A 52626-nucleotide genomic window follows, 5' to 3' on the forward strand; every position below is an offset into this window, starting at 1 on the left:
CAACCCGGATCGGTTCGAGCCGATCCATCATAGCAAGCCGAACGGCGACATCGATGCGCGTCCCTGGTGCCTGGGATTCCACGCCGCCATGCGACCTAGAATATCGGCTTGGGCGCCTCTGCTCGACACCCGCAACGTCAATCACGGACTGCTACTGCCCATCCTGATTCACTGTGAAGACGATCAGGGCTGTCCGCTGCTCGGACCGACAAACAAGGCCCGCCAGACCGAGCAATTCCTGCGCAACGCCCACAGCGATATCCCGGCGGCCGTCGAGGCCATGCGCCAGTATTGGATGCCGATCCGCTACGCCCGCGCTGGCTAACAACTGCCTACGTGGCTGCTCATGCCGGTTACCAAAGAGTGACATCGGCGAGGCACTCGGGTCGAACCGCGCCATAGCCTGATTGAGGCGAGTTGAACGAAGGCGAGGTAGTTGGCGGCAAGCTTGTCGTAACGGGTCGCCACCCGACGACATTGCTTGATCCTGTTGAAGAACCTCTCAACTCGATTGCGGGAGCGATATAGGTAAGGACTAAAACAGATCGGCTCGCTGCGACTGCTTTTGGGCGGGATGTTCGCCCATGCGCCTTTCTTCATCGCAATTTCTCTAAGGCGTCATAGCCACGGTCCGCAAGCAACATCGATCCAGGCTTTATGCGAGACAGGAGTTTTCCAGCAAGCCGATTATCGTGAGCCTCGCCGGGTGTCAGCGCAAGCCGGACCGGCAGGCCGTTCGTATCGACAAGCGCATGAATCTTGCTCGTCAAGCCGCCGCGTAACCGTCCCATGCATTGTCTTCTATTGCGGTTGATGCAGGCTCCATGCTGACGCACACGGACTATCGACGTGTCGATCATTTGCACAGCGGCATCATGTGCGCCTGCCAGGGCGTTCATAATCGCGGCCCACACACCTGCTCGTCGCCAACGAACGAAACGGTTGTAGCAGGTAATGTACGGGCCGAGGGCGTCAGGTAGATCGCGCCATGGCGTCCCGGATCGTAAGACCCAGAAGATGCCGTTGAGTACACGGCGGTCATTCACCCGCGGTACGCCGCGCGGCTTGTTCGGCAACATTGGCTTGATGGCAGCCCACTCCCGGTCGGTGAGTTCGTAGCGCATGATTCGAGCCCCCAGTTTGGGAGTTTGAATCACGGCTGCAGGGCAGGCTCAACGTGAGCTCGCCAAGGAGGCGTTTGGACGCTATCCGCCCGAAAGCAGACGAATTATGCTCACATTGAGTTTTGTCGAGTTTGACCCTTAGTCGACTCTCCAACAAGGGCCGCGAGTGTGCGTTATGGAGGCTAAAGCTGAAGTCACCGGACATGGCGACTTGACGGCTTCCGGAGCTGATCTGCTGCTTTCTTCTGAGCACCTCGGGTCACGCCCGACGCTTCCGCTCTATCGGGCGACACCTACACGGGGCGACCGGGCTCCCATTGTGACCCGCCGGACCAATTCTCCAACAAGAGTCCTTTGCTCGGTCACCGCCCCACGAATAGCCGAAAATCGCCAAACTGCGAACGAATTGCGCAGCGCTGAATGCGTCTGCTTTTTTTGATGCGATGTAGTCAGTAACAGACATGCAACCTGTATCGCGCGCGGCGGCCCATTTCAGAGCGGATGTGGAGGGGCTCAGGGCAATCGCAGTTCTGTCGGTCGTTGCCTTTCACTACGAAGTTCCAAGCGTAACCGGCGGATTTGTCGGTGTCGACGTCTTCTTTGTCATATCAGGTTACCTGATCTCGCAACTTCTGCTTCGGGAGATAGCCGCGACCGGGAAGCTCGATTTTCTTGGCTTCTACGGTCGCAGAGCTAAGAGGCTTTTGCCCGCCGCCCTCGTGGTCACGGTAGCAACGTTGATCATTGGATACTTCGTGCTAGCGCCGTTTGAACAGAAGGAAATGGCCAAATCGGCCACCGCTTCTGCGCTCTATGCAGCCAACGTTTGGCTCCTTCGCCAATCAACGAATTATTTCGCGCCCGAAAGTTCGCTCAATCCCTTTCTTCATACGTGGTCACTGTCGGTCGAGGAACAATTCTATTTGGTTTGGCCGGCGTTTCTCCTAATGGTCGGCCGCTTCAGCCAAAAGGTCCTGCTGATAGCTTTATTGATCGTGGTGTTCGGATCCTTCGCCGCTTGCATCTACCTGACCTATGGCAAGCAAGCTTGGGCATTCTATCTGGCGCCCCCTCGAGCGTGGGAGTTCGGAACAGGAGCTCTGATCGCAACAAGGCCGTTCGAGCACTGGATGAGGCCTGGCTCGAGTGGGCCGATCGTTGGATGGTTGTCATTCGCGGTTCTCATCCTGTCATTCTTTGCTATCGACGGCTTCATGCCGTTCCCGGGCGTAGTTGCAATGGTTCCAGTGTTCGCCACAGCGCTGTTGCTGCTTACGGGGGACAACCCTGCTGGACCGTCCGCTTTGCTTAGGATGCATCTATTTCAATTCTTCGGTGCCCGATCTTATGCCATTTACCTCTGGCATTGGCCGATTGCAGTGCTTGGTACGGTACTTCTTGGCGGTACGGCACTGGCCCATTGCCTGTTCTTTGTGATGACAGTCGTTCTCTCCTCGCTCAGCTTCGCTTGGCTCGAACGCCCGATCAGAGCTAGTTACTGGCTAGCACAACGATCTGCACGATCAATTGCCATGGGCGGTGCCCTTACGCTAATCGCCACAGTTGCCGGCGTCCTTTCGTTCACGATTGCACATTATGTTACGGATGCTGCGCAAGCGACCATAGTTGCCTCAACCTCCAAGTATTCACTTTCGAGTGAGAGTGGTTGTCTAGCCGGGTTCACGACACAGAAGCCAATTCGTTGCGTGTTCGGCCCATCGAGCTATACGAAGACAATTGTTCTGTTGGGAGATTCTCACGCCGATCAATGGACAACCGCGCTTACAGCTATTGCCGAACAGAAGGGATGGCGGCTTATCACTTATCTAAGGGCCTCCTGTCCTGTCGCTGATATTCCCGTTTCCACGGTCTACAGTTTGCGACTTCGTCGTCTTTCGCCCCAGTGCGCAAGCTGGCGCGAGCAGACAATCGCTATGATAAAAAATCAAGATAGCCCCGACGCGATACTGCTGGCGCAGTTTTCGAGCGGGAACGTCAAGGGACCATTCACCAATCTGGGACCTCACGCGGTGAGCATTGAGACGTGGGAGCGTGGATTATTTAGAGCGCTTAAGGAGCTTGAACCACTCGGCGCCAAACTAATCGTGGTCCGCGACAATCCCACTCCTTACCACCCGGTCGGGAATTGTCTCGCTCGGGCGGAATGGCGAGGCCTGCCACTCAGCACCTGTAGCCGTAGTCTATCGCTCACTATAAGTGATGAAGTGATCGAAGCTGAGCAACGTGTCGTCTCGTCCATCAACAACGCGCGCATGATCGACCTAACATCGTCAATTTGCACAGACTTGGTGTGTCCGGCCATTCGTGACGGCATCGTTGTTTATAGGGACGCAAACCATCTCACAGTTGATTTCACACTGCTTCTTATGGATCGTCTCGCGGCAGAACTGATAGCTGCCCTCTGACAATCGAGCTACCAAGACCCTAGCTGGAGCTTCATTTCGCGGCGGCAACCTTATGTCCGACGCTTCTGCTGACTCACTGTGCATGAGCAGGGCTTGCTCGCCAACGCGCTGGTGCTGCGACGTCTGGAAATCACAACGGGACATTCTCGACTGCGGCCATCAACACGCTCGAACTGGACTCGGTGTGCGGAGATCTCCGTGATTATACGGATGCAAACTCGCGATCCTGCCCCGGTAAGGTTGAGCGGTTAGCTTAACCCGCGTTGTTTGTTGCGAAGTCTCACCGATCGCTTATCCATCGCCTCACCGGGCTCCCCCAAGCTCGGCCCCACCCAAGCAAAGCCGCCGAGCGACATGGGTCCGCTTGGCGGCTTTGTCTTTGTCTCGACGAGAGGATGATTTCGGTTATGGCGCGCAAGCCCTGGTCGTTCAAGGAAGACCGCCGGCTAATGGAGTTGGCCAAGTCTTCGGCTTCCCTGGAGGAGGCGGCGAAACAGCTCGGGCGCTCGCCCGATGCGATCAAGCGCATGGCCTTGCGCCTTGGTCTTTCGTTGAAATCGAGGACAAGTAAGAAGTCTTAGGGTCGGAATCGATGCGTCGAATGCGGCAGAGGCCGCTGGCGCATGGCCGCATCTTCGATCGAGGGCAGCGCGTTAGTCGCCTGACCGATTTCGAACCATTCGCTGAGACAGCCCCCATCCGCGGATTGCCTCCGCCGCGTGCTGGAGAAGCAGCAAGCACTTTAACGATATTCGCGTCTTTCGAAGCGAAACGCTCCTCGACCGGCTATGCTGGACCATGCGCCGAAATCACCTGTTTGCCGCTGCGGGAATCTGCCTCGCCCTCATCGCCTACGCCACGTTGGCAAGGCTTGCGGGGAGGCCGGCGCTGATGGGACATCACGAGGCTTATTGGGTCGTTGTGATCGAGCGCTTCAGCGCCTACGGGCTGTTGGGCTTTCTTCTGTCGTTCCTGCTGCCCGGACGGCTCGCTGTGGCCTGCTCGCTTGTCATAGCGGTCGCAATGGGGCTGGAGCTCCTGCAGGCGCTCACATCCGATCGCGATCCCGGCTTCCTGGACGTGCTGCAGAAAGCGGCAGGCGGCACCGTCGGTGTGCTCCTCGCCCAGGCGATCTTGGCCTTCTTACCCAGACCCCCTGCCTGAAGCCAGCAGGCCCCACCTGCCCGCGAAGCTCGCCGCCCGGATTCGCAGCAATGTGAATGTTTGCGTACCACTTCCCAGCAATTCCGGATGCAAATCTCTGCCTGATTCTGGACAACTTTCGCGAGAATCTCGGCTCCGCACGCACCCCTTCGATCGGCTGCATGCAGCGGATTAGGCTGACCCGCGTCGGCGGAGGAACTCGTTCGGCGTCAGCAGCTCTGCCATCTGGCGATGCGTGGCCCGGAGCGCCCCGATGGCGCTATCCAGATCAAAATCGGCATCGCGGACAGATGCGAAGAATTTGGCTGTCAGCGCCAGATCCAGTTTAACACGGGTTGCGCCATCGCGACTTTTGCGACGGTCCAGCGACAAATGGATGGCCCGCATTCTGGCTTCTGCAGGCGTGCAATCGCTGAGCGTCGCAAGTTCGTCATATGTCATCCAGATCTGAGGCATGTCCCTGTCCGTCCCTTGTTATCAGCCAGAACCTAGATTTCACCTGTAAAGGCAGGGTTGCCGCGCGCGATTGCGTGTCGTTTTCGCGGCAACAGCGTCAATGCAAAGCTAAGAAGAAGCAGACCTCCGCGCGACCGCTGGAATCCTTTTAGCTTCTCGATAGCTAGGACAATCTCGCGCCAACGTGTAGACAGCTTGTGCCGCGGGCCGAATGGCTCGCAAATGCGCCAATCGTGCTCGCTGCGGATTTGCTCATGACCACAGTTGCTTGGATCATTGTTGATTCTGCTCTAGGATGCCTCGAGCAGAACGTTTTAGAGGTGACATGACCGACCGATCGACCGTCCTCGTCACAGGGGGCGCGGGCTATATTGGCTCGCATGCCTGCCGCGCGCTGGCCGCGGCCGGCTATCAACCCGTCGTCTACGACAATCTTTCCACCGGGCACCGCAGCTTCGTGGCCGGTCCGCTGGTCACCGGCGATCTGCTCGACGGAACGACGCTGGCGCGCGCCTTCGCCGACTACAAGGTCGCGGCGGTGATGCATTTTGCGGCGGCGAGCCTTGTCGGCGAATCCATGACCGATCCGCAGAAATACTACATCAACAATGTGCAGGGCACGCTGTCGCTGTTGCAGGCGATGCGCAAGGCGGGCTGCACGCGCATCGTGTTCTCCTCGACCGGCGCCGTCTACGGCAACGCCGATTCCAAGGAACTGCCAGAGGATTTTCCCTGCGCGCCGATCAACCCCTACGGTGCGTCGAAATGGATGATCGAGCGCATGCTCGCCGATCACCGCGCGGCCTACGGCTTCGGCGCGTTTTGCCTGCGCTATTTCAACGCCAGCGGCGCCGATCCGGCCGGCGGCATCGGCGAGTTGCGTGACAACGAGACCCATCTCATTCCGCGCGCCATGATGGCGTTGCAGGGGCACGTCGACTTTGCCGTATTCGGCGACGATTACGACACGCCCGACGGCACCGCGATCCGCGACTACATCCATGTCACCGATCTCGCCGCGGCACATGTCGCGGCGCTGAAACTGCTGGAACAGGGGCATGCCGGCGGCAGCTTCAATCTCGGCACCGGCTCCGGCTTTTCCGTACGCGAAATCCTGACCGCCATCAGGCAGGAGACCGGGCGCGAGGTGCCCCACACCGTCAAGCCGCGCCGCGCCGGCGATCCCACCTATCTTGTGGCCGATCCCTCCGCCGCGCGAAAAGTGCTGAACTTCGTGCCTGGACATTCCGACCTGCCCAACGTGATCCGCACCGCCTGGGCCTGGCACCAGAAGGCGCATCCACTCCGCCAGCGCTGACGATGAGGACGGTCAAAGCCGGGGACGAGTGGCCTACGGTCGATTCCGCTCCGACCCCGGCGATCCCGGCACAACCGGTTGGCGCGGTCTCGAACGGCTGTCGAGGCCCCTGGGCAGCTTGTCGGCATTGAGCCTCACGACGGCGCCTCTGGCGTCGGCGGCGGGCTGATCCTCCTGGCTGTAAATCAACGTCGCCTCGAACTTCACGTCCGGCACTTGCCTGGCGGTCCCTGAGCAGGTCGCAACCAGGCCGTTGCACGCACCCGAGAGATTGACCTCGACTTCGTCCGGCCCGAACACGCTCGGCGGGCCGTCGGCATACCGATGCACGGTCAGAACGCCCGAAAAGTGCAGCTCATCCACCCGATAGGAGCCGCCATAGGTGAAGAAGCTGTCGCCACCCGAGATCCGGCCCTCGGTCAGATGCACGACGCCGGTGCCCTGGCCACGCGGGGTCCTGAACCATGCAGCGTATTTGCCGTCTCTCAGCATGAAAAACATCCATCGCAAAATTCACCCGTATTTGCGACGAACTCTGGCGCGCGACAATGACCGATGCAGTGAGCATTCCGCCACGGTTAACGCTCTAACAAACCAAGGCTTAAAGTTGCAGCCTCCTCCGTCGGACGACTACCGCCCGAGATGCTGTAAGCGCCGTCGTCTCGGCCTCAAGACGGCCGCGATCCCGGTCGCCGCACGCATTGCCGCGATTGCGACGTTTGCAACGGCTCCGCTTTCTGCCATCACGGATTTGAACCTGTTCCTGATAGAGTGCACCAATACGAAGAGTGATTCTGGTCACACTTGCCTGGGCGCTTCGCTGCTAAGCATTGCACCAGGACGGGGACCGGCAAAGCATGTCGAATTGGATGAGAATACCCATGAAAAGCCTGATCGGCGCCTTTGTCGGCGCGTTCTGTCTTGTGGCTCCCGCTTTGGCGGAGACTCCGGCCGCGATCGTCGAAGAGGTGCAGGGCAAGATCGACGGTGTCGAGTTCATGGATTATGTGGCTCCCGGCAAGATCATCAAGCTCGGACCGAAGGCGAGCATCACGCTCGGCTATCTCAAATCCTGCCTGCGCGAGACCATCAGTGAAGGCGTCGTTCTCGTCGGCACCGAACAGAGCACCGTGCAACTCGGCAACGTCCAACGCGTCAAGGTGCCCTGCGATACCAATGCGGCGCAGCTCTCCGAGCGCGAGGCCAACCAGAGCGCCGCAACCACGTTCCGGACCGTACGGTCCGACACCAAGGGCGCCGTTCCACCGAAGCTGCCGACGATCTACGGCGTCGCGCCGCTGGTCCAGGCCAAGAGCGGCAGCACGCTGGTCATCGAACGCACCGACGGCAAGGAGCCCACAATCAACGTGCCGCTCAAGAGCGACATCATGGTCCGCGGCAAGTTCTATGACTTTGCCAAAGCCGGGAAGTCACTGACCCCGGGCGGCAGCTATCTCGCAACCCTCGGCGCCAAGCGCTATGCCTTCCAGGTCGACGCCAGCGCCACCTCGTCGCCGACGCCGATCGTCAGCCGCCTGCTGCGGCTCGAATAGACGGCCTGCGACGGCGCGATGCGGCGGATCGGCAGGGGCGACATCATAGCGGCGATCCTGATTGCGCTCCTTGCGGGCGCGATCTTCACGTCTCCGCCGCTTCAGACGCTGCAAGGGCTCTCGCTCGACATCCTCACGGCCTTGCGCGGCAGGCTCATCGGCGACGGCCGCGATCCCGCGACATCGCCGGTCGTCGTGGTGGCGATCGATGGGGAGACCTACGACACCCCGCCGTTCAAGGGATCGCCGACGCAGACCTGGACACGCGAGATCGGCCGGGTGCTCGGGAGCATCGCCGAGGGCGGCGCCAAGGTCATCGGCTTCGACGTCATCTTCAAGAACTCGATCGAGCAGTCGGAAATTCCCTTTGGTGACGCGCCGCTCGGCGCCCGCATGAAGGGATTCGACCGCGACTACCTTATCGCCCTGCGACAGATCTCCGACAGCGGCAAGCTCGTGCTCGGCGATACCCTGAGCAACGATCATCCGGACGTGCCCTATCGCGCTCAGCAAGTGGCGGTGCGCAACAACATCCGCGCGCTCAATGTCCATACCGACACCGACGACGTGATCCGGCGGATGCCGCTGAGCTTTTCCATCCAGGACAGGCCGGTCCCCGCCATGGCAGTCGAGCTGGCGTCCCGCGCGCTCGGTGCAAAAGCAGAAATCGGACCGTCCGGCGTGACGGACTTGTCCGGCTATTCCATCCCGAGCGCCGTAGCCAACACGCTGACGCTCAATTTTCGAGGAATGGGTCGCGACATTCCGACGTATTCATTCGCCGACCTGCGCGCATGCGTCGAGAAGGGCGACCGCGATTTCTTCCGCCGCGCCTTCGACGGCAAGGTCGTGCTGCTCGGCACCGTCCTCAATTTCGAGGACCGCAAGCTCACCTCGATGCGCCTGTCCGGCGGATATGACGGGACGCCGGCCGCGCGATGCGCCCTGCCGGCTCCGGCGCGCACCGCGCAGAAGGCCCGCAACGACATCGCCGGCGTTTTCGTGCATGCCGCCGTCGTCCGAAACCTGATCGAGCGCGATGCCGTGACGGAGCTCGGCTTTCCGCTGCGAACCATTCTGACGATCGTGTTCGCGGCGATCGTTGCCTGCGCGGCCTGCATGCTCGCACCGGGCGGCGCGCTGATCGCATGGTTCGCACTCACCGCCGTTTACGTCGCCGTCACTGTCGGCGCGTTCGTTCATGCATTGGCGCTGCCGCTGGGCGAGCCTGCGCTCGCGGGCCTTGCTGCGCTCGCCATGATGATCGGCTACCGCTTCGTCGTCGCCGACCGTGAGGAGCGCTTCCTGCGCAAGAGTTTTGCATTCTATCTCGCCCCCGAGGTCATCGACACCATGGTTGCATCCGGCAAGATGCCGGCGCTCGGCGGCGAGATGCGCAACGTCACCATGTTCTTCTCCGACCTCAGCGGCTTCTCCTCCATCGCCGAGGCGATGACGCCGGGCGAGCTGGTGACTCTCATGAACGAATATCTGTCGGCGATGACCGACATCATCGAGGGCCATGGCGGCTACGTCGACAAGTATATCGGCGATTCCATCGTCGCCATGTTCGGCGCCCCCGCCGACGATCCCACGCACGCGCGCAACGCAGTGCGCGCCGCGTTGAAGTGCCACGAGAAGCTGGCCGAACTCAACGCGAGCAATGCTGCCTTCGCCGGCCGCGGCTTGTCGCATCGCATCGGGCTCAACAGCGGCGCAGCCGTGGTCGGCAATATCGGCTCAAAGCGCCGCTTCAACTATACCGTGATGAGCGACACCGTGAACGTCGCCTCCCGGCTCGAAGGCGCCAACAAATATTACGGCACCGCGATCATGGCCTCGGAGGCGACGGTCGCGCAGACCGGCGACACCTTCGCCTGGCGCGAGCTCGACGCGATCAGAGTGCTGGGACGCGGCGAGGCGATCAAGGTGTTCGAGCCGCTGGCAGAGAAGGACGCGGAGAGCGCAGAGCAGAAGAAGGTGGCTGCGGCTTACGAGGAAGGGTTGGCACGCTGGCGTGCACGGGAGTTTGCTGAGGCGGTTGATGCATTCGAGGAAACGGCAACGATCGATCCGGCATCGACGCTATTCGCGAAGCGCGCAAGATCCCTCGCCGCAAATCCACCTCCGCCAGAGTGGGCACCGGTCAATACGCTGGAAGGGAAGTAACGGCTTCAACCGCGGGCCCGGCTTCCCCTCTCCCCTTGTGGGAGAGGGTGGCATAGGCGGCCTTCGGCCGCCGTGCTCAGAACGCCGATGCTTCGCATCGGCTATGGCGCAGCGGCGGGACGGGTGAGGGGTCTCTCTCCGCGCGTAAATCTCTTACGCTAGAAGGCGCGGATGCAACCCCTCATCCGGCGCTTCGCGCCACCTTCTCCCACAAGGGGAGAAGGGAACGCACCGGAGTTTGCGTTGCATTTGTCCGCAAATCAATCCGCCACTAGAACGGCAGCCCCACATAGTTCTCCGCCAACAATCGCTGCGCCGTCTCGGACGAGAGCAGATAGTCCAGCTCCGTCTGCTGAAGCCTATCCTCGTAGTCGGCCCGGTCGGGCAAGCGATGCAGCAGCATCGTCATCCACCAGGAGAAACGCTGCGCCTTCCAGATCCGCGCGAGTGCCTTGGCCGAATAGCCCTTGAGCCCGGAATCGTCGCCGTCCTGATAATGCGCGAGCATGGCGCGATAGAGATAGTAGATGTCGGAAGCCGCGCTGTTGAGCCCGCGTGCACCGGTCGGCGGAACGATGTGGGCGGCATCGCCGGCGAGGAACAGGCGGCCGTAACTCATCGGCTCGGCGACGAAACTGCGCAGGGGCGCGATGCTCTTCTCGATCGAGGGGCCCGTGATCAGCCGCGCAGCAACTTCGTCCGGCAAGCGGCGCTTCAGCTCGGCCCAGAACGCGTCATCCGGCCAATCCTCCAGCTTGTCGGTCAGCGGCACCTGAATGTAATAGCGGCTGAGCACCTGGGACCGCAGCGAGCACAGCGCAAAGCCGCGCTCGTGCTTCGCATAGATCAGCTCCGGCGACACCGGCTTGGTGCGCGACAGCACGCCGAGCCAGCCGAACGGATAGACTTTTTCATATTCGCGCAGCACGTCCTTCGGGATCGACTTGCGGCTGACGCCGTGAAAGCCGTCGGCGCCGACGATATAGTCGCAATCGACACGGATGGTTTCCCCGTTCGCGCGGTAAGTCACGTAAGGCCGCGCCGACGTCAGGTCGTGCGGCGTGACGCTCTCGGCGTTGTGCACGACTTTGCCGCCGTGGCGGTCGCGCGCTTCGTAGAGGTCGCGTGTCAACTCGGTCTGGCCGTAGACCAGCACCGAATTGCCGCCGGAATGCTTATAGAGATCGATCTGGGAGAGTACCCCGTCATGGGCGATCTCGAAGCCCTTGTGGATCTCGCCTTCGCGGTCCATCCGCTCGCCGCATTGCGCCTCGCGCATCAGCTTGGCAAAGCCGTGCTCGAGCACGCCGGCGCGGATGCGCGCCAGCACATGGCTGCGGCTGTATTTCTCCAGCACGACCGTGTCGATGCCCTTGAGATGGAGCAACTGGGACAACAGCAGCCCGGACGGCCCACCGCCGATGATGCAGACCTGAACCTTCATTTTTGCGTCCTCCCGTCAGCACTATTTTTCAGATTTTTCGCTGCACACCGATGGAGGGATCGACCTTTGTCTTGTACAATTCGAACATGAGCATCACGGCCCCCGCCCCGGCGATCCGGGTCTACAACCTCTTCGGCGAGTCCCGCGATTTGCCCGATGTGGTCCATTGCGAGACCATCGCGTCCCGCTCGGTGCTGCACGACTGGACCCTGGCCGTGCACCGCCACGCGCGGTTGCACCAGGTGCTGCTGATCGAGCGCGGTGGCGGCGAGGCGACGCTCGACGGCCGCGTGGTGCCGCTGAGGCCGATGCAGATCGTCAATGTGCCGGTCGGCCACGTCCACGGCTTCCGCTTCGTCCCCGGCACGCAAGGCTGGGTGCTGACCATCGCCGCGGAAATTCTGGACGAGGCGCTGCTCGCCGCCGAAGGCCTGCGCGGCGCGCTGTCGCGCTCGGCGGTGGTGCGCGGCACGCCGCAGATCCGCGCCACCATGAAGCAGATCTTTGCCGAGCACGCCGGGCGCAATTTCGGCCGTGCGCATCTGTTGCGGGCGCTCTCGGCCGCCATGATCGGGCTGGTGGCGCGCGCGCTCGCCAGTGAGAGCAGCGGCAATGGCACGGCCGAATCCGGCCTGTTCCGGCGCTTCGAGGCCCTGCTCGAGATGCATCATCTAGAGCGCTGGAGCGTCGCGGACTATGCCAAAGCACTCTTGATCACGCCCACCCATCTGAACCGGGTGACGCGGACGGCGACCGGCGACACCGCCTCGCACCTGATCCTCAACCGGTTGATCCGCGAGGCGCGGCGCAACCTCGTCTATACCAACCTGCCGGTGTCGACGATCGCCTATGCGCTCGGCTTCGAGGATCCCGCTTATTTCAGCCGGGTCTACGCCGCCGCCACCGGCCTCTCGCCGCGCGCGTTCCGCGCGCGGCTCCATGGCGGCGAGTAGCGACTCCATCTACCTTGGTATAGAACGACGAACCCTTGGGATATGCGCCGTTTACTTCCGTACAATTGAGCATGGAATGCGGACGGCTTAGCGTGGCTGTATTGGGCGCCCCGGCGCCGGTGGCATCAACCTCCCTGACCTGGCGCATGACGGCCACCCCTGTCCGGTCGTCTGCGCCGTTTTTTTAGCAAAGCACTTAGTGTCTTCCGACCAACACACTGAGCCTCAGGGGCCGAACCTACAGGCTCGCACGAGGAACTGGAGATTTGTGCACCATGTCTTCGTTTGAGAAGATCGCACTCTTCATCGATGGCGCCAATCTTTATGCCACCTCAAAGGCACTCGGTTTCGATCTTGATTACAGGCGTCTGCTCAGCGAATTTCAGGGCCGAGGCACGCTGCTTCGAGCCTTCTACTACACGACCGTTATTGAGGATCAGGAATATTCATCAATCCGTCCGCTGATCGATTGGCTCGACTATAACGGGTACACCGTCGTCACCAAGCTCACCAAGGAGTTCGTTGACGCCAACACCGGTCGGCGCAAGGTGAAGCGCAGCATGGATGTGGACCTCGCCGTGAGCGCGATGGAGCTCGCCGCGCACGTCCATCAGATCGTGCTGTTCTCGGGAGATGGGGATTTTCGCTCGCTGGTCGAATCCCTGCAACGCGGCGGCGTCCGCGTGACGGTCGTCTCCACGCTCGCCACCCAGCCGCCCATGGTCGCCGACGAACTGCGCCGGCAGGCGGACGTCTTCATTGATTTGGCAGAACTGAAAGCAAGAGTGGGGCGCGACCTCGCCGAGCGGCCGGGATCGCGCGAGATGCGTCAGCCACCGCAATTCCTCGCGCGCGGAACGATCGATCGAGGCAACCGGGTGGAATGATCCTGCGGGACACCCCAGATCGTCAAACGTCGAAGAACACCGTCTCCTGCGGCCCCTGCAAATTGACCGTGAACGAATACACGACCTTGTCGGCGCGCTCGCCGCGCTTGGCGATCAACGTCGCACGCCGCACCGGCTGCTCGATCAGGTTCAGCACGGGATCGGCGGCATTCGCCGCTTCTTCGTCCGAGAAATAGAGCCGCGTGTTGAGCCCGATATTGATGCCGCACGCGACGATCCAGACGTTGACATGCGGCGCACATCTGCGGCCCGCTTTGTCCGTGATCGCGCCCGGCTTGATGGTCTCGAATGTCACCACCCCGCTCTCGAAATCCGAGCCGGCGCGGCCCCAGCCCCGAAAATCCTCGTTCGCCCCGCCAGCGGAGCAGTCGGCCGGATGGTTGTAGCGGCCGGCCGCGTTGGCCTGCCAGATTTCGAGAAGCACGTCGCGTAGCGGCGTGCCGCTGCCGTCGAGCACCCTGCCTTCCAGTATGATGCGCTCGCCCTTGGTGCCTGGCGTCACCAGCACGTTGGAGAAGTTCTTCTCGAAAATATTGAAGCCGGCCATGGCCGGGATCAGGCCGATGTGGACGTAAGGTCCGGCAGTCTGCGAGGCGGTTTCCTTGAGATAGTTGAGCGGCTGCGGCATTGGCTCAGTTCCCCTCGGTGCGGCTTTCGAAATAGGTGGAGTGGGCGCCGCGCAGCACGATATCGAAGCGGTAGGCGAGCGAGTCGAACGGCGTCGAGGCGTTGAGGTCGAGCGGCGCCACGAGGCGGTCAAGCGCATCCTTGTCCGGAAGCGTCGTCAGGATCGGACAGATCGGGATCAGGGGATCGCCCTCAAAATACATCTGGGTGATCAGGCGTTGCGCGAAGCCCGAACCGAACACCGAGAAGTGGATATGGGCGGGACGCCAGCTGTTGACGTAGTTGCGCCAAGGATAGGGGCCGGGCTTCACGGTGCGGAAATAATAGTAGCCGGCGTCGTCGCTCAGCGCGCGGCCGCAGCCGCCGAAATTCGGATCGATCGGCGCCAGATAGGTGTCCTTCTTGTGCCGGTAGCGGCCGCCGGCATTGGCCTGCCAGAACTCGACCAGCGTGTTCGGCACGCCCCGCCCGGTCTCGTCGAGCACCCGACCGTGCACGATGATGCGCTCGCCAACGGGGTCGCCGTCCTTGGCGTAGTTGCGAATCAAATCGTTATCGAGTGGCCCGAGATCATTGTGGCCGAACACCGGTCCGGTGATCTCTGAGACCGAATTCTCTAGCGACAACAGGGCTTGGCGCGGCGAGCGCAGCACCGAGGATTTGTAGCCGGGCACGTGGGGCGGCGGGTGGATCGAGCGGTCGCGCTGAAAAAAGCCGCCATCGCGGGCCGTGAACGGCTCGGGACGGTTGAGGCGGGGATCCTGCAAGGCGGGCGCCTGGGCATTCATCGGCGTTGTCTCTCCCTCTGGCGCCCCGTTTGGGCGCACGGTTTATCGGGAGATCATGGGCCCGGCTATTCTCAAGATAAATAGATCGATTATAATGAATTACATGAAAGAAATCGATCATTTAGCGCTCGACGGCCATGCGCTTGAATTGTTCCTGGCCGTGCTGGAGGAAGGCTCGGTGACAGCGGCTGCGACGCGGCTCGGCCTGACGCAGTCAGCGGTCAGCCACGCCCTGAATAAGCTGCGGCGGATCGCCGGCGATCCGCTGTTCGCCAAGTCCGGCCGCGGCATCGTCGCCACCGCGCACGCCCAGGCGCTCGCAGCGAAGGCCCGCGCGCTGATCGACGAGATGCGCAGCTTTGCCGGCGGCGTCACCTTCGAGCCGGCGAGCGCCCAGCTTTCGCTCACGGTCGCAGCCAACGATTTCCAGCGCGACCTGCTGCTGCCGCGTTTCTTCGGACATGTCGCCGCGCAGGTGAAGAGCCTGAACCTGCGCGTGATCCCCTCGCAATCGCCCTCACCCGCAATGCTGCGCGAAAGCCGCTGCGATCTGCTGATCACGCCGCTGCCGCCGTCCGGCGTCGACATCGTGCAGAAGCGCCTGCTGAGAGATCACTACGTCTGTTACTATGATCCGAAAGCACGTGCCGCGCCTACCGGCCGTAGCGCCTATCTCGCGGCGCGCCACATCACGGTGGTCTACACCGACAATGAACGGCTCGACTTCGACCGCCGGCTCGCGGCCAACAGCTTCCATCGCGATATCGCCATCTTCGTGCCGAGCTTTTCCGGCGTGCCGCCCTTCCTGCGCGGCTCGTTAATGCTCGCAAGCATGCCGAGCCTGCTGGCCTCCGGCGTCATGCGCGGCTTCGCCCATGTGCGCATTCCGCTGCCCTCGCGTACGCAAACGCTGGCCGAACTGCCGATGTTCATGGTCTGGCATCAGCGCTATCAAAAGGACCCGGCCCATCGCTGGATCAGAAACCAGCTCGAGACCGTGGCGGCGACCCCCGCGGGCTCTGGCCCCGCGAAAACCTGATCCCCGCTAAACCCACTGGTTGCGCCGCGGCGGCCACGCTAGAATTCCCCCATGACAGTGACCGACATTGCGAGCCGGACCTACAATCACAGCTGGCGGCTGGATCCCATCATCCGCAGCCTGCTTGATACCGATTTTTACAAGCTATTGATGTTACAGATGATTCGGGAGACCTACCCGAGTCAGCAGGTGACCTTCTCGGTCATCAACCGGTCGCGCCATGTGCGCCTTGCCGAGATCATCGACGAGAGCGAGCTGCGCGCCCAGCTCGATCATGCCCGCACCATCCGCTTCACCAAGAAGGAGCTGATCTGGCTCGCCGGTAACACCTTCTACGGCAAGACCCACATGTTTTCGGCGGACTTCATCCGCTGGCTCGCGGAATTCCGTCTGCCCGAATACGAGCTGCGCAAGGTCGATGGCCAGTACGAGCTGCATTTCCACGGACCGTGGACCCACACTACGATGTGGGAAATTCCGGCGCTCGCCATCCTCAACGAATTGCGCTCGCGCGCGGCGATGAAGGGCCGCGGCCGCTTCGAGCTAGACGTGCTCTACGCCCGCGCCAAAGCCAAGCTGTGGACCAAGGTCGAGCGGCTGCGCAAGCTCGAGACGTTGCGCCTGTCCGACTTCGGCACCCGCCGCCGCCACGGCTTCCTCTGGCAGCGCTGGTGCGTGGAGGCGGTCAAGGAAGGCTTGGGACCGTCCTTCATCGGCACCTCCAACGTGCTGCTCGCGATGGACAACGATCTGGAAGCGATCGGCACCAACGCGCATGAGCTGCCGATGGTCGCGGCGGCGCTGGCCAAGGACGACGAGGAATTGCGCTGGGCGCCCTATCGCATCCTCGACCAGTGGCGCCAGACCTATGGCGGCAACCTGCTGATTGCGCTGCCCGACGCCTTCGGCACAAAGGCCTTCCTGCGCGATGCGCCGGAATGGGTCGCCGACTGGACCGGCTTCCGTCCCGACAGCGCGCCGCCGATCCAGGCCGGCGAGGAGATCATCAAATGGTGGGAGCAGAAGGGCCGCAATCCAAAGGAGAAGCTGCTCGTGTTCTCCGACGCGATGGACGTCGGCTCGATCGAGGACACCTATCACCATTTCGGCGGCCGCGTGCGGCTCTCCTTCGGCTGGGGCACCAATCTCACCAATGATTTTGTCGGCTGCCCGCCTGACGCCTCGATCAATCTCGATCCGATCTCGATCGTCTGCAAGGTCTCGTCGGTCGACGGCCGCCCGGCCGTCAAGCTCTCCGACAATCCGGAGAAGGCGACCGGCATTTCCTCGGAGATCGAGCGTTACCTGCGCGTCTTCGGCGACGCCGGCCGCGTGCGCAAACCCGTGCTGGTCTAGCCCCAAGCCGAATTCTCTCGATCGAGTAAATCGCGCGCCACGCATTCGAGGCATCGCCTCGCAGATACCGCGTCAGTTCCGGTTGGGCGGCATTTGCAACGATCTGCAAGAATCCGCCTCACAACGCCTTCACCTTTCAACGCAGTCTTCCCGCATTTTCAGGTCGAGTTAAGCACCTTTTGCGCGTAATCCGCGTAATGAGCGGAACGCTCCGCTGGGGTCGTTGAGCGACTTGGGGAATGCAAACGTGTTTCGCACAACAGCGACGTCGACGAAGGGACGCAGTCTCCTTCATGTCATCAAGCTCGTCTCGCCTTTCGTCATGGTCGTCGTGCTCCAGGCGGCGGTCGGCGGCTTCAGCCTGGAGGTGATGTCCTCGGTGCGCGCCTATGTCGCCGGCGAGGCGATGTGGTCGCGCTCGCAGAAGAATGCCGTCTATTTCCTCAATCTCTATCTGCATTCCGGCGACGCCAGCCAGTTCGCGCACTATCAGACCTCGCTCGCCGTCCCCATTGGCGACGAATTCGCGCGGTGGGCGCTCGAGCGCGATCCGGTCGACGTCGAGGCCGCCCGGATCGGCTTCCTGCAAGGCGGCAACCATCCTGACGACGTCCCCGGCCTGATCTGGCTGTTCCGCAATTTCAGCCATGTGATTTTTCTCCGCGACGCGATCCGGGAGTGGGCTGCCACCGATCCCACTGCTGGAGCTGAGCGTCTTCGGCGAAGTCATCCGCTCCGAGTGGACGAAAGGTCCCATTCGCGACAGCGACCGTCTGCGATACCTGTCGTCGCGGCTCTCGGAGCTGAACAGCCAGTTCACGGGGCATGCCAAGCGCTTCTCCACCGTCCTCGGCGAGGGCTCCCAAGGTGACGTTGACGCTCGTCAACGTCGTCACCGCCTTGACGCTGATTCTGCTCCTGATCTGGCACACGCGACGATTGGTGCTGCAACGGCAGGCGTTCGAGGACGCATTGCGTGCCGAGAAGGACCGCCTCGCCTGGCAGGCCTCGCATGACTGGCTGACCGGACTCGCGAACCGCCGCGCGTTCGAGGCGCGCCTGCAAAGCGAGCTCGACCATACCAGAGAAGGCTCACTGGGCCTGATCCTGCTCGATCTCGACCAGTTCAAGAACGTCAACGACAGCTGCGGCCATCTCGCAGGCGATCGCCTGCTGCGCCAGATCGCGCAATTGTTGCAGCAGGACCGGCGGTCGCATGATCTCGTGGCCAGGCTCGGCGGCGACGAATTCGGTCTGATCCTGCCGCAGTGCTCGCCTTACGACGCCGTCGATGTCGCCGAACGGCTGCGCACCTCGCTCGAACTGTTCAATTCGCCTGGGACGATCGTTGCTTTACGGTGACCGCCAGCATCGGCGTTGCCTGCTTCGCCGACGGCAACGCCACGCTCGAGGAGGCGATGCGGCGTGCGGATGCCGCCTGCTACCGCGCCAAGGAAAAGGGACGCAACCGGGTTCAGGTCGACGCCGCGAGGTCCGACATCGTCCTCGTCGCAAGCCGGCCGCGCGAAGTGGCCGCCGCGCGAGCCTGATCCCAGATCCCGCGGGCTTACCCCCCGATCAGGACACCTCTGCCTTCCGCTCCTGCGCGTAGCGCACCAGTGCGGCGAAGCGATAGATGCCGTGCACGAACTTGCCGTAGGGCATGGTGATGAACAGTGCGAACACGGCACCGAGATGCAGCGCCAGCAGCGGTCCCATCGCAGCGGTCTCACGCAAAGCCAGCAGCGCCATGCCGGTGAGACCGGTCAGGAACAGCATGGCGATGAAACCGACATCCATGCCGTAGCGCTGCTCGTCCAGCAGCGCGGGATCGCGTCGCATCCGCGCTGCGATCAGACCGATCGGCCCGACAATAAGGCCGATGCCTCCGAGCGTGCCGAGCACCACTGGCAGGTCCCACCAAGGATAGGGCGCCTCGCGTCCCCACACATAGTGATAGAGCGTGGCCACCGACGTCGCAGCGAAGCAAAGCAGGAAACCGTAGAAGGTCAGGTGATGATACAGATTGCGCCGGTCAGTCGGCTTGTCGTCCTCGTTGTAGCAACCGACGCCGCCGCCATCCAGATAGCGCAGTTCGCCGGCATCCCGGATGGCCTGCAGGATCGAGCCACCCTCCGCGCGGCCGCCGATCGGCGCGCCGATGTCGCGCCAGAACGCGCGCACGCTCATGACCAGCGCAAAGATCGCATAGAGGAACGCGGCGCTGAACAGCGCGGCCATCGCGTTGTGCGGCATCAGCCGGTAGAACGCGCCGGGGCCGGCGTGGACGCCGAACAGCACGCCGCGGTCGTTCATGGCGGCAAAACCGAGAATGAAGGCAGCCATGCTGAGCGCGGCGACGATGCTGATGACAAGACCATTGCGCGCAAAGGCGCCGGACAGTGCCTGCGGCCAGGCATAGGCCGCATAGGACTCGGCACGCGCGATCGCAAGCGTCTTGGGAACATTGACGTTGAACTCGTGCGGCGGCGAGAACTGGCAGTCGACGTAGCAGGCGCCGCAGGCATGGCAGAGGTTGGCGAGATAGTTGAGGTCGCCGTCGGAGAAGGCGCGCCGCATCTCCATCGCCGGAAATACTGCGCACAAGCCCTCGCAGTAGCGGCAGGAATTGCAGACCGTCATAAGTCGGTCAGCTTCGTCAAGAATCCTAGTTCCGTGCATGTTTCGCCGCTTCCCGTCCTGCGATCCTACCGAACACGCTGCCGATGGTCATGCCCATGCCGGCGGCATAGCCCTTGCCGAGCACGTTGCCGGCCATGATCTCGCCGGCCGCGAACATGTTCGCCGACGGCTCGCCGTCCGTCATCAGCATGCGCGCCTCCTTGGTCACGCGCGTGCCGAGATAGGTGAAGGTGATGCCGGGCCGCACTGGATAGGCGAGATAGGGCGGCGTCGCGATGCGACGTGCCCAATGCGTCTTCGGCGGCACGATGCCTTCGGTGCGGCAGTCGTCCAGGATGGTGTGATCGAACGTGCCCGGCTGCACCGCGGCGTTGAATTCGGCGATGGTCTGTTCCAGCGCAGCCGGATCGAGTTCGAGCTTGCCGGCCAACTCAGCCACAGTCTGCCCCGCAATCGGCGGGAACAGCGTCGGCATGAAGGAAGTGACGACGGTCGAATCGAAGATGATGTAGGCGATCTGGTCGGGCTGGGCTGCAACCAGCCGGCCCCAGATCGCGTAGCGCTTCGGCCAGATGTCCTCGCCCTCATCGTAGAATCTCTGGGCGTGCTTGTTGACGACGATGCCGAACACGACGGAGTCGTGGCGCGTGATGATGCCGCCGTCGAATTTCGGCGCGCGCGCGTCGATCGCGACCGCGTGGCACTGGGTGGGATCGCCGACCTCCTGCACGCCCTTGGCGAGCAGCATCTTCAGGATCGAGCCGCGGTTATAGGGCGTGCCTCGGATCAGGAAATTGTCGGCGGCCTCGCCCCAATATTGCTTCAGCCATTCGATGTTGGCCTCGAACCCGCCGGCCGCGGCGACCAGCGATGTCGCGCGGAGCTCGGTCTCGCCCTTGATCGGCCGCTGGAGGCGGGCGGCGAGAAACATGCCGTCTTCGATGACGAGATCGGTGACCTCGGCGTCGTACTCGACCTCGACGCCGAGCCGCTCGGCGGTGAGGTAGAGCGCGTTCAGCATCGCCCGGCCGCCGCCGAGAAAGAAGGAGTTGGTACGGCCGAGGCTCAGCGTGCCGCCGAGTGACGGCTGCCAGCGCACGCCCTGCTCCACGATCCAGTTCAGGATGTCCTTGGACTCCCGGATCATGTGGCGTGCAAGCACCTCGTCGGTCTGCCCGCCAGTCACGCGCAGGAGATCCTCCCAGAACTCGTCCTCGGTATAGGGGCCGGTCAAAATCTCGGTCGCAGCGTCATGGGCGCAGCGCATGTTGCGGGTGTGGCGGGTGTTGCCGCCGCGATAGAATTTCGGCGCGCCTTCAAGCACGAGAACGGAGGCGCCGCTGCGCCGCGCACTGATGGCAGCGCACAACGCCGCATTGCCGCCGCCGATCACCAGCACGTCGTATTTGCTGCTCATGCCTTACGCCCGATGCGACAAAGTTAGAGACATTCTGCCCAACACGAGCCAAGCACGTCGGACTATCATTGCGCATCTTTGTATACAAAGCTATACAATGGTGCGCAAGCGGCATCACTGCATGGGCAGGATGCGCCCCGCGTTTCGGGGGACCATGGCCAGAGGCCCGGCAAAGGCAGGCGGATCGATCGCGCGCGGCACCGGCGTCGCGCTGGGCGAAGCCGTGTTCCGCTCACTCTGCGAAGCGCTCCAGGCTGGCAGCTACCGCGCTGGCGACCGCCTGCGTGAGGAGGAAGTCGCGCAGCGGCTCAAGGTCAGCCGCACGCCCGTCCGCGAAGCTCTCGGCCGGCTTGCGGCGCGCGGTTTCGTCGAACCCGCTGGCGGCCGCGGGCTGATCGTGCGCAGCCTCGACATTTCCGAGGTGCTCGAGCTCTATGCGATGCGCGAGATCATGGAAGGCGCGGCCGCCCGCCTTGCCGCCGAGCATGCCTCGGCGCCCGAGATCGATGCGTTCAGGGATATCGAGCAGGCCTTCACCGAGGCCTCCGAGACCGACGCAGTCGAGATGGCGAGGCTCAACCGTATCTTCCACGAGGCGGTCTGCCGCGCCGCGCGCAACCGCTATCTCGACAACGCCTCCCGCGAGTTGCAGGACTGGATCGCGCTGCTTGGCCCCACGACCTTCACGGTGACGGGCCGGCCCTCGACCAGCCATGGCGAGCATCAGGCGATCATCGATGCCATCGCTCTGCGTGATGGCGACAGGGCCGAGCAACTGGCACGGTCGCATATTCGCGAGGCGCTACGCTGCCGGCTGAAGTTGTTGCAGAAGCAGTAGCGGCAAGACGGGTGCGGCAAGACGGGTCAGGCAACCACATCCGCTGTTATCGCTTTTATTGCGTCGCATAGATCGCGCGGCTTCAGCCGCAGCTGCAGTCCGCGCTGACCGCCGTTGACGTAGACCCGATCGTGCGCCATCGCGCTCTGCTCGATCACGGTGGGTACCGCTCGCCGCTGCCCGAACGGGCTGATGCCGCCGACCTTGAAGCCGGTGACGCGTTCGGCCTCAGGCGGCTTCATCATCTGCGCCGACTTGCCGCTCACGACGGCGGCGAGCTTCTTCATCGAGACTTCCTGGTCGGATGGAACGATCACGCAGACCGGCTTGCCGTCGACCAGCGCCATCAGCGTCTTCAACACGCGCGCCGGATCCTCCGCCAACGCGGATGCAGCCTGAAGGCCAATGCTCTCGGCGTCGGGATCGTAGTCGTAGGTGTGGACGGTGAAGGCAACACCGGCGGCTGCGAGTGCTCGTGTGGCGGGGGTGGCTTTGGACATGCGTCACATCTAGCACCGTCGCTGCGGGGAGCGAAGCAATGACGATGTGGGTGCAAATGCCCGTCACACATTCAGCCGTCGTCCCGGCGCAGGCCGGGACGACACCGGGGATTTGACTAGCGCCATCCCGTCGAAGTTGCCGAACCCTACTCCGCCGCGTCGCGCATTTCGGCGCGCTCGGCTCTCGCCGCGCAGAACTTGAACTCCGGGATCTTGCCGAACGGATCGAGCGCTGGATTGGTCAAGAGATTCGCAGCCGCCTCAGCGTAGCAGAACGGCATGAACACCATGTTCTCCGGCACATCGCGGTCGGAGCGGACCTTGACCTCGACCACGCCGCGGCGGGTCTCCAGGCGGATGAAATCGCCGGGTGCGAGCTTCTTCCTGCGCATGTCCTTCGGCGACATGAAGGCGACCGCTTCCGGCTCGATCTGGTCGAGCACCTGGGCGCGGCGCGTCATCGAGCCGGTGTGCCAGTGCTCGAGCACACGACCGGTCGAGAGCACCATCGGATACTCGGCGTCGGGTACTTCATCCGGCGGGATGACGTGCGCCGGCACAATCTTGCCCCGTCCGCTCGCGGTCGGGAATCCGGTGGTGAAGATAATCTCGTTGCCGGGCTTGTCGGGATCGTCGACGGGATAGGTGACCGCGCCTTCGCGCACCAGCCGTTCCCAGGTGATGTTCTTCAGCGACGGCATCAGCTGTGCCATCTCCGTGAAGACTTCGCCTGGACCAGCATAATCCCACGGCAATCCCATGCGCTTGCCGACCTCCTGGATGATCCAGAGATCCTGCCGTGCATCGCCCGGCGGCTTGATCACCTGGCGCGCGAGCTGGACGCGGCGGTCGGTGTTGGTGAAGGAGCCGTCCTTCTCCGCGAACGCCGAGGCCGGCAGGATGACGTCAGCGTGGAACGCGGTCTCAGTGACGAAAAGATCCTGCACCACGAGATGGTCGAGCATCGCGAGCGCCTGGCGCGCATGCTGGAGGTCGGGGTCGGACATCGCGGGGTTCTCGCCCTCGATATACATGCCCGTGATCTCGCCGGCATGGATCGCGTTCATGATCTCGACCACGGTCAGGCCGCGGACGGGATCGAGATCCTGTCCCCACAGCTTCTCGAAACTGCCGCGCATGTCGTCGCGGCCGACCGGCTGATAATCCGGCAAGAACATCGGAATCAGGCCGGCATCGGAGGCGCCCTGCACGTTGTTCTGGCCGCGCAGCGGATGCAAGCCCGTGCCGGGACGGCCGACCTGACCGGTGATCAGCGCCAGCGCAATCAGGCAGCGCGCATTGTCGGTGCCGTGGACGTGCTGGCTGATGCCCATGCCCCAGAAGATGATCGAGGATTTGGCACGCGCGTAGGTTCGCGCGACCTCGCGCAGGGTTTGCGCCGGGACGCCGCAGATCGGCTCCATCTTTTCCGGCGTGAAGTCCTTGATCTTCTCCTTGAGCTCGTCAAAGCCCTCGGTATAGCCCGCGATATACTGCTCGTCGGTCAGGCCCTCGGTGATGATCGTGTTGATCATCGCGTTCAGCATGGCGACATCGGAGCCCGGCTTGAACTGCAGATGCTTGGTCGCGTGTCGCGACAGGCTCTGCCGGCGCGGATCCATGACGAAGAGCTTTGCGCCATTCTTGGCGGCGTTCTTGATATAGGTTGCCGCCACCGGGTGGTTCACGGTCGGATTGGCGCCGATCACCCAGATCACCTCGGCGTCCATCGCGGCGGAGAACGGAGCCGAAACAGCGCCCGAGCTCAGGCCTTCGAACAGCGCCGCAACCGACGAGGCGTGGCACAGGCGGGTGCAGTGATCGACATTGTTGGAGCCGAAGCCGGTGCGCACCAGCTTCTGGAACAGATAGGCCTCTTCGTTCGAGCCCTTGGCCGAGCCGAAACCGGCGAGCGCCTTCACGCCCTTTTCGTCACGAATCTTGACCAGGCCCTTGGCGGCGATGTCGAGCGCCTCCTCCCAGCTCGCCTCACGGAAATGCGTGAAGGGATTGGCCGGATCGACCTGGTCGTTGGCATCCTTCTTCGCGTTCGGCAGCCGCACCAGCGGCTTGGTCAGCCGATGCGGGTGGTGGATGTAGTCGAAGCCGAAGCGGCCCTTGACGCAGAGACGGTTGTGATTGGCGGGGCCGTCGCGGCCCTCCGCATAGATCACCTTCTCGTCCTTGACCTGATAGGTCACCTGGCAGCCGACGCCGCAGAACGGGCAGAGCGAGTCGACCTTCTTGTCGGCATAGGTGACGCGGGTCTGCTTGTCGTCGAGCATCACGGCCGGCATCAGCGCGCCCGTCGGGCAAGCCTGCACGCATTCGCCGCAGGCGACGCAGGTGGACTCGCCCATGGGATCGTCGAAATCGAACACAATCTTCGACTCGTGATTGCGATAGGCCATGCCGATGACGTCGTTGACCTGGACCTCGCGGCAGGCGCGCACGCACAGGCCACACTGGATGCAGGCATCGAGATTGACGCGCATCGCCGGATGGCTGGCATCGGTGCTCCAGCGCTCGGCGGCGGGGAAGCGGCTCTCGGTGACGCCGGTGGTCTCGGCCCAATGCCAGAATTTAGATTCCGGATCGTGCGAGGTCGCACGCGCTGGCTGGTCGGCGACGAGCAGCTCCATCACCATTTTTTGCGCAGCGACCGCGCGGTGGCTTTCGGTCTTCACCTTCATGCCGACCGACGGCGTGCGCTTGCAGGAAGCCGCCAGCACGCGCTCGCCCTCGATCTCGACCATGCAGGCGCGGCAATTGCCGTCGGGACGGTAATCCGGCTCCGGTGAATAGCACAGGTGCGGAATCTCGCGGCCCTGGCGCTTGGCCACCTGCCAGATGGTCTCGCCGGCGCTGGCCTCGACCTGCTTGCCATCGAGCTCGAACGTAATTTTGGTCATTCGGCCGCTTCCTTGAACTCGTCAGGGAAATATTTGATCACAGATGAGAGCGGGTTCGACGCCGCCTGTCCGAGCCCGCAGATCGAGGCATCGCGCATCGCCTGGCTCAATTCTTCCAGAAGTGCGCGGTTCCAGACCGGCTGCTGCATCAAGAGCGCCGCCTTCTCGGTTCCGACGCGGCACGGTGTGCACTGGCCGCAGCTCTCGTCCTCGAAGAACTTCATCAGGTTCAACGCCGCCGCCTTTACGCTGTCCTGCTGCGACAGGATCACGATCGCGGCCGAGCCGATGAAGCAGCCGTATTTTTCCAGCGTGCCGAAATCGAGCGGGATATCGTCCATCGATGCCGGCAAGATGCCGCCGGACGCGCCGCCCGGTAAGTAGGCGTAGAACTGATGGCCGTCGGCCATGCCGCCGCAATATTCCTCGATCAGCTCCCGCACGGTGATGCCGGCCGGCGCGAGCTTCATGCCGGGATTTTTGACGCGGCCCGAGACGGAGAAGCTGCGCAGGCCGTGCCGCTCGTGGCGGCCGTGGCCTTTCCACCAGTCGGCGCCCTTCTCGACGATGTCGCGCACCCACCACAGCGTCTCGATGTTGTTGATCAGCGTCGGCAGGCCGAACAGGCCGACCTGGAACGGATAAGGCGGCTTGTGCCGCGGCAGGCCGCGCTTGCCCTCGATGCTCTCAAGCAGCGAGGATTCCTCGCCGCAGATGTAGGCGCCGGCACCGCGGCGCATGTGCAGGATCGGCACGCCCGCAGGCAGTTTTGCGATTTCGCGTTCGAGGATGGCGCGCGCCGCCGGATACTCGTCGCGAATGTAAATGTAGACGTCGGACGCCTGCACCACATGCGCGCCGATCAGCATGCCCTCGATGAAGCGATGCGGGTCGGTTTCGAGATAGACGCGGTCCTTGAACGTGCCGGGCTCGCCCTCGTCGCCGTTGATCGCCATCAGCCGCGGGCCGGGCTCCCCTAACACCGCGCGCCATTTGCGTCCGGTCGGGAAGCCGGCGCCGCCGAGGCCGCGCAGCGAGGCATCGTCGAGCGCCTTCAGCAGATCGTCCGTCGGCAGCTCGCCCGAGCGCAGACGATTGAGCAGCTTGTAGCCGCCGCCCGCAACATAAGCGTCGTAGTCGACATATTTCGGCAGATGCGCGTGGGTATCGCCGGCCTTCGCCGCCGCGAGCACGGTGCCCGCAGTCGCGTGGTCGACGAAGTTGTGTCCCACCTCCGCAGCAGGCGCGCTGTCGCAGCGCCCAACGCAGGGTGCGCGCACCACGCGAATGCCGGGGCCGGAAGCGCTTTGCAGATCTTCGAGCAGCTTCTCTCCACCGAGTATCGCGCAGGTGAGCGAATCGCAAACGCGGATCGTCAGCGGCGCGATATCCGCCTCGCCTTCCTTCACCACGTCGAAATGCGCATAGAACGTCGCGGTCTCAAACACCTCGGCGAAGGCGAGCTTCATTTCGTCGGCCAGTGCCGCGAGATGCGCGGCCGAAATCTGCCGATACTTGTCCTGGATCAGGTGGAGATATTCGATCAGCAGATCGCGCCGCCGCGGCCTGTCGCCGAGCAATTGCTCGATCTCGTGCGCGGCCGTTGGGTCGACCTGACGCCCCTTGGGCGTGGCCTTGGCTCGCTTCCGTCCCTCGCCCGGATGTTCGAACGAGCGAACCTCGTGCACGTCATGGCTCATCGATGCGTCTCGTAAATCTCTTTAGAACAGTCTAAGTCTACCTCCTGGCATACCAGATGCCAAGAGAATTCATGCGTTCCAATAAGCGTTTAAGGGGGCATGCAGCCGCCAGCTCCATGCCCCCTCACCGATTCGATTGTCGCGCAGTCTCACGTCTTGTTCATGCACTCTTCGATATAGAACCAGCGGTCGTCGCCTGCGAGGCCTTTGGATTTCACGTCGGCGCGACAGGCCTTGAGCTTGGGCTTGTTGGCTGCCCACTTGGCCTTCATGTCCTTGAGCTTTTGCATGGTGAGCTTGATCTTGCCCGGCGGCTTGGCGTCGGTCGTTGCGGCGGGTGCCGCAGGCGCCGTTGCGGTCTGCGCGGATGCGGCGTGGAGCGAGCCGGCCACGAGCAGTATTGCGGCAAGGCAGACAAAATTACGAACCATTGGAGTCCCCCAGCTATTCCTTGTTGCGGTAAGGCGACCGCGGCGCACGGAACGCGCGCCACGGCGGTGATGTTGCAATCAGAGAATCTTGACCGCGCTCTCCAGGGTCTTCCACACACCCCAAGCCAGTGGAACACCAACAAATGCCCAGAACAGCGCAGCCTTGACGTCGAGGCCACCCGTGCCGATGCCAAACGAACCATGCTGGACGCCGGCTTCGGTCTTGGCGCTGGCCGCCTGGAGTCTGGCGACTTCCTCGTTGCTCATGTTCCACTTCGGATCGACCGGCTTGATCAAATAGTTGCAGATCAGGCCCGCGATCAGCATGGCGCACAGGATATACATGGTGGTGTTGTAGAGCTGGTCGCGCGGAACGCCCGCCGCGAGCTGGAACTCGCGGATGTAGTTCACCACGACCGGGCCAATGATGCCTGCAGTCGACCACGCCGTCAGCAGCCGGCCGTGAATGGCGCCGACGAACTGCGTGCCGAACATGTCGGCGAGATAGGCCGGCACGGTCGCGAAGCCGCCGCCATACATCGACAGGATGATGCCGAAGCCGAGTACGAACAGCAGTTTCGAGCCCATCGCCGCGAAGGTCGGCGCCAGCGCATAGAGCGCGATGCCGAGGATGAAGAACGTGTAGTAGGTGTTCTTGCGACCCATGAGGTCCGACATCGACGCCCAGAAGAACCGGCCGCCGATGTTGAACAATGACAGCAGACCGGCAAAGCCCGCAGCTATCGCAGCGATCGTTGCCTTCTGTTCAACCGAAAGCTGGCCGAAGGTCAGCTCCGGATGCCCGATCAACTTGCCCGCGAAGATCTCCTGGAGCATGGGCGAGGCCATGCCGATCACGCCGATACCCGCCGAAACGTTCAAGCAGAGCACCCACCAGATCAGCCAGAACTGCGGCGTCTTGTGCGCGTTCTTGAGGTGCACATGGTGCTCGGTGATCATCGACTTCTTCTCACTCGGCGGGGTCCAGCCTTCGGGCTGCCAGCCGGCCGGAGTCACGCGATAGGCGAAGGCGCCGATCATCATGAAGACGAAGTAGATCACCCCCATCGTGACGAAGGTCTGCCATACGCCGACCGAGGCGGGCGTCTTGAAGTAGTTGATCAAGAGATTGGCCAGAGGCGCCCCAATCATGGCACCGCCGCCAAATCCCATGATGGCCATGCCAGTCGCCATGCCGCGGCGATCCGGAAACCATTTGATCAAGGTCGACACCGGGGAGATGTAGCCGAGTCCAAGTCCCACGCCACCGATCACGCCAGCGCCGAGCCACATGATCCAGAGTTGGTGGACGTAGACACCGAAAGCACCGATCAGAAGACCACCGCCCCAGCAGCAGGCGGCGACGGCGCCCGCCTTGCGCGGACCGGCGCGTTCGAGCCAGCCGCCCCAGATCGCGGCGGAGACGCCGAGCAGGACGAAAAACAGCGTGTACATCCAGCCCAGGCTGGCGACCTTCCAGTCGCAGGTCGTGGTGAACAACTCCTGCCACAGCGACATGTCCGGGCACGCTTTGCTCTGCGTGATGCCGATCGCGCGCGACAGCGGCAGCCAGAACACCGAGAAGCCATAGGCCATGCCGATGCAGAGATGAATGCAGAGTGCCGCCGGTGGCACCAGCCAGCGATTGAAGCCGGCCTTGGCGACCGTGTGCTCGCGATCAAGAATTCCTGCGCCAGCGCCCGAAAGTGTCCCAGCGCCTTCAATTGTAGCCATGCATTCCTCCCCTAAAGCCGCCCTTCTGAGCGGCCTGCCACCAGGATCCTGATCCTCAGCCCTTTGCAGTGCCAGCCTACGTCCCCGCTGCCCCGCACGATTGTTGAACGCGCGCCAGGATCATCGCGCGCGCTTGAGACGTTAACTCAGAGTCTATGCCCGACGCGGCGTTCAGGCCTGTTTCTATGGCCCGTTTGCTCCGTGCGTCGCAGCCACAACTTAACCTCCGCGTCTCGACGGAGATAGTCAATTGGGGTAGAACTACTGATCTATGTCGATAGACAAAAGGTAGGTATCAACCGCATGACCGGTCGTTAAATGGGCGGCGCACCATTGATATTTCCTATCGAGCCATCGGATTTCTCTATCAGGAATACGATGCGCGCGTCGTTGCGCTCGGTGACCTCCACCTTGTCGCCGGTCTCGCGGATCAGGTTTGGAATGTCAATCACCGACAGGGGATCGGTACAGTGCACTTCGAGCTGATCGCCCGGCTGCAACGGCTTTAAAGCTTTACGCGTCTTCAAGGCGGGCAACGGGCATTTCAGCCCCGTGAGATCAAGTGTGGTTCTGGTCATGGGCGCAACATGGCGAGCTCAGTCGATGGCGTCAACGCGACCGCTCAGATCAGACCGGCATAGGCCAGGAAACCCACATTCTGCCCCGGCTCTACACGGGTGATGTCCTCACCGAGCTCAATGAGACCGTCGGTCTCGACCAGCGAGGACAGCAGCCCGGCACCTTCGCGCGGGAACTTGACGGCCTCCAACGCGCCGTCGTCGCCGCGCCGCAAGGAAGCGCGAACATATTCGCGCCGGCCTTCCTTCTTCTTGTAGGTGAAGGCCGCGCGCAGCGGGATCGGCGTGAGCGGCTCAGGCAGGCTGCCGGCCAGCGCCAGCACGGTCGGCCGCACCACATGGACAAACGTGACAAAACTCGCGACGGGATTGCCGGGCAATCCTATCAGCGGCGTGCCGCCGATGATGCCCATCGCCACCGGCCGGCCGGGCTTGATCGCCATCCGCCACAGCACCAGCGAGCCGACACTCTCGACCGCCGCCTTGACGTGATCCTCCTCGCCGGTCGAGACGCCGCCGGTGGTGAGGATCAGATCATGTGTGCCGGCGACCCGCTTCAGGCCGTCCGCAAGCAAGCTGCGGTCGTCGCGCAGAATGCCGAGGTCGCTGACCTCGCAGCCGAGCCGGCGCAGCATCGCCATCAGCATGAAGCGGTTGGAGTCGAACAGCTGCGAGGCGCTGCGCGGCGCGCCGGGCGAGGCCAACTCGTCGCCGGTCGAGAACACCGCGACCCGGATGCGCCTGACGGCGTCAAGCCGGGTCAGGCCGAACGCGGCGGCAAGCGCGACATGTTGCGGCCGCAGCCGTTGGCCGGCACGCAGCGCAATATGCCCTTCGGGAATGTCCTCGCCCGCGGGGCGGACGTTCGCACCAGGCTTCAGCCCGGGCGGCAGCACGATCTTGCCGGCCTCGTCAATGCGGACATCCTCCTGCATGAAGACGGTCCCGGCGCCCGGCGGCATCGGGGCGCCGGTGAAAATGCGCGCGGTGTGGCCGGGCTTGACCGCGACGTTTGCGGGGCCGCCAGCCTGGATACGACCGTCGAGCGGAAGCGCCCGTCCCTCTGCTTGCGGAAGGTCCGCATTGCGCACGGCATAACCGTCGACGGCGGAGTTGGTGAAAGGCGGCAGCGGCAGGGGCGCTGCGATATCACGCGCCAGCACGCGCCCGTCGGCATCGGCGAGCATTACCGTCTCAAGATCGGCAATGGCGTTGACGCGCGTCGTGATCAGGCCAACGGCCTCGTCGACCGACATCATCGGTCCACCGAAGGCAAAGCAATCGTCGGACAGTTGCGCCATGTTGCCTCGTCAGCGCATCGCCGCGCTTCTAGCGGCCACTTCCTCGACCGGCATCGCCGCGCGCAGCAGCAATGCCGCAGCAGCCGGGATATCATCGAGATGGACGGTCGGCAGCCGGGTTTCAACCGCGATGTCGGTCGCGATTCCGGCAATTCCGGGATCGCTGGGGAACAGCAGCGGCTTGTCATTCCCTGCGCGATGCACCTCGATCTTGCGATGTGGCTCGCGCTTGAAGCCTTCAACCACGACGAGATCGACCGCTGACAGCTTGTCCAACAACTCGGGCAGGCGCGGCTCCGCAGCCCCGCGCAATTCGTGCATCAAGGCCCAGCGGTTCGCCGAGGACACCAGCACCTCGGCCGCGCCCGCCTCGCGATGGCGCCAGGAATCCTTGCCGGGCACGTCGACGTCGAACTGGTGATGCGCATGCTTGATGACGGAGACGCGCAGGCCCTGCGCGTTGAAATGCGGGATCAGCCGCGTCAACAACGTGGTCTTGCCCGCACCGCTCCAGCCTGCAAGGCCGATGACTTTCATTCCAGGTCCGTCTCCGCGAGCGACTTCGTCTCCAATGGAACCGCTGTCTCCTCCCCGTCATTGCGAGCGCAGCGAAGCAATCCAGAGTATCTCCGCGGACGCATTTCTGGATTGCTTCGCTGCGCTCGCAATGACGAGGGGAGGATTTCACTTTCCGCCAGCATGCTTATATCGGCTTGAGCCGAATGTCATGCTAACCTCGCGGCCATGATGAAAATCGACAAAGCCCCCGTCCCCCTGATCGTTCCTGATACGGACGACCCGCGCCTCACCCGGAGCGTGACCGGGACCGACCAGGCCGGCGCCAAGGTCGAGATCAAGGTGCCGATGGAGCGTCCGCTGACGCTTTACCTGAATGCACAGGAGATCGTCACCATGATGACGATCGGCGACTATCCGGAGTATCTGGCGCTGGGCTACCTGCTCAACCAGAACATGCTGAAATACAATGACGCGGTCAGCGAGGTCGAATACGACGACGACCTCCAGGTCGTGGTGGTGCGCACCGAACATCACACCAATTTCGAAGCCAAGCTGAAGAAGCGCACGCAGACCTCGGGCTGCGCGCAGGGCACCGCCTTCGGTGACCTGCTCGAAGCCGTCGAGAGCGTCGCCCTACCGAAGGCCGAGCTGCGCACCTCCTGGCTGTACCAGATGACGCAGACCATCAACACCATGCCCTCGCTCTATCTCGAAGCCGGCGCAATCCACGGCTGCGTGCTGTGCAAGGAAGGAACGCCTCTGTGCTACACCGAGGATGTCGGCCGTCACAACGCCGTCGACAAGATCGCGGGCTGGATGTACCGCCACGGCGTCGATCCATCCGACAAAATTCTCTACACCACGGGACGGCTGACCTCGGAGATGGTGATCAAGACGGTGCGGATGGGAATTCCGATCCTGGTGTCGCGTTCCGGCTTCACCGCCTGGGGCGTCGATCTCGCCAGGCAGGTCGGGCTGACGCTGGTCGGACGTACGCGCGGCAAACGGTTCATCGTGCTGTCGGGAGAAGAGCGCATCGTCTACGACCAGAACCTTGCCTATGTCGAGGAAGAGTCGGCGAAGCACAAGCGCAAAGGCGAAGGTAGTGACGACTAGGATGCCAGCCACGCAAGGCGTGCTGCTCGCGGGCGGTCTGGCGCGGCGCATGGGGGGCGGCGACAAACCGATGCGCACCATCGGTGGCCGCACCATTCTAGACCGCGTGATCGCGCGCCTGACGCCGCAATGCGATGGGCTGATCCTCAATGCCAATGGCGATCCGGCACGCTTTGCCGCGTTCGGATTGACCGTCGTTCCCGACAATGTCCCCGATTTTCCGGGCCCGCTCGCCGGCATCCTCGCCGCGCTCGAGTGGACCGCGGCGAACCGGACGGAGGTGGAGTGGGTGCTCAGCGCCGCCGGCGACTGCCCGTTCCTGCCGCGCGATCTCGTCGCGCGCCTGCATGAGGCGCGGGAGCGGGAGAACGCGCAGCTCGCGGTCGCCGCATCAGGCGATCAGTCGCATCCGGTGATCGGCCTGTGGCGCGTCGACTTGCGCGATCAATTGCGGCACGCGCTGGTCGTCGAGGACCTCCGCAAGATCGACCGCTGGACTACGCGCTTTCCGCTCGCGACGGTGACGTGGCCTAGCGAGCCGCTCGACCCGTTCTTCAATGCCAACACGGTCGAGGATATTGCCGAAGCCGAGCGGCTGGCGGCACTGGACGAGGCGCGCCCGGGTTGAACCGCCGCTTCGTTCGTCTAGGCCGGCCGGAATCCGGCTCGCTCCAGCGCCGCGCGAGACTCTCCTGAGCCGAGTGCGTCGAGGAAGGCCTGCACCGCCGGACGCTTCTTGCGCGCGCTGACCAGTGCAAAATCATAATGCTCTTCAGCAAGCGGAATGAAGCCGAGGCCTGAAGCATCGGCGACCGGCGCAATGCTCATGCCCCAGTCCGCGCGGTGCTGCGTGACGGCTGCGGCCACGGCATTGTGCGAGCGCGGCTGGTTCCAGTAACCTTCCGGGCGCGCGCCGCCGAGCAGGCGGTCGATCAGAATACGCGTGCCGGCGCCCTGATTGCGGTTGACCATGATGCAGGTGGGGTCAATGAGCGCTTTTGCGACTGCCTGCTTCGCGGAGAGTCCTTCGAAACGCTCGTCGCCTTTGCGAAACACGATGCCCTGCATCCGCCGCCAGCCGGGGACGAGTTCGAGTCCTTCGACGAGAAAAGGCGTGTTGTAGGTTTCGCTCCTATCGTCGAACAGATGGATCGGCGCCAGATCGCATTCGCCGCGCCGTGCCGCCGCAAGCCCGCCAAGGCTGCCCACCGCGATCGAGCGCACGGTCAGACCGGCATGCGCAAGCGGCGCGGTGATGAGATCGAGCCCGGTGCAGTGGCTGCCGACGATGACAAGATCGGGCACGCGCACATGCGGCGTGAACAGCGTGACCTCAGCCGCGGTCCCGGCCGGCATCTGGTCGGCAAGCGCATCGATCCGCAGAAAGCCGTCGGCCTGCGCGAACGAGGTGATTGCACCGGAGCCCTTGCCGGAGGGATAGGCGATCAGTCCGTCCTTGCCGTCGACCAGCGAAACCATGACGAACTCGGTGCGGCCAAGTTCGGAGGCAATGCGCACCGGCACGGTCGCGCTCACCTTGGCGTCAGAGCGCGACGGCAGTCCGGCCATCTTGCGCAGCACCGGCACGATCATGTCATGGAAGGTGAACATCGCCGAGGTCGGGAAGCCCGGCAGGATCACCACCGGCTTGCTGTCGCACACCGCGAGGCACAGCGGCTTGCCGGGCTTGAGCGCAACGCCATGGGCGATGATACCGGGCTTGCCGAGCCGGCCGATGATGCGGTGGGACAGATCACCTGCGCCCTTCGATGTGCCGCCCGAGAGCACCAGCATGTCGGCGTCGGTCAGCGCTTCGCGCATCGCGGATTCGAGCTTCGCTTCATCGTCGGGAATGGCGCCCAGGAAGATCGCCTCGCCTCCGTTCTCGTCGATCGCAGCAGCGACGATTGCGCCATTGGTGTCGTAGATCGCGGCAGGCGGAAGCGGTTGACCAGGCTGAACCAGTTCGTCGCCCGTGGAGATCACGGCGACCCGCGGCTTGCGTGCGACCGTCACCTCGGCGAGACCGCAGGCCGCCAGCATGCCGATTTCGCGCGAGCCGATGACCGTGCCGGCGCGCAGCAGCGCCTCGCCGCGCGCGATGTCGGACCCTGCGTAGGATACGAATTGCCCCGGCGAGGCCGCGCGACAGACGTCGATCGCGTCCGATCCGGCCGGCTGGGTGTGCTCCACCATCACGACGGCGTCGGCGCCGCGCGGCAGCGGACCGCCGGTGGCGATCGGCGTCGCGGTTCCCGCCGCCACATGCAGCGCCGGCGCGATGCCGCAGTGGACGGTCTCTCCGTTCAGCGCGAGGCGAACAGGCGCGCCTTCGCCGGCCGCGGCGAGGTCCGCCGAGCGCACGGCAAACCCATCGACATTGGAACGGTCGAAGGGCGGAACGTCCACCGGCGCAGTGATATCTTCGGCGAGCGCGGCGCCGAGCGCGTCGGCAAGCTTGCGCGTTTCGCGCGGCAGCGCCCGCGGGAACAGCGCAGCCTCGAAGCGCACCAACGCATCCTCACGCGACAGGATCTTGAGGAATTGCTCTTGCTCGAGTTGCAGCTGCGGAGTCATGGACATCTCGGAACCCAATTCATTCCCGCATCAGATAGGCATCAACCGGCGTGCCCGCACCAAATCCCTCGCTGCTGCCGGGAATAAGCAGCCATGCATCCGCACGGGCAATTGCCTGTAACGGCCATTCGCCGACCGCAAGCGGCAGCCACGCGCCCTGCTCTTGCGCCAACAACGTGATTTCGGCGATGCCCACGCCCGATGCAATCTTGCGCGCGAGCGGCAAGGTCAGCGACAGGCGCGGCCGCCGTGCCGACAATCGATCGATCAGCGGAAGGGCAAGCGCGAGCCATGCAGCGAGCGCATGATCCGGCGAGCCGGGCAAGACGACGACGGGAACTTTTCCGAGCCGCCCAACAGCGGCGGTGCGCCCGGGCTGGAGCGCAAGGCCATGGGCGATCACCTCGCCGCGCCGAGCCAGCGCCGTCACGGCGGCATCCTGGCGCCCGACGCCGCTGCCACCGATCGTCAGCACGAGATCGCAGGCGGAGGCGTCCAGCGCCGTCGCAATCGATGCCACATCGCGCGCGGAGGCTACGTGAATGCTCACATCCAGCCCGGCGGCACGCGCGATGTCCGCGACCATATGCGCGGTTACTTTTGCACCCGGCAGATTGACGATGCGCAGCCGCGGCCGGCGAACGCTCAAGCTATCCACCCGGGCGATCCGCGCGAGCAGCAGAGCGGCCGCGCCAATCGCACATCCCTCTGCAACGACCGGCGTGCGTTCGGCGATGTTGCTTCCGGCGCGCCTGACGCCCTGCCCCGGCAGCCCCTCCGCCAACACCTGCGCAAGCGGCCCCGAGATGTCGACCGCATCGGCATCGAGCACGCAATCGCATTGCTCCGGCATCGCGTCACCGGCATCGACCCACACCGGAAGGTTCGCCAGAGGCAGCGGCGAGTACGAAGACGCACCGACGAGATCGTTGGCGCGCAACGCCCAGCCATCCGCGGCCGCGATGTCACGTGACGGATAGGCCGCGAGCAGCGGCGTGCCCGCTGCGATGCAACCCGCTGCCTCTGCGAGCGGCAGCTCGACCGGCGCGACCGGATCAACGCCGCGCAGCAACGCCGCGAGCGCGGTGTCGAGCGATGTGAGCGATGGCGGCAGGCGCTGGGTCATGCGCCATGATGGACCACGCATCGTGCAGTTTGGCAACCGCTCCCGATGCGGACATCAGCCGCCCGATTTATCCGCATTGGGAAAGAACAGCTGCTGCCCATCGACCTTGTAGGCGGCGATCACCGCCTGCCCCTCCGGCGAGATCAACCAGTCGATAAAGGCCTGCGCGAGTTCCTCCTTCACGTTCGGAAACTTCTCCGGATTCACCAGCATCACGCCGTATTGGTTGAGCAGCCGCTTGTCGCCTTCGACGACGATGTCGAGATCGCCGCGCTCCTTGAAGGAGATCCAGCTGCCGCGATCGGACAGCACATACGCTTTCGCCGCGCGCGCGGCGTCGAGGGCCGCGGCCATGCCCTTCCCGGCCTCGCGATACCAGGCGCCCTTGGCGCTGGCGATGTCGATGCCGGCGACGATCCAGAGCGCAAGCTCCGCCGCATGGGCGCCGGAGCGATCGCCGCGCGTCACGAACGGGGCGCCCTTGGCCTCGATCGCCTTCAGCGCGGTCGCGATGTCCTTGCCCTTCACGCCGGCGGGATCGCTTCTGGGCCCGATCAGCACATAGTCATTGTACATCACGTCGAAGCGTTTGGCGCCGAAGCCGTCGGCGACGAATTTCTCCTCCTGCGGACGCGCATGCATCAGCACGACATCGACCTCACCCCTTCGCGCTCCGTCGAGCACCTCGTCGGCGCGCCGTGCAATCACCGTCACCTCGATGCCGGTCTTGTCGCGGAAGATCGGCAGCAGATAGTCGAGCAGGCCTGATTCCTGCGTCGCCGTCGTCGTGGCCAGGACAATCTCGCGGTCCTCCGCGGATGACGCTGCAACGCCAGCGGCAAGGCCGCAGAGAAGCGCAAATGCAGCGTAGAGGCGAAAGGCCATGAGCTGGCTCCCTTTGGATATGGCGCGATCTTGATGATCGATTGCGCCGCACTCGTGGCGTGTTCGCCCATTGCGCTCCCGCTCGGGAAATTTCGGCAACGTGCTGAGCGGCACGCGAGCGTTTGGGGGTCATTCACCAAGGCGAAAAGCGCGAGCGAGGATGTGTTGCAAAGCAGCAAGATGATCAGGCATGGTCCCGCGGACGAAAATGAACTGCAGAATTCCACTGCGTCGAACGTCAAAAAAGAAGCAAGAATTTGCATAGGAATGCAGGATGGAATTCCTGACGACCAGCGAAGCCGCCGACTATCTCCGGCTCGGCGAACGCAAGCTGTACGAACTCGTCACCAACGGCGCGATCCCCTGCACCAAGGTGACCGGCAAGTGGCTCTTTCCCCGGCACGAGCTCGACCTCTGGGTGTTGTCGGGACTGGCGCGTCCGGCCGGCATGCGGACCGCCGAGCCGCCGCCGGTCGTGGACGGCAGCCAGGACGAGCTTTTGGACTGGAGCCTGCGCGAATCCGGCTCCGGGCTGGGATCGATGAGCGAGGGCAGCGCGCGCGGGCTCGAGCGCCTGCAGCGCGACGAGGTGATGGCCGCGGCGGTGCACTTCCACAGCCTCGATGCCGCCGACAACCTGGCCAGCGACGCCAGCGTCGAGGCGTTGCGGGCCGCACCGGACTTGCACGATGACCGTGCTGGTCGCATTCGTGCGCCGCGAGCAGGGTCTCGTGCTGCCGCCGGGCAATCCCAAGCGGCTGCGCGGCCTGCCCGACGTGCTCGCGCTCAGTGTCAGGATGGCAATGCCACAGCAAGGCACAGGCGCGCAGATGTTGCTCGACGTTCTCCTCAAGCGCGCCGGCGCCACGACGCGGAATTTGCGCCGGCTGGAGACGCCGTCGCTGACCGGTCCGGACATGGCCGAGGTGATCCGGGCCGGCCAGGCCGATTGCGGGGTGGCGACGCGGGCGGCGGCGCGTTCCGCCGGCCTCGATTTCGTGCCGCTGGTCTGGGAAAATTTCGATCTCGCGATGCGGCAGCGCAGCTATTTCCGCCCCGCCATGCGGGCCCTGATCCGATTCCTCGGCGAAAGACGGCTGCAGCAGCGGGCCGAGGAGCTGACCGGCTACGATCCCTCGCCGGCCGGACAGATCCGCTTTTCGGCCTGACATTGACGCCCGCCCTCAAATAGTTGCAAAAGAAACCAATTCAGCCGGGCCATACCCGGAAAAAAAGCAACACCGGCCAACGCGCCGGATCAGGGGAGGACAAGCGTGAATCCAGTCAGATTTGGACTGCCGGTTGCGGCCGCGCTCGCGGCGGTGCTCGTAGCGAGCGCGGCGTCGGCGCAGGTTTCGGACAATGCCGTCAAGATCGGCGTGCTCACCGACATGAACGGCCCGGCCTCGGCCGCGACCGGCCCGGGGTCGGTGACGGCGACGCAGATGGCGATCGACGATTTCGGCGGCAGCGTGCTCGGCAAGCCGATCAGCATCGTCACCGGCGACCATCAGCTCAAAGCCGACGTCGGCGGCGCCATCGCGCGGCGCTGGTACGATGTCGACCAGGTCGATCTGATCGTCGACGTGCCGGTCTCCGCCGTCGGGCTTGCGGTGCAGAACGTCGCCACCGAGAAGAAGCGCCTGTTCATCACCCACTCCACCGGCACCGCCGATTTCCACGGCAAGTTCTGCACGCCCTATGCGATCCAGTGGGTATTCGACACCCGTGCGCTCGCGGTCGGCACCGCGGATGCGGTGGTCAAGCGCGGCGGCAACAGCTGGTTCTTCATCACCGACGACTACGCCTTCGGCCATTCGCTGGAGCGCGACGCCTCCAGCGTCGTCACGGCCAACGGCGGCAAGGTGCTGGGCTCGGTGCGGCCGCCACTGGCAACGCCCGATCTGTCCTCCTTCGTGCTGCAGGCGCAGGCCTCCAAGGCCAAGATCATCGGCATCGCCGCCGGTCCGCCCAACAACATGAACGAGATCAAGACCGGCTCGGAGTTCGGCGTGTTCAAGGGCGGCCAGCAGATGGCGGCGCTGCTGGCGCTGATCACCGACATTCACGGCCTCGGCCTCCAGGCTGCGCAGGGGCTGCTACTGACCACGTCGTTCTACTGGGACATGGACGACAAGACCCGCGAATGGTCCAAGCGCTACTTCGCCAAGATGAACAAGATGCCGACGATGTGGCAGGCTGGCGTCTATTCGAGCGTGATGCACTATCTCAACGCCATCAAGGAAGCCGGCACCGACGATCCGCTCAAGGTCGCGGCGAAGATGCGCGAGAAGCCGATCGAGGACTTCTTCGCCCGCAACGGCCGCTTACGCGAGGACAATCTGATGGTGCACGATCTCTGGCTGGTGCAGGTGAAGACGCCGGAGGAGAGCAAATATCCGTGGGACTATTACAAGATCCTCTCGACCATCTCCGGCGACAAGGCGTTCGGGCCGCCGGACCCGGCGTGCGCGATGGTGAAGAAGTGACGGCGTAGCACGTGCGAAGCGGCGCTGACGGTGCACCCTCGCCCCCTGTGGGATAGGGTGGATTCGCAGCGTCAGCGGCGCGCCGGGTGAGGGGTTGTCTCCGCGAGTCGGTTTCTCATTTGAATGCGCGGAGATAACCCCTCATCCGGCGCTTCGCGCCACCTTCTCCCACAAGGGGAGAAGGAAGTCAGCGCTAGCACCGCGTCCTATTTCATCACGCCGATCTCGCGGAAGTATTTTGCGACGCCGGGATGAATCAGCTCCGGTCTTGGCGCCGCCGCAACCGTGTTCGCGGCCGTGGTCTCGCAGGCCTGCGCCAGCTTCTTGCAGAACGTCGGCTCGACGCCGTGCAGCGTTTTCGCGAGGCGATAGGCGACGTCGTCCGGCAGGTCCTCGCGCGTCAGGACAAAGCTCCAGGAACCGAGCGAGGCGATCGGCTCGGACTGCTTTGGATAGCTGCCGGCCGGCACGGTCAGCGGTTTCAGGAACGAATGTTTGGCGCGGATGCGGGCGATCTCGTCGGCATCAGGCGCGATGAAGCGCGCGCCTGATGCGCTCGATGCCACCGCGGCAAAGCCGGGCCAGCCGATGCCGGCGCCCCACAGCGCCGCGGCGCGGCCGTCCTCGACCATTGCGGGGCCATCGCCGGCGCGGTCGAGATAGATCGCCTTGAAGTCCTCGTCCTGCTTCAACCCGAGCCCGTCGAGCACATAGCGCGCCAGGATCGGCAGTCCGGAGCCCTTGGCGCCGAAGGCCACCGGCTGGCCGACGAGATCGGGAATCGTCCTGTAGGGACTGTCCGCGCGCACCACGAACATGCCGGGATTGGAATAGACCGCGGTGAGGATTTTCAGGCGCACCGGCGCGCGGCCGATGCCGGCAAAGGCCTCGTAGGCCGGCTCGCCCGCGACCAGCGCGAGATCGAGCTCGCGCTTCTCCAGCAGCGGAATGTTCTCGTTGCTGCCCTTGGTGTTGCGCGGGGCGATTGTCAGCGACGGATCGGCCGCGTTCATCACCTCCGCAAACGCGTTGCCATAGAGGGGAAAGCCGCCGCCGGGCGTGGCTGTCCCGAGACTGATAGTAGTCGAAATGGCCTTGTCTCCGGTTTGGGCCGCAGCGGGGCTCGCGAGCAGCGCCGCGGCGAGAAGCATGGATGATGCGAGTTTCATGATGAGTTTCATGATGAGTCCCGGCCGCTCCGCGTCAACATCGACTTGAGGCGATGTAGGCAGCGGGCGGTTTTTATGAAAGCATGGGCACAACGACAATAAAGCAATGGGAGACGTCATGTTGCGAATTTTGCGGTGCGCTGTTGTTGGGCTTGCGTTGATGTCAGGCTTGTTCAGCGCCGCACCTGCCGCCTCCGCCGCCGATTACCCGAGCCGCCCCGTGCACTGGCTGATCGGCTTCGCCGCCGGCGGCCCGGTCGACATCGTGTCGCGCATGATGGCGCAGTGGCTGTCGGAACGTCTCGGCCAGCAATTCATCGTCGAGAACCGTACCGGCTCCGGCGGCAACATCGCGGCCGCAGCGGCGATCAGCTCGCCGCCGGACGGCTACACGCTGCTGTTCGTCGCGCCCAACAACGCGATCTCGACCTCGCTCTACAAGAAGCTGCCGTTCGACTTCCTCCGCGATACCGTCCCGGTCGCCAGCATCATGCAGCTCACCAACATGCTGGTCGTTTCCAACGCGTTTCCGGCCAAGACGGTCCAGGAGTTCATCGACTACTGCAAGGCCAATCCCGGCAAGATCTCCTTTGCCTCGTCCGGCAACGGCACCTCGGTGCACATGTCGGCGGAGCTGTTCAAGGTGATGACCAAGTGCGACATGGTGCACGTGCCCTATCGCGGCTCGGCGATCGCCTTCCCCGACATCATCTCCAACAAGGTGCAGCTGATCTTCGACAACCTGCCCTCCGCGCTGGAGCAGGCGAAGGGCGGCACTGTCCGCGCGCTCGGCGTCACCTCGCCGCAGCGCTGGCCGATCGTCCCCGACGTGCCCGCGATCGCCGAGACCGTGCCGGGATTCGAATCGGTCGGCTTCTACGGCATCTCCGCGCCGAAGGGCACGCCGCCCGAAGTGATCGAGATCCTCAACAAGGCGGTCAACGAGGCGCTGAAGGACCCCAAGCTGGTGGCCCGCCTCGCCGAGACCGGCGGCATCCCCAAGCCGATGACACCGGCCGAGTTCGGCAAGCTGGTCACCGACGAGACCGAGAAGTGGCGCAAGGTGGTGGAGTTCGCCGGGGTGTCGGTCGACTAGGGCCGCGCCCCGCCGCGGGGCTCTGCCGGCAGCACATCGGGGGCCGGTGGCCCCCTCGAATCAAAAGCGCGAAAACAACCCCATGCACAGTAGAAAAGGCGCGCGATCACAGCGGGTTACAGAAGGGAAAAATAAGCCCCTCAGGGGCATTTGACCCGTCGGGCAAAACACCGGCATAATGCTATCATCATCCGTCCCCGCAATCGACCGACGCGCAGCGCTTGGACTGCGCGACGCGGGCGTTCCCGCCTCAGGGCCGGCATTGCACCCTCGCCTCCGGCCTTGTAAACGAACCGCGCACCGTTGCCGGCCGCGACCCGCGGCCGCCTCGCGGCGGGGCCTGTAGCTCAATGGTTAGAGCCGGCCGCTCATAACGGTCTGGTTCCTGGTTCGAGTCCAGGCAGGCCCACCAATGAAATCAAGCACTTGGCGAAACTGCCGTTTTTACTGCGGACTGTTTCGCGAACCGGTTGCTCTATTTCGCTCTTCACTGGATGCAGCACGCACCGATCACCGCTCTCGCCTTTGGACGGCGGCGCTTTGCAGAGCGATGGGAAGGTCTCAACAGAGCGAAGCCTGACACCGCTGCATCACGCAGATCAGGGATTTTAAGGCACAAGACTCGTCCGACGAGAACTCGGTGATGCCAGCAGATTGCCCGCTTCTGATTCAGCCCGACAGCCTATTGCCCGGCGATGTGTCGCCACAATGGCCGCGCAATCCAGATTGAGCTCTGGCGCGCCCGCAAACCTAATCGATGTTGCCATCTATCGTTGGCACACGAACTTTGACGATTCCACGTCGGAGGTTTTGGTTCAATTGGTCCAATTGCCATCGCTGCAAACGCGTTCACGCGGCCGTCGGGCAAAAACTGGCAAAGGTAAAGCTTGCCCGGCCGAATAAGTGACACGCGATGAAGCTGCACAAGGTTAGTGATTTTCGTTACCAATCTTTGGATTTCGGGGTGGCTATGCCTTGCGGCACCTTCTTCGTGAGTAGCCGCTTGAAGCTTCCCTGATGAAGTATCGACCCGCATTTCCCGTTCAATGCGATCAAATCGGCCTTTGTGAGATAATCCCCGGTGAACGGAGTCATATCCGATTTGATGGGCCAGGGAGCCGCGTTCTCAACAATTGGTTCGGGGGCATCAGCGGCCCATTGATCGCGCAATTTCGCGTCCGCAATTTCGCCATGGGCCGTGATGCATGCGAGCCCGATAAGCTCGCAGATCATGCGGAATTGAAGGAAGCAAAATTCCCGCAGGAGCGGATTCGGCAGGCGATAGGACTCCGGCCAAGGACTCCGGCCAAGCATGCATTGACCGAATCTAGTCTAGCCCTTACTTCACCCATCAATTCGGAGTAAGTTTTGACAACTGCCTTTTCTCTATCTGTTAAGGGCATCGTTTTTAAAAAACCTCAACTAGACAAATCGGAAATAGAACTGGAGCCGGACGCATTGCAGCGCTTTGAGCGCGCCATCAACGTAGTGGCGAAAAGCCCGCCACAGCATAGAACCAAAAAAATCCACCGCCAAGAAAACCAGCAGGGTCAAAAATCCAAAAACAGCACGCTGAACTGGCAACAACGCAATCTAGTCGGCCTTTTCTATCAGCTGTTTTATAGCCGCGTATTGGCTTGAGTTTTCAAAACCGTGAGGCCGATTTGAATCATCCAGCATTGGGGCGGTACCCAATGCGATAAATAGATTTATCGCTGCCCGTTGTTCGGCGAGAGCGCTGCGGGTCAGTCCTGCCTTTTGACGGCACGCTTTGCAAAGCATCCAATTTCCTTGCCATTTTGGATCGCTGCAATTTGAGCATTGCTGTGGCTTGGTCACAATCTACCCCGCAAAAGGTTCGAAGTCCTCGTCAATAATTCGCGGCCTCTTACCACCAACGTTCTTATGCTGGGCATCTTTAATCGCTCGAAGTCTGGCGTTCGAATGTGCGCGTTCCCGAGCTTCCCGTGGTTCGTTCATGCGAGTTGCTCGCACGGTATCAGAGAAATCAATCTCGCTATGCACAGGGCATCTCAGCGCGTATCCATCAAAGAGCCCGCGCTCTAATTCTTGTACCTTCGATTTGCAGATTGGGCACTCCATTGCGTTCCTCCGAAGGATCCAAAAAAATGAAACAAGCTATTGAGGTTTGCTTGAATCCGCACTCGCCACCAGAAGAGCCGTCCCCAACTGTTGTATTCCTGCCTTCGGCAATCCTATCCTGCCTTGCATTGTCAAGCTTATAAAATCACCTAAGGGAGCCAGCCCCGTCCGACGAATAGAGAAAGATCAACTCCAGGCGGAGCATACCACCCCTCGGAGCCATAACGGGCACCGAGCTTCAGCGCGACCTCCTTGTTGCCATAAGGAATCCGCAGTGGCGTCCTGCTTGAGTTTGCTGGCACGGGAGCCGTCGAAGCGGCATCGGTGTCAACTTTTTGTTTTCGCGACCTCTTCGGCGGAGCAGCCTGGGGTGCAACCGAGCCTACTGGCCTGTTGGAGGTCTTACGATTAACCTTGCGATGTTTTTTATCTCGATTTGCATCGATCCACGCGGACATCGCGGCCGAGTTGATCCTCGCATCGTCGGGGATGACGAGTCCGTTCCCCTGCGCCAGCTTCTTGGCGTACAATAATCGTGCTGGACTTACCGGTTTGGGGTCGAGCTTACCGGCCGTTTCGCCGTCGGACTTTTTAGGCGCATGTTCGCTAAGGAATTTGCGGCAAATCGATATCGAGGTCTTATAGCCGGGCGGCGGTTTGATACCCTTTTGCCGGACGAGGCTGTCAGCAAAGCGTTTCATCGCAAGCGTCGGCGGATACGTTTCTGCGCCATAGCCCCCTGCGCTGCCAAGCAAAGAAGGTGCCCCCGCGGTAGCACCTTCCTTCAGCTTGTTGATAATGCGCTCGGCGACATCGCATACGGTGTCAATCGCGCCGACCATCTCCTGTTTACCGACAACAACGTCATCGAGTAGGCATTCAAGTTGCGCCGTCACACCCGGATCGACTAGCGCCGGATCGGCTTGTTTGAGAACGTTGAACAACGACAGACCGGTCTCGGTCGGCACAATATTCTTTCCTTGGGCGATCAGGAAACCCTGCTTCTTCAGCCCACCGATGATTTCGGCTCGGGTCGCAGGCGTGCCAATACCCTTGGCTTCCTTCAAGCGATCCCGCAGAACCTCGTCATCAACAAAACGCCAGGCGTTCTGCATAGCCTCGATCAGAGTGCCTTCGTAGTAACGCGGCGGCGGTCGGGTCTCCTTGTTCTCAATTTTTGGATCTTGCAGTTGCGCGCTCTCGCCGTTGCGCAGCGGCGGCAGCAACTGCGCCTCATCGCCCTTTTCGTCGGCGGGTTGCCACTCCGGGAATGCTGCACGCCAGCCGAGCTCAATGGGCTGGCGACCGGCTGCGCGAAATTCAAAGCCGTGCACATCGAGCGTTGCGGTTGTCTGCCGGTACCGGAAGTCGGGCATCAGGGCGGCCATATATGCCCGCGCGATCACGTCAAAGAGTTTCTTCTCGTCAGACGACAGACGGGGCCAGACCTCCGGCAGTTTGTCGATGGTGTTGACGTTGGGAATGACGGCATGGTGGCTCGCACCCTCCAGCCCCTTGTCGTAGAAGGTACCGCTCACACCTCTACGGATCACCGGCGGCTCGGGTACAGGGATCGTGCTGAACGATTGGCCCACCCGCAGTCCGGCAATGGTTCGCGGCACGTCCGATATCAAGCTCTGCGGCAGATAGCGAACCTCGGCGCGAGGATAGGTGATGATCTTCTTGCCCTGGCCGTCATACAGCTCCTGAGCCACTTCGAGCGTTTTGCTGGCTGACCAGCCGAAACGCGATCCGCAAAGTTTCTGTAACGACGGCAAATCATGCAGCTTGGGTGGCCCTTGCCGCTTATCCTCGACCCGCACGGCAAGCGCGCCCTCGAAACCTTCAGCCGCTTTGACAACGGCCTCAGCCCTTTCGCGCTTAACAATTCGGTCCTGCGGCGCATGCCGCATCTGGAATTGCCCGTCCGCAACCCTCGCGGTGGCGACAATTTCGAAATAGGCAAGCGGCACGAAGTTTCGAATTTCCAACTCGCGCTTGCATACAATGGCTAATGTCGGCGTCTTTACACGACCAACTCCAATCACTCTTCGCGCGCCTTGTCCCAGGATGACGGTTGCAGTGCGTGTGAGTGACAGGTTGTAAATTTGATCGGCCTGTCGGCGCGCAACGGCGGCGGCGTAAAGACGGGCATATTCGATATTAGGTTTTGCGCGACCGAATGCGTCGCGGATGGTCTGCGAATCCTGCGCGGTGAACAGCACCCGCATCACTTGACCGCGATATTCGTAATGCTCAAGAATTTCCTGACCGATTAGCTGACCCTCGCGGTCACAATCGGTTGCAAGCCAAACTCGTTTGGCAGTGCGCAACGCCTCGCGAATAGCCTTGAGCTTAGCGGCCTTGTTGCCACCTACTGCCGGGCGCGTTCCGTAAAGACCTTCAGGCCGCAGAAGTATTGGCGACCACCGCTTCCAGGCCGGGACAACCTCCTCCGGTTCGAGGAGATCGAACAAATGGCCCTCTGCTGGAAGAACATCACCGTAGCGCGAACCAATTGCGGCGCGGACGTCTTTGGCCTGGCTGGTTTTCTCGGTGATAACGATCTGATCTGCCAGACCGGCGCGTGGATTGGCCGCATCCCATGATTCACCCGGCACCATGCGGTTCGCTGCCGGATCTGGCCTCTCGATATCGCGCCGACGAGCAGCCTCCCGCGCCAGCTTTTCCATCTGCTTCGGGGAGGGCATTCGCCAGCTTGCGGGTCGCTCATTCGTCATGGTCAGGCCAGATTGACCAAAGAACATATAGAGAACATTATTTGCCGGTCAGGTCAAGCAGTTGGAGTCAGACCATGGCTGAAGTCACCTATTTTGTCGCGCTGCCGTTCATCGCCGCCGATGACGGCATTGCCGCTGGCGAGCCCAAGGAATGCTTCAATCCAAACCCCGCTGTAATGCGCGCTGAGGCGTTATCTCGCGAAGAAGGTCACGTCGGCGCAGTCGCCTTTAGCCGCACCGGCGACCCTGCCACCGGCGATTTCAGCCATGCCAAGGTGATCAGGAAATTCGGCGAAAACGGGTGCCTTGGGCGCTATTTTGTATGCAACTCTATGATTGGACTGGCTGAGCTGGCGCCTCCCATGGCGAAGTTTACATTCTCGCTTGCAGCATTTTGTGCGTGCTTGCTCGTTGCAGGCGAAGCGCGCGCGCAGAGCCTTACCTTGAGCAGCCCGGCTATCAACGAGAGCGCAACCATCGCCAACGAGCAGGTATTCAAAGGGTTTGGCTGTACCGGCAGCAATGTCTCTCCGGCCTTGAACTGGAGCGGCGCTCCGGCAGGCACCAAGAGCTTCGCGGTCACCATGTATGATCCAGACGCGCCGACCGGCAGCGGTTGGTGGCATTGGGTCGTGTTCAATCTTCCACCATCCGTCACTTCCCTTCCCAAGGGTGCGGGCGATCCAAAGAAAAACCTGATGCCGAAGGGCGCAGTCCAGAGCCGCACGGACTTTGGCAGCGATGGCTATGGCGGCCCATGTCCGCCACCCGGCGACAAGCCGCATCGCTATCAGATAACCGTATTTGCCGTTGATGTCGCCAAGCTGCCGGATGCCAAGGATCATTCGGCGTCCGCCGCGCTGGTCGGGTTCGACCTGCGCTCCCACACACTCGCGAAGGCTACCCTGACCGGTATTTACGGCCGCTGACGGGTCCGGGCGGAGCTGCGGGCCGAGAGCGCCTCACCCCTTCCATAGAACGCCACTGGCAGCGAGCCTTCGAAGATCCGATCCTTGTGCCGGGCGGCAGCAAGCTCATCACGCTTCGCGACGCAGCCAGCTTCATCAACAAGCTGCCGAAGCACGAGCACGACGTGCCGGAATGGCAGGCGGCTATCGAGGCGCTAATGCTCGTGCCAGAAACCGGTCGCGCGGCGTGAGGTTGACGCCTACATCGCGCTATATCCGAGACAAGTTATTTCCGAAGCGAAGGCGGTAATGGCGCTCCTCGTCGCCCATGGCTGTCCGCACTCTCCGTCGCGCGGCCTCTCGGCGCGAGTCTCAATCTGCTTGCGACAGCCCGATCTTTCGGCTCTCATTCGCGCGAGGGCTTCTTGGCAGGCGGGCCGCTCTTGTTGCCCGGCAGTCCCTTGATATTTGACGGGTCCTGCATCCGGGTCGTCGGGTTCTCCTGGTTCGTTGTCGAGCTGGAGCCAACGGTCTCTCCTGGTTTGACAGAAGGACCGCTCTTGTTTCCCGGTTGACCCGGAATTCCTGCACCGGAGCTCTGCGCGCTCGGAGCAGTGGAAACGTCCGGTTTGGTCGTTTGCGCCGACACCGCTGAAGGTAGAACCGTCAGCACAAGTGCGGTGGCACTTATGATCAACTTCATGATGTTTTACCTCCCACGAAAGCATCGTGTCAGGGCGAACGTGCCCATCCTCAGAGCGTTCCACCGCCGGTAAATTTAGAGAGGGCGCATGGCGGGCGTTCATGAATAAACAAAAGCTGGCTACTACGTCTCAGGGTTGGGAGTTATCGTCCCAATCAAATGGACAGCCTTTTGATTTTGTTGTAAGTTCCTTCCAGTTTCAGCTTCGGAACTGACGTTTTGGAGCGGACTTCATGCCGGATTTTCGAGCCTATATACTTGATACTTGGGCCGGACGGCCACATTCAGCTTCGCGTCGAACTCCATTGCGCCGACGACACGGCGACAGAGCGAGCCAAGCAGCTCGTTGACAGACACGGCGTCGAACTGTGGCGCTTCGAAAAATCGCGACGTACAGAGCTGAGGAGTAAGGCAGTTCAGTTGTCCATTCCAAGCTGGCGGCAGTCCAATAGCGCGCCGCGCCCTGCTCTTGAGCCGAAGGGATGCGCAATGCCGATCAGGCGCTTGCTACAAGACAGCAAACTAAGGCCGGATGAAATCAAGATCCGGCGGAAATTTCCATCGCCGTCAAACAACTTGGACTATCTCCCGAGTAAGTACTCAGGCGGCCGCGCTCTCGCTGACTATCGTGGTGACCGCAGCCTCGGCGAAGTCTGACGCAGCCGCAACCGAGTGCCAACGCGAACGACATGCGATGGAGCGCGGTTGCCGCTGCGTGAAAGATCGCGCGAAGAATGACAGATCGGGATCGTCAATCTGCCCTTGCCCGGAACCAGCGGGTTTGGCGATTCGTTAGAGCGTTGCCGCAGGAGGGGCTTGTCATGGACAGGCACCGGACAGCGTTGGGTTTGTTCGCCGTTGCGCTTGCCATCGCGATTTTGGTTGCGTCCGTCACGACGCTGGAGCGCGTCAACACGCGCCAAGCTGCGAACGACGCGCCGCCTGGCACGACCGGCCTCGCCCGGCCGCACCCGCCGCTTGATCGTGCACCGGGTGAGCCGATCCAAAAAGACCGTTAACGCATCGCGCGGCGTGCACAGCAAGGTCTGCGAACGCCGCGAGTTAGCGCCTGAAGCTTTGTCCCGGTGAACCGTGGAGCGCGCAAGCGTTGCGCCTGCACGACAAGAGGTGGGACGTGAATATTATGGGTTTACTTGTCATGAGAGAAAGCCTCTCATCGGTATTGCTCGATGCGCACCGCGCAAGAAGGCAAGGTCTCGATGCCATCGCGCAGCGACAACGCGCGCGGCTTGGCGAGGCCGTCGCCTTCGCTCGCGCCAACTCGCCCTATTATTGCGAACTCTATCAGGGTCTACCCGAGCGGATTGAGAGTTCCTCCGTGCTGCCGGTAGCCAACAAGCAAGAGCTAATGCGCCATTTTGACGACTGGGTCACCGACCGCGAGGTTAGTTTTGCAGCAGTGCGAGCGTTCGTCGATACCCCTGAGCTGATCGGGCAACGCCTCCTTGGCAAGTATTCAGTGGCAACCACTTCGGGCAGCACCGGGACACCTGGAATATTCCTGTTGGACCCACACACTTGGACGGTCACAATCGCTTTTTCGCTGCGCATGATCATGGGCTGGCTTAGCGCCACCGATATGTTTAGCCTTCTCGTCAGGGGCGGCCGCGCGGCATCGGTGCTGGCAATGGGCGGCCATTACATCGGCGCAACCAGCTTTGCTGCGATCCGCACAAAACGGTCGTCCCGACGATTACGGGCGCTTCCGGCGCAGGCGCCGTTGCGCAATTTGGTCGCCGAACTCAATCAGTGCCGCCCGGCTCTGCTCATCGGATACGCCAGCGTTATGGCACTATTGGCGGCGGAGCAGGAGGCCGGTCGCCTGCATATTCAGCCGTTGTTGGTTCTTCCGACTTCCGAAGGGCTTTCGCAGGACGGAAGCGACCGGATCGCAAGGGCATTCCACACCAAGGTCCGGACCGTTTACGCCGCGACGGAATGCCTGTTCATGGCCATCGGTTGCGAACACGGTTGGTATCATGTCAACAGCGATTGGGTAATTCTCGACCCCGTCGATGCGAGCTATCGGCCGGTTCCGCCAGGCGAGGAGTCGCATACGGTCCTCGTGAGCAACCTCGCCAATCGCGTGCAGCCGATCCTCCGCTACGATCTAGGCGACCGGATCCTGCAACGACCTGATCCTTGCCCTTGTGGCAACCCGCTTCCGGCGATCCGCGTGCAGGGCCGCGCTGCCGACATCCTCACCTTTCCAACCGAACGCGGAGAGAAGGTCGCACTACCACCGCTCGCGATTGAGATGGACCATGTGCCCGGTGTGGAGTTGTATCAGATAGTGCAGACCGCGCCGACACAATTGCGCGTTCGCCTACATCCCACGGCCGACGCTGACCCAAGCCGGGTCTGGCGAGCGGTGCATTCTGAATTGACCAAACTGTTGAATGAGCATGGGCTTGGGCGCGTGTCTGTTGAGCTGGCCGCCGAACCGCCAGTTCCTTCTTCCGCCGGAAAGTACCGCGCCGTAATCCCACTTCCGAGCGCTTGAAGTCGGTTGCCTTGAGGCCGCCCTGTGGGAAATCAGCTCGGACGCTACCAGTCGCCCCGCTTGCGTCAGGACGCGCGTTGTTAAATGTCGGCACCTTTGTTTAGGTCACCACGCTCTTCTGCGCCCTGCAATTCCCTCTGCGCTTGGTGCCAGAACTCGTCTTCGCGTCCTTCGGGTTTGCCCGCCTGCTCCCACAGTTCAAAAGCGCGTTTCCGTATCTGCTCTTCTGTTGGGTGACCCATAATGAATTCTCCCAGAGCGCAGGTCCCGCCTTGGGGAGGCATAGAGGGCGGGACCGTCGGGCCAATTCTACTTTGGCCATTCGGGCTGAGGAGAGTTGTTCCTTGCTTTCAAGTTGCTGCCCGATCCTCCTTGTCCTCGCCTCGCATCACGGCTTAAGTGCCCCATCCCGCAACGGTCGCTGGATCGCCTTAGCATTACAGTTGCTTTGTTTGCAGACTTCTGAATCCATGGGCAACCATGATTCGAATGTCGTGGGCGCGGGCCGCGTCGGTTGAGGAGACGCTTGCGTTGTGGGCGGCGTCGCTTCGAGAGATCAAGCAGCGGATACGTCCGTTGTTCACGCAAGAGCGTGTTGCGACGAATGCAGGCCTGTTCCTGGAAGGTCTGCTCGGAGATGAGCAGCGCAAGACCGGTTGGATGCGCGCGGAGGCGGCTGGCGATCCCGGCCCATGGCGGCAGCAGGCGATCCTGGGTCGCGGGGATTGGGACGCTGATGCCCTGCGCGATATCGTCCGGGACTATGTCATCGAGCACTTGGCGGATGACGATGCGGTGCTGGTGATCGACGAGACCGGCTTTCTCAAGCAGGGTAAGGCCTCGTGCGGAGTGGCGCGGCAATACACTGGTTCGGCAGGGAAGATCACGAACTGCCAGATCGGCGTCTTCGCTACCTACGTTTCGCGTCATGGTCATGCGTTCATCGATCGCGCGTTGTATCTTCCGAAGGAATGGACCGACGATCCAGATCGTCTGGAAGCCGCATACGTGCCTGCCGATGTCGGCTTTGCGACCAAACCAAAGCTTGCGACGAGAATGATCGCACGTGCGATAGCCGCGTCTGTACCATTCAAGTGGGTTGCCGGTGATACGGTCTACGGTGTTGGCGACATCGAACAGCAACTACGGCGGGCAGGCAAAGGCTACGTGCTTGGGGTCAGCAGCGCTCATGTGTTTCGATCCTGGGGCAAGCGACCGCCGGTCGCCGGTACGGCCGCGGACCTCGCCCGGACGCGGCGCCCGTCCGACTGGAAGCGCCTGTCGGCGGGAG

Annotated in this window: 47 protein-coding genes, 1 tRNA gene and 4 pseudogenes; 26 read left to right on the top strand and 26 right to left on the bottom strand. The window is 62.7% G+C overall.

Translation table 11 applies throughout. The features are described 5' to 3' along the window. A partial coding sequence (locus tag IVA82_RS23565) for a UPF0149 family protein (protein WP_247388681.1) occupies positions 1 to 325 on the top strand: 325 nt, incomplete at its 5' end. Here the strand turns inward: IVA82_RS23565 and IVA82_RS23570 are convergent. Continuing rightward, positions 322 to 1124 (bottom strand): annotated as a pseudogene (locus tag IVA82_RS23570) (IS5 family transposase). The gene IVA82_RS23565 and the pseudogene IVA82_RS23570 overlap by 4 nt on opposite strands. A 461-nt stretch (positions 1125 to 1585) precedes the next feature. Here IVA82_RS23570 and IVA82_RS23575 point away from each other — a divergent pair. The 3 genes from IVA82_RS23575 to IVA82_RS23585 all read left to right on the top strand — a co-directional run bounded on the left by IVA82_RS23575 (position 1586) and on the right by IVA82_RS23585 (position 4714). After that, positions 1586 to 3550 carry an acyltransferase family protein gene (locus IVA82_RS23575; protein WP_247388682.1) on the top strand — a complete coding sequence of 655 codons (1965 nt, stop codon included), beginning with the start codon at positions 1586 to 1588 and terminating at the stop codon, positions 3548 to 3550. A 407-nt stretch (positions 3551 to 3957) separates the two neighbouring features. Further along, positions 3958 to 4131 (top strand): hypothetical protein, encoded by a 174-nt coding sequence (locus IVA82_RS23580; RefSeq protein ID WP_247388683.1) that lies wholly within the window; start codon positions 3958 to 3960, stop codon positions 4129 to 4131. A 217-nt stretch (positions 4132 to 4348) separates the two neighbouring features. Continuing rightward, positions 4349 to 4714, top strand: a complete 366-nt coding sequence (locus IVA82_RS23585; RefSeq protein ID WP_247388684.1) for a VanZ family protein — start codon at positions 4349 to 4351, stop codon at positions 4712 to 4714. Here IVA82_RS23585 and IVA82_RS23590 read toward each other — a convergent pair. Together IVA82_RS23590 and IVA82_RS23595 are read right to left on the bottom strand one after the other, a co-directional pair. Next, a complete protein-coding gene (locus tag IVA82_RS23590; RefSeq protein ID WP_247388685.1) occupies positions 4599 to 4877 on the bottom strand; it encodes a CHRD domain-containing protein in 279 nt (92 codons plus the stop codon). The genes IVA82_RS23585 and IVA82_RS23590 overlap by 116 nt on opposite strands. An 8-nt stretch (positions 4878 to 4885) precedes the next feature. Continuing rightward, positions 4886 to 5170: a hypothetical protein gene (locus tag IVA82_RS23595; protein WP_247388686.1), complete on the bottom strand. Its 285-nt coding sequence runs from the start codon at positions 5168 to 5170 to the stop codon at positions 4886 to 4888. Positions 5171 to 5495: 325 nt separating this feature from the next. Here IVA82_RS23595 and galE point away from each other — a divergent pair, with 325 nt between their 5' ends. Beyond that, complete coding sequence (gene galE / locus IVA82_RS23600) at positions 5496 to 6488, top strand: UDP-glucose 4-epimerase GalE (protein WP_247388687.1); 993 nt, start codon at positions 5496 to 5498, stop codon at positions 6486 to 6488. 33 nt (positions 6489 to 6521) lie between these two features. Here the strand turns inward: galE and IVA82_RS23605 are convergent, their stop codons facing one another. Then, positions 6522 to 6980, bottom strand: coding sequence for a GrlR family regulatory protein (locus IVA82_RS23605; RefSeq protein ID WP_247388688.1), 459 nt, complete (start codon positions 6978 to 6980; stop codon positions 6522 to 6524). A 389-nt stretch (positions 6981 to 7369) separates the two neighbouring features. On the opposite strand from IVA82_RS23605, the gene IVA82_RS23610 reads away from it, so the two are divergent. After that, positions 7370 to 8041: a hypothetical protein gene (locus IVA82_RS23610; RefSeq protein WP_247388689.1), complete on the top strand. Its 672-nt coding sequence runs from the start codon at positions 7370 to 7372 to the stop codon at positions 8039 to 8041. An 18-nt stretch (positions 8042 to 8059) separates the two neighbouring features. Then, positions 8060 to 10210 carry an adenylate/guanylate cyclase domain-containing protein gene (locus IVA82_RS23615; RefSeq protein WP_247388690.1) on the top strand — a complete coding sequence of 717 codons (2151 nt, stop codon included), beginning with the start codon at positions 8060 to 8062 and terminating at the stop codon, positions 10208 to 10210. Between the two features lie 271 nt (positions 10211 to 10481). Here the strand turns inward: IVA82_RS23615 and pobA are convergent, their stop codons facing one another. Next, entirely contained in the window at positions 10482 to 11654 is a 1173-nt protein-coding gene (gene pobA, locus IVA82_RS23620) for a 4-hydroxybenzoate 3-monooxygenase (protein WP_247388691.1), read from the bottom strand. Positions 11655 to 11704: 50 nt separating this feature from the next. Here pobA and IVA82_RS23625 point away from each other — a divergent pair, with 50 nt between their 5' ends. Together IVA82_RS23625 and IVA82_RS23630 are read left to right on the top strand one after the other, a co-directional pair. Next, entirely contained in the window at positions 11705 to 12607 is a 903-nt protein-coding gene (locus IVA82_RS23625; protein WP_247388692.1) for a helix-turn-helix domain-containing protein, read from the top strand. 275 nt (positions 12608 to 12882) lie between these two features. Next, on the top strand, positions 12883 to 13494 hold the full coding sequence (locus tag IVA82_RS23630; RefSeq protein ID WP_247388693.1) for an NYN domain-containing protein: 612 nt from the start codon (positions 12883 to 12885) through the stop codon (positions 13492 to 13494). 22 nt (positions 13495 to 13516) lie between these two features. Here IVA82_RS23630 and pcaG read toward each other — a convergent pair whose 3' ends face one another. After that, positions 13517 to 14143, bottom strand: a complete 627-nt coding sequence (pcaG, locus tag IVA82_RS23635; protein WP_247388694.1) for a protocatechuate 3,4-dioxygenase subunit alpha — start codon at positions 14141 to 14143, stop codon at positions 13517 to 13519. A gap of 4 nt (positions 14144 to 14147) precedes the next feature. Beyond that, complete coding sequence (gene pcaH, locus IVA82_RS23640; protein WP_247388695.1) at positions 14148 to 14930, bottom strand: protocatechuate 3,4-dioxygenase subunit beta; 783 nt, start codon at positions 14928 to 14930, stop codon at positions 14148 to 14150. A 94-nt stretch (positions 14931 to 15024) separates the two neighbouring features. Between pcaH and IVA82_RS23645 the strand changes: the two genes are divergently transcribed. The 3 genes and pseudogenes from IVA82_RS23645 to IVA82_RS49055 all read left to right on the top strand — a co-directional run bounded on the left by IVA82_RS23645 (position 15025) and on the right by IVA82_RS49055 (position 18875). Continuing rightward, positions 15025 to 15969, top strand: a complete 945-nt coding sequence (locus IVA82_RS23645; RefSeq protein WP_247388696.1) for a LysR family transcriptional regulator — start codon at positions 15025 to 15027, stop codon at positions 15967 to 15969. Positions 15970 to 16020: 51 nt separating this feature from the next. Next, entirely contained in the window at positions 16021 to 17325 is a 1305-nt protein-coding gene (gene pncB / locus IVA82_RS23650) for a nicotinate phosphoribosyltransferase (protein ID WP_247388697.1), read from the top strand. A gap of 247 nt (positions 17326 to 17572) precedes the next feature. After that, a pseudogene (locus tag IVA82_RS49055) lies at positions 17573 to 18875 on the top strand (GGDEF domain-containing protein). 28 nt (positions 18876 to 18903) lie between these two features. On the opposite strand, the gene tcuB reads toward IVA82_RS49055, so the two are convergent. Both tcuB and tcuA read right to left on the bottom strand, forming a co-directional pair. Beyond that, positions 18904 to 20007, bottom strand: a complete 1104-nt coding sequence (gene tcuB, locus IVA82_RS23665) for a tricarballylate utilization 4Fe-4S protein TcuB (RefSeq protein WP_247388699.1) — start codon at positions 20005 to 20007, stop codon at positions 18904 to 18906. Further along, positions 19994 to 21385 (bottom strand): FAD-dependent tricarballylate dehydrogenase TcuA, encoded by a 1392-nt coding sequence (tcuA, locus tag IVA82_RS23670; RefSeq protein WP_247388700.1) that lies wholly within the window; start codon positions 21383 to 21385, stop codon positions 19994 to 19996. The genes tcuB and tcuA overlap by 14 nt, the downstream gene beginning before the upstream one ends. 154 nt (positions 21386 to 21539) lie before the next feature. On the opposite strand from tcuA, the gene IVA82_RS23675 reads away from it, so the two are divergent. Beyond that, on the top strand, positions 21540 to 22223 hold the full coding sequence (locus IVA82_RS23675; protein ID WP_247388701.1) for a GntR family transcriptional regulator: 684 nt from the start codon (positions 21540 to 21542) through the stop codon (positions 22221 to 22223). Between the two features lie 26 nt (positions 22224 to 22249). On the opposite strand, the gene ybaK is transcribed toward IVA82_RS23675, so the two are convergent. The 8 genes from ybaK to mobB form a co-directional block, all read right to left on the bottom strand. Continuing rightward, positions 22250 to 22723, bottom strand: a complete 474-nt coding sequence (gene ybaK, locus IVA82_RS23680; RefSeq protein WP_247388702.1) for a Cys-tRNA(Pro) deacylase — start codon at positions 22721 to 22723, stop codon at positions 22250 to 22252. A gap of 146 nt (positions 22724 to 22869) precedes the next feature. Then, entirely contained in the window at positions 22870 to 25635 is a 2766-nt protein-coding gene (gene fdhF / locus IVA82_RS23685; protein WP_247388703.1) for a formate dehydrogenase subunit alpha, read from the bottom strand. Beyond that, positions 25632 to 27335 (bottom strand): NADH-ubiquinone oxidoreductase-F iron-sulfur binding region domain-containing protein, encoded by a 1704-nt coding sequence (locus IVA82_RS23690; RefSeq protein WP_247388704.1) that lies wholly within the window; start codon positions 27333 to 27335, stop codon positions 25632 to 25634. The genes fdhF and IVA82_RS23690 overlap by 4 nt, the downstream gene beginning before the upstream one ends. A gap of 149 nt (positions 27336 to 27484) precedes the next feature. Then, a complete protein-coding gene (locus tag IVA82_RS23695; RefSeq protein ID WP_247388705.1) occupies positions 27485 to 27766 on the bottom strand; it encodes a hypothetical protein in 282 nt (93 codons plus the stop codon). 78 nt (positions 27767 to 27844) lie between these two features. Beyond that, complete coding sequence (locus IVA82_RS23700) at positions 27845 to 29500, bottom strand: OFA family MFS transporter (RefSeq protein WP_247388706.1); 1656 nt, start codon at positions 29498 to 29500, stop codon at positions 27845 to 27847. Positions 29501 to 29814: 314 nt separating this feature from the next. After that, positions 29815 to 30078 carry a sulfurtransferase TusA family protein gene (locus IVA82_RS23705; RefSeq protein ID WP_247388707.1) on the bottom strand — a complete coding sequence of 88 codons (264 nt, stop codon included), beginning with the start codon at positions 30076 to 30078 and terminating at the stop codon, positions 29815 to 29817. Between the two features lie 44 nt (positions 30079 to 30122). Continuing rightward, positions 30123 to 31379, bottom strand: a complete 1257-nt coding sequence (glp, locus tag IVA82_RS23710) for a gephyrin-like molybdotransferase Glp (protein WP_247388708.1) — start codon at positions 31377 to 31379, stop codon at positions 30123 to 30125. Positions 31380 to 31388: 9 nt separating this feature from the next. Beyond that, positions 31389 to 31916 carry a molybdopterin-guanine dinucleotide biosynthesis protein B gene (gene mobB / locus IVA82_RS23715; RefSeq protein ID WP_247388709.1) on the bottom strand — a complete coding sequence of 176 codons (528 nt, stop codon included), beginning with the start codon at positions 31914 to 31916 and terminating at the stop codon, positions 31389 to 31391. Positions 31917 to 32123: 207 nt separating this feature from the next. Between mobB and fdhD the strand changes: the two genes are divergently transcribed. Both fdhD and mobA read left to right on the top strand, forming a co-directional pair. Further along, positions 32124 to 33014, top strand: a complete 891-nt coding sequence (gene fdhD, locus IVA82_RS23720) for a formate dehydrogenase accessory sulfurtransferase FdhD (protein WP_247388710.1) — start codon at positions 32124 to 32126, stop codon at positions 33012 to 33014. Position 33015: 1 nt separating this feature from the next. Then, entirely contained in the window at positions 33016 to 33642 is a 627-nt protein-coding gene (gene mobA, locus IVA82_RS23725) for a molybdenum cofactor guanylyltransferase MobA (protein ID WP_247388711.1), read from the top strand. 17 nt (positions 33643 to 33659) lie between these two features. Here mobA and IVA82_RS23730 read toward each other — a convergent pair whose 3' ends face one another. From IVA82_RS23730 to IVA82_RS23740, 3 genes are read right to left on the bottom strand one after another with little or no spacing between them, the layout of a single operon-like run. Next, positions 33660 to 35597, bottom strand: coding sequence for a molybdopterin biosynthesis protein (locus IVA82_RS23730; protein ID WP_247388712.1), 1938 nt, complete (start codon positions 35595 to 35597; stop codon positions 33660 to 33662). Positions 35598 to 35610: 13 nt separating this feature from the next. Continuing rightward, a complete protein-coding gene (locus tag IVA82_RS23735) occupies positions 35611 to 36717 on the bottom strand; it encodes a molybdopterin-binding protein (RefSeq protein WP_247388713.1) in 1107 nt (368 codons plus the stop codon). A 54-nt stretch (positions 36718 to 36771) separates the two neighbouring features. Beyond that, positions 36772 to 37602: a substrate-binding domain-containing protein gene (locus tag IVA82_RS23740; RefSeq protein WP_247388714.1), complete on the bottom strand. Its 831-nt coding sequence runs from the start codon at positions 37600 to 37602 to the stop codon at positions 36772 to 36774. 274 nt (positions 37603 to 37876) lie between these two features. On the opposite strand from IVA82_RS23740, the pseudogene IVA82_RS23745 reads away from it, so the two are divergent. After that, positions 37877 to 38771 (top strand): annotated as a pseudogene (locus IVA82_RS23745) (helix-turn-helix transcriptional regulator). A 105-nt stretch (positions 38772 to 38876) separates the two neighbouring features. After that, positions 38877 to 40091, top strand: coding sequence for an ABC transporter substrate-binding protein (locus tag IVA82_RS23750; protein WP_247493583.1), 1215 nt, complete (start codon positions 38877 to 38879; stop codon positions 40089 to 40091). A 206-nt stretch (positions 40092 to 40297) separates the two neighbouring features. On the opposite strand, the gene IVA82_RS23755 is transcribed toward IVA82_RS23750, so the two are convergent. After that, positions 40298 to 41260 (bottom strand): TAXI family TRAP transporter solute-binding subunit, encoded by a 963-nt coding sequence (locus tag IVA82_RS23755; RefSeq protein ID WP_247388716.1) that lies wholly within the window; start codon positions 41258 to 41260, stop codon positions 40298 to 40300. 118 nt (positions 41261 to 41378) lie between these two features. Here IVA82_RS23755 and IVA82_RS23760 point away from each other — a divergent pair, with 118 nt between their 5' ends. Beyond that, the gene (locus IVA82_RS23760) at positions 41379 to 42356 is read left to right on the top strand and encodes a tripartite tricarboxylate transporter substrate binding protein (RefSeq protein WP_247388717.1); all 978 of its coding nucleotides are present in this window, start codon (positions 41379 to 41381) and stop codon (positions 42354 to 42356) included. A 336-nt stretch (positions 42357 to 42692) separates the two neighbouring features. After that, a tRNA-Ile gene (locus IVA82_RS23765) sits at positions 42693 to 42768 on the top strand. Between the two features lie 530 nt (positions 42769 to 43298). On the opposite strand, the gene IVA82_RS23770 is transcribed toward IVA82_RS23765, so the two are convergent. Continuing rightward, entirely contained in the window at positions 43299 to 43589 is a 291-nt protein-coding gene (locus IVA82_RS23770; protein ID WP_247388718.1) for a hypothetical protein, read from the bottom strand. Positions 43590 to 43724: 135 nt separating this feature from the next. Between IVA82_RS23770 and IVA82_RS23775 the strand changes: the two genes are divergently transcribed. Continuing rightward, complete coding sequence (locus IVA82_RS23775; protein WP_247388719.1) at positions 43725 to 43997, top strand: hypothetical protein; 273 nt, start codon at positions 43725 to 43727, stop codon at positions 43995 to 43997. 611 nt (positions 43998 to 44608) lie between these two features. Here IVA82_RS23775 and IVA82_RS23780 read toward each other — a convergent pair. Beyond that, complete coding sequence (locus IVA82_RS23780) at positions 44609 to 47152, bottom strand: DNA topoisomerase (RefSeq protein ID WP_247493584.1); 2544 nt, start codon at positions 47150 to 47152, stop codon at positions 44609 to 44611. Positions 47153 to 47274: 122 nt separating this feature from the next. On the opposite strand from IVA82_RS23780, the pseudogene IVA82_RS23785 reads away from it, so the two are divergent. The 3 genes and pseudogenes from IVA82_RS23785 to IVA82_RS23795 all read left to right on the top strand — a co-directional run. Further along, positions 47275 to 47496 (top strand): annotated as a pseudogene (locus IVA82_RS23785) (hypothetical protein); the annotation flags it as partial. A gap of 66 nt (positions 47497 to 47562) precedes the next feature. After that, positions 47563 to 48129 carry a YbhB/YbcL family Raf kinase inhibitor-like protein gene (locus tag IVA82_RS23790; RefSeq protein ID WP_247388727.1) on the top strand — a complete coding sequence of 189 codons (567 nt, stop codon included), beginning with the start codon at positions 47563 to 47565 and terminating at the stop codon, positions 48127 to 48129. An 86-nt stretch (positions 48130 to 48215) separates the two neighbouring features. Then, positions 48216 to 48359 (top strand): hypothetical protein, encoded by a 144-nt coding sequence (locus IVA82_RS23795; RefSeq protein ID WP_247388721.1) that lies wholly within the window; start codon positions 48216 to 48218, stop codon positions 48357 to 48359. 155 nt (positions 48360 to 48514) lie between these two features. Here the strand turns inward: IVA82_RS23795 and IVA82_RS23800 are convergent, their stop codons facing one another. Beyond that, positions 48515 to 48811 (bottom strand): hypothetical protein, encoded by a 297-nt coding sequence (locus IVA82_RS23800; protein ID WP_247388722.1) that lies wholly within the window; start codon positions 48809 to 48811, stop codon positions 48515 to 48517. 416 nt (positions 48812 to 49227) lie between these two features. After that, positions 49228 to 49386, bottom strand: a complete 159-nt coding sequence (locus IVA82_RS23805) for a hypothetical protein (protein ID WP_247388723.1) — start codon at positions 49384 to 49386, stop codon at positions 49228 to 49230. A 246-nt stretch (positions 49387 to 49632) separates the two neighbouring features. Between IVA82_RS23805 and IVA82_RS23810 the strand changes: the two genes are divergently transcribed. After that, positions 49633 to 49830 carry a hypothetical protein gene (locus tag IVA82_RS23810; protein ID WP_247388724.1) on the top strand — a complete coding sequence of 66 codons (198 nt, stop codon included), beginning with the start codon at positions 49633 to 49635 and terminating at the stop codon, positions 49828 to 49830. 89 nt (positions 49831 to 49919) lie between these two features. Beyond that, the gene (locus IVA82_RS23815) at positions 49920 to 51335 is read left to right on the top strand and encodes a phenylacetate--CoA ligase family protein (protein ID WP_247388725.1); all 1416 of its coding nucleotides are present in this window, start codon (positions 49920 to 49922) and stop codon (positions 51333 to 51335) included. A gap of 80 nt (positions 51336 to 51415) precedes the next feature. Here the strand turns inward: IVA82_RS23815 and IVA82_RS23820 are convergent, their stop codons facing one another. Then, positions 51416 to 51577 (bottom strand): DUF2934 domain-containing protein, encoded by a 162-nt coding sequence (locus IVA82_RS23820; protein ID WP_247388726.1) that lies wholly within the window; start codon positions 51575 to 51577, stop codon positions 51416 to 51418. Positions 51578 to 51815: 238 nt separating this feature from the next. Between IVA82_RS23820 and IVA82_RS23825 the strand changes: the two genes are divergently transcribed. Then, a partial coding sequence (locus tag IVA82_RS23825; RefSeq protein ID WP_247493253.1) for an IS701 family transposase occupies positions 51816 to 52626 on the top strand: 811 nt, incomplete at its 3' end.

The organism is Bradyrhizobium sp. 142, assembly GCF_023074015.1.
GTDB lineage: Bacteria > Pseudomonadota > Alphaproteobacteria > Rhizobiales > Xanthobacteraceae > Bradyrhizobium.

Coding starts and splice junctions, on each gene's coding strand:
- IVA82_RS23575 (WP_247388682.1), top strand. CDS start 1,586: ATGCAACCTGTATCGCGCGCGGCGGCCCATTTCAGAGCGGATGTGGAG.
- IVA82_RS23580 (WP_247388683.1), top strand. CDS start 3,958: ATGGCGCGCAAGCCCTGGTCGTTCAAGGAAGACCGCCGGCTAATGGAG.
- IVA82_RS23585 (WP_247388684.1), top strand. CDS start 4,349: ATGCGCCGAAATCACCTGTTTGCCGCTGCGGGAATCTGCCTCGCCCTC.
- IVA82_RS23590 (WP_247388685.1), bottom strand. CDS start 4,877: ATGCAGCCGATCGAAGGGGTGCGTGCGGAGCCGAGATTCTCGCGAAAG.
- IVA82_RS23595 (WP_247388686.1), bottom strand. CDS start 5,170: ATGCCTCAGATCTGGATGACATATGACGAACTTGCGACGCTCAGCGAT.
- galE (WP_247388687.1), top strand. CDS start 5,496: ATGACCGACCGATCGACCGTCCTCGTCACAGGGGGCGCGGGCTATATT.
- IVA82_RS23605 (WP_247388688.1), bottom strand. CDS start 6,980: ATGCTGAGAGACGGCAAATACGCTGCATGGTTCAGGACCCCGCGTGGC.
- IVA82_RS23610 (WP_247388689.1), top strand. CDS start 7,370: ATGAAAAGCCTGATCGGCGCCTTTGTCGGCGCGTTCTGTCTTGTGGCT.
- IVA82_RS23615 (WP_247388690.1), top strand. CDS start 8,060: ATGCGGCGGATCGGCAGGGGCGACATCATAGCGGCGATCCTGATTGCG.
- pobA (WP_247388691.1), bottom strand. CDS start 11,654: ATGAAGGTTCAGGTCTGCATCATCGGCGGTGGGCCGTCCGGGCTGCTG.
- IVA82_RS23625 (WP_247388692.1), top strand. CDS start 11,705: ATGGAGGGATCGACCTTTGTCTTGTACAATTCGAACATGAGCATCACG.
- IVA82_RS23630 (WP_247388693.1), top strand. CDS start 12,883: ATGTCTTCGTTTGAGAAGATCGCACTCTTCATCGATGGCGCCAATCTT.
- pcaG (WP_247388694.1), bottom strand. CDS start 14,143: ATGCCGCAGCCGCTCAACTATCTCAAGGAAACCGCCTCGCAGACTGCC.
- pcaH (WP_247388695.1), bottom strand. CDS start 14,930: ATGAATGCCCAGGCGCCCGCCTTGCAGGATCCCCGCCTCAACCGTCCC.
- IVA82_RS23645 (WP_247388696.1), top strand. CDS start 15,025: ATGAATTACATGAAAGAAATCGATCATTTAGCGCTCGACGGCCATGCG.
- pncB (WP_247388697.1), top strand. CDS start 16,021: ATGACAGTGACCGACATTGCGAGCCGGACCTACAATCACAGCTGGCGG.
- tcuB (WP_247388699.1), bottom strand. CDS start 20,007: ATGCACGGAACTAGGATTCTTGACGAAGCTGACCGACTTATGACGGTC.
- tcuA (WP_247388700.1), bottom strand. CDS start 21,385: ATGAGCAGCAAATACGACGTGCTGGTGATCGGCGGCGGCAATGCGGCG.
- IVA82_RS23675 (WP_247388701.1), top strand. CDS start 21,540: ATGGCCAGAGGCCCGGCAAAGGCAGGCGGATCGATCGCGCGCGGCACC.
- ybaK (WP_247388702.1), bottom strand. CDS start 22,723: ATGTCCAAAGCCACCCCCGCCACACGAGCACTCGCAGCCGCCGGTGTT.
- fdhF (WP_247388703.1), bottom strand. CDS start 25,635: ATGACCAAAATTACGTTCGAGCTCGATGGCAAGCAGGTCGAGGCCAGC.
- IVA82_RS23690 (WP_247388704.1), bottom strand. CDS start 27,335: ATGAGCCATGACGTGCACGAGGTTCGCTCGTTCGAACATCCGGGCGAG.
- IVA82_RS23695 (WP_247388705.1), bottom strand. CDS start 27,766: ATGGTTCGTAATTTTGTCTGCCTTGCCGCAATACTGCTCGTGGCCGGC.
- IVA82_RS23700 (WP_247388706.1), bottom strand. CDS start 29,500: ATGGCTACAATTGAAGGCGCTGGGACACTTTCGGGCGCTGGCGCAGGA.
- IVA82_RS23705 (WP_247388707.1), bottom strand. CDS start 30,078: ATGACCAGAACCACACTTGATCTCACGGGGCTGAAATGCCCGTTGCCC.
- glp (WP_247388708.1), bottom strand. CDS start 31,379: ATGGCGCAACTGTCCGACGATTGCTTTGCCTTCGGTGGACCGATGATG.
- mobB (WP_247388709.1), bottom strand. CDS start 31,916: ATGAAAGTCATCGGCCTTGCAGGCTGGAGCGGTGCGGGCAAGACCACG.
- fdhD (WP_247388710.1), top strand. CDS start 32,124: ATGATGAAAATCGACAAAGCCCCCGTCCCCCTGATCGTTCCTGATACG.
- mobA (WP_247388711.1), top strand. CDS start 33,016: ATGCCAGCCACGCAAGGCGTGCTGCTCGCGGGCGGTCTGGCGCGGCGC.
- IVA82_RS23730 (WP_247388712.1), bottom strand. CDS start 35,597: ATGTCCATGACTCCGCAGCTGCAACTCGAGCAAGAGCAATTCCTCAAG.
- IVA82_RS23735 (WP_247388713.1), bottom strand. CDS start 36,717: ATGACCCAGCGCCTGCCGCCATCGCTCACATCGCTCGACACCGCGCTC.
- IVA82_RS23740 (WP_247388714.1), bottom strand. CDS start 37,602: ATGGCCTTTCGCCTCTACGCTGCATTTGCGCTTCTCTGCGGCCTTGCC.
- IVA82_RS23755 (WP_247388716.1), bottom strand. CDS start 41,260: ATGAAACTCGCATCATCCATGCTTCTCGCCGCGGCGCTGCTCGCGAGC.
- IVA82_RS23760 (WP_247388717.1), top strand. CDS start 41,379: ATGTTGCGAATTTTGCGGTGCGCTGTTGTTGGGCTTGCGTTGATGTCA.
- IVA82_RS23770 (WP_247388718.1), bottom strand. CDS start 43,589: ATGATCTGCGAGCTTATCGGGCTCGCATGCATCACGGCCCATGGCGAA.
- IVA82_RS23780 (WP_247493584.1), bottom strand. CDS start 47,152: ATGGAAAAGCTGGCGCGGGAGGCTGCTCGTCGGCGCGATATCGAGAGG.
- IVA82_RS23790 (WP_247388727.1), top strand. CDS start 47,563: ATGGCGAAGTTTACATTCTCGCTTGCAGCATTTTGTGCGTGCTTGCTC.
- IVA82_RS23800 (WP_247388722.1), bottom strand. CDS start 48,811: ATGAAGTTGATCATAAGTGCCACCGCACTTGTGCTGACGGTTCTACCT.
- IVA82_RS23810 (WP_247388724.1), top strand. CDS start 49,633: ATGGACAGGCACCGGACAGCGTTGGGTTTGTTCGCCGTTGCGCTTGCC.
- IVA82_RS23820 (WP_247388726.1), bottom strand. CDS start 51,577: ATGGGTCACCCAACAGAAGAGCAGATACGGAAACGCGCTTTTGAACTG.